The sequence below is a fragment of the Micromonospora sp. NPDC051141 genome (assembly GCF_044455765.1).
Taxonomy (GTDB): Bacteria; Actinomycetota; Actinomycetes; order Mycobacteriales; family Micromonosporaceae; genus Micromonospora.
Map to the genome: position 1 here is coordinate 172739 of NZ_JBITFD010000003.1, position 57464 is coordinate 230202.

Genomic DNA, 57464 nt, shown 5'->3' on the forward strand with positions numbered 1-57464 from the left:
GGGCAGCCACTCCACCTCGGCGGTGAGGTACGGCTCGGCGTCGTCGTCGATCTCGGCGATGCGGAACCGGCGCCGGCCCACCGTGACGATGTCGAACCCGCCGTCGGCCAGCTCGGTGACCTGCCGCAGCTCGGCCGTGCAGCCCACCTCGTGCAGGGTGATCTCGCCGCCGGCCAGCCCGGAGCGGCCGGGCGGCCCGGCCGGCGCGACCTCCCAGCCGGCCTGGATCGCCACCACGCCGAACTCGCGCGGCGCGCCCTCGGGCAGCCCGACCAGGTGGCGGACCAGGGCTCGGTAGCGCTCCTCGAAGATGTGCAGCGGAAGGACCAGCCCGGGGAAGAGGACGGTCCCGAGCGGGAACACCGGCAGCCGTGCGCTCACGTGATCGAGCCTAGCTCCCCCGCGCCCGGCCTGCGTGTCCCGGCTCACCGTCCCGGCGTGCGGGCGGCCCCGGTCGGTCCGACCGGCGGCGGCCTAGACTCGCAGGTGTGCTGAATCGGATCGACCTGCGCGGCGGGGTGCCCGACCCGCGCCGCCTGCTGCCCCGTGCCCAGCTCGACGTCTCCGTCGCGGTCGAGCGGATCCGCCCCCTCGTCGAGGCGGTCCGCGAGCATGGCTACCCGGCGATCCGGGAGGCCAGCGAGCGGTTCGACGGCGTCGCGCCGGAGCATCTGCGGGTGCCGGTCGAGGTGATCCGCGCCGCCGAGGGCGAGCTGGACCCGCAGGTCCGCGCCGCGCTGCTGGAGTCGATCACCCGGGCCCGCAGGGTCCACGCCGACCAGCGCCGGACCGACCACACCACGACCGTGGTGCCCGGTGGCACGGTGACCGAGCGGTGGGTGCCGGTCGACCGGGTGGGCCTCTACGTCCCCGGCGGCCTGGCCATGTACCCGTCGACGGTGGTGATGAACGTGGTCCCGGCCCAGGCGGCCGGGGTGCGCTCGCTGGTGGTGGCGAGCCCGCCGCAGAAGGACAACGACGGCCTGCCCGACCCGCGGGTCCTCGCCGCCTGCGCGCTGCTCGGCGTGGACGAGGTGTACGCGGTCGGCGGCGCCCAGGCGGTGGCCATGCTCGCGTACGGCGCGACGGTCGACCCGGCCGGAGACGAGCGCTGCGACCCGGTCGACATGATCACCGGGCCGGGCAACATCTGGGTCACCGCCGCGAAGCGGCTGCTGCGCGGCGTGGTCGGCATCGACGCCGAGGCCGGCCCGACCGAGATCGCTGTGCTGGCCGACCACACCGCCGACCCGGCGCACGTCGCCGCCGACCTGATCAGCCAGGCCGAGCACGACCCCCTCGCGGCCAGCGTGCTGGTCACGCCGTCGACCGAGTTGGCCGACGCGGTCGACGCCGAGCTGGCCCGGCAGGTGCCGGCGGCCAAGCACGCCGAGCGGATCGGCACCGCGCTGCGCGGCGAGCAGAGCGGCGTGGTCCTCGTCGACGACCTGGCGGCCGGGCTGCGGGTGGTCGACGCGTACGCGGCCGAGCACCTGGAGATCCAGACCGAGAACGCCCGCGAGTGGGCGTTGCGGGTGCGCAACGCCGGTGCGATCTTCGTGGGCGCCTGGTCGCCGGTGTCGCTCGGCGACTACTGCGCCGGCTCCAACCACGTGCTGCCCACCGGCGGCTGCGCCCGGCACTCCTCCGGGTTGTCCGTGCAGTCCTTCCTGCGCGGCGTCCACCTGGTGGAGTACACCGAGCAGGCGCTGCGCGAGGTGACCCCGCACGTGGTCACGCTGGCCGGCGTGGAGGACCTGCCGGCGCACGGCCAGGCGGTCCGCGTCCGCTTCCCCGGAGACGACTCGTGACCACGCTCGACGACCTGCCGATCCGGGACGACCTGCGTGGACGCTCCCCGTACGGCGCGCCGCAGCTCGACGTGCCGGTGCGGCTGAACACCAACGAGAACTCCTACCCGGTGCCCGAGCCGGTGGTCGAGGCGATCGGCAAGGCGGTCGCGGCCGAGCTGCGTGACCTCAACCGCTACCCGGACCGGGACGCGGTGGCGCTCCGCGCCGACCTGGCGGCGTACCTGGGCCACGACCTCACCACCGACCACGTGTGGGCGGCCAACGGCTCGAACGAGATCCAGCAGCAGTTGCTCCAGGCGTTCGGCGGCCCCGGGCGCACCGCGCTCGGCTTCACCCCGGCGTACTCGATGCACCCGCTGCTGGCGCTCGGCACCGGCACCCGGTGGGTCCCCGGCGTCCGGGGCGCCGACTTCGGGCTGACCGCCGCCGACGCGGTCGACCAGGTGCGCGCGCACCGTCCGGACGTGGTGTTCCTCTGCTCGCCGAACAACCCGACCGGCACCGCGCTCGATCCGGCCGTGGTCGCCGCCGTGCTGGCCGAGGCGCCCGGCATGGTGGTGGTGGACGAGGCGTACGCGGAGTTCGCCCGACCGGGCACGGTCAGCGCGCTCGCCGTGCTGCCCGGCCACCCCCGGCTGGTGGTCACCCGGACCATGAGCAAGGCGTTCGGGTTCGCCGGCGGCCGGCTGGGTTACCTGGCCGCCGACCCGGCGGTGGTGGCGGCGGTGCAGCTGGTCCGGCTGCCGTACCACCTCTCCGCGCTCACCCAGGCCGCCGCCCGGGCGGCGCTGGCGCACCGGGACGCGTTGCTCGGCACCGTCGCCGCGATCATGGTGCAGCGCGACCGGATCGTCGCCGAGCTGCGCGCGCGAGGGCGCCGGGTGGCCGACAGCGACGCCAACTTCGTGCTGTTCGACGTCGGCGGCGACCAGGGCGCCGCCTGGCGTACCCTGCTCGACGCCGGCGTGCTGGTCCGCGACGTCGGCCTGCCCGGCTGGCTGCGGGTCACCGCCGGAACCCCGGCCGAGACCGACGCCTTTCTGTCCGCGATGGAGAAGTTGTCATGAACCGCACCGCCCGGATCGAGCGGGTCACCAACGAGACCAAGGTGCTCGTCGAGATCGACCTCGACGGCACCGGCAAGGCCGACATCGAGACCGGCGTCGGCTTCTACGACCACATGCTGAACCAGATCGCCCGGCACGGCGGCTTCGACCTGACCGTGCACACGGTCGGCGACCTGGAGATCGACGCGCACCACACCATGGAGGACACCGCGCTCGCGCTGGGCTCGGCGTTCGACCGGGCGCTGGGCGACAAGGCCGGCATCCGGCGGTACGGCTCGGCCACCGTCCCGATGGACGAGGTGCTGGTGCGGGCCGCGGTCGACCTGTCCGGCCGGCCGTACGTGGTGCACGACGAGCCGGCGCTGTCGCCGTACATCGGGCCGGTCTACCCGACCAGCATGACCCGGCACATCTGGGAGTCGTTCGGCCAGTCGGCCCGGGTCACGCTGCACGTGGACGTGCTGCGGGCGGCCCGGCCCGGCGGCCACCCGGACGCGCACCACGTGGTCGAGGCCCAGTTCAAGGCCGTGTCCCGGGCGCTGCGTGAGGCGACCGCGATCGACCCGCGCAGCGCCGGCGTGGTGCCGTCCACGAAGGGCGCGCTCTGATGAGGGTGTTGCCGACGCTGCTGCTGATCCTGGCCGGGGTGCTGGTCGGTGGGACCTGGTCGCTCTACAAGCAGGGCGCCGCCCGCGCCGCCGTGGTGGTCACCGGCCTGCTGGCCGTGCTGGCGACCGCCGGCGGGCTGCTCTGGCTGCTGCCCGGGGAGGGCTGATGGGCCGGCGGGTGGTGGTGCTCGACTACGGCTCGGGCAACCTGCGTTCGGCCGAGCGCGCGCTGGAGCGGGCCGGCGCGGACGTCACCGTGACCGACGACCTGAGCGCCGCCGCCGGGGCCGACGGTCTGGTGGTGCCGGGCGTCGGCGCGTACGCCGCGTGCATGGCGGGCATCGAGGCGCTCGGCGCCGGCCCGGTGATCGCCGAGCGGGTGGCGGCGGGCCGCCCGGTGCTCGGCATCTGCGTCGGCATGCAGGTGCTCTTCGAGCACGGCGACGAGCACGGCGTGGTGACCAAGGGCCTGGGCCTGCTGCCCGGCGGGGTGACGAAGCTGCCCGCGCCGCGCCTGCCCCACATGGGCTGGAACACGGTGCGACCGCCGGGCGGGTCGGTGCTCTTCGCCGGCCTGCCGGCCGACGCCCGGTTCTACTTCGTGCACTCCTACGGGGTCACCGACCCGGCCGCGCTCGCCGCCGCCGGCGCCGTCGTGACCACCGCCCACCACGGCGGCGACTTCGTCGCGGCGGTGGAGCGGGGGACGCTGTCCGCCGCCCAGTTCCACCCGGAGAAGTCGGCCGACACGGGCGCGGCGCTCCTGCGCAACTGGCTCGGCACCTTTGAGTAAGGAGCGGGCCCGCCGTCGGGCGGCCCGCGAGGCCGAGCAGGAGCGGGAACGCGCCGTCCGGGCCCGGCGGGTGGCCCGTCGGGAGCGGCGCCGGGCCTGGGTACGCCGGCTGACGCCCCGGCTGCGGCGGGGGCGCACCGGTCGGCTGCGCCGGCACAGCCGGCGGGAGCGGGCGGCCATCGTGCTGCTCACCGCCGTCGCGGTGATCGGCATCTGGAGTTTCGTCGACGACCTCGCGCTGCGGCTGGCGTTGGTCGTGTTGTTGCTGCTGGTCCTGCCGGCGATCGTGGTGATCGCGTTGGACCGTCGTTGAGGATGCGAGGAGACAACCGTTGAGCCTTGACCTGTTGCCCGCCGTGGACGTCGCCGACGGCCAGGCCGTCCGGCTGGTGCAGGGCGCCGCCGGCAGCGAGACCGCGTACGGCGACCCGCTGGAGGCGGCGCTCGCCTGGCAGTCCGACGGCGCGGAGTGGATCCACCTGGTCGACCTGGACGCCGCGTTCGGTCGGGGCTCCAACGCGGCGCTGCTCGCCGAGGTGGTCGGCAAGCTCGACGTCAAGGTGGAGCTGTCCGGCGGGATCCGCGACGACGAGTCGTTGCGGGCGGCGCTGGGCACCGGGGCGGCCCGGGTCAACATCGGCACCGCCGCGTTGGAGGATCCCGAGTGGTGCGACCGGATCTGCGGCGAGTACGGGGACCGCGTGGCGATCGGGCTGGACGTGCGCGGGCGTACCCTCTCGGCGCGGGGCTGGACCCGCGACGGCGGTGACCTCTACGACGTGCTGGCCCGGCTGGACGCGGCCGGCGCGGCGCGGTACGTGGTCACCGACATCACCAAGGACGGCACCATGCGGGGGCCGAACCTGGACCTGCTGCGCGAGGTGTGCGCCCGCACCGACGCGCCGGTGATCGCCTCCGGCGGGGTGTCCACGCTCGACGACCTGCGGGCGCTGGCCACGCTGGAGCCGGTCGGTGTGGAGGGCGTGATCGCCGGCAAGGCGCTCTACGCCGGCGCGTTCACGGTCGCCCAGGCGCTCGCCACGCTGCGGGCCGGCGCGTGACGATCGAGGTGGGCGGGTCGCCGGTGGTGACCCGGCTCGGCTCGGGCGGCCCGTGGGAGGCGCTCTACGGCTACTCGCGGGTGGTCCGGGCCGGCGCGCTGGCGATCACCGCCGGCTGCACCTCCACGGTGGACGGTCGGGTGGCGCACGTGGGGGACGCGGCGGCGCAGACCGCGCAGGCGATCCGGATCGGCCTGGACGCGCTGGCCGAGGTGGGCGCGGAACCAGCCGACGTGGTCCGGACCCGGATGTACGTGACCGACCGGCTCTACGTCGACGAGGTGGGTCGGGCGCACAACGCGGTGTTCGGCCCGGTGCGTCCGGTGGCGACCATGGTGGTGGTGGCCGGTCTGCTCGACCCGGAGCACCTGGTCGAGATCGAGCTGGAGGCGTACGTCCCCGTCCCCGGGCGCTGAGCCGGCCCACCCGGCCACCTCTCTCTCCGGCGCGGAGAGAGGTGGGTCGTGCGGCGCTACCAACTTGATGGCGTGGATGGGTCAACGCCCGCGCGTCCGGTCGACGACGTGCTGAGTCGTTTGTGCCATCAGGTTGGTAGCCGGTCGATCGATCCCTCCACCGGATGCGGCGCCGATAAGTTGTGCACAACTTGATTGCGCGCTACAGTTCGTCGGGTGACCGATGATCTGGTGCTACGCCGGCAGGTGTGCTTCGCGCTCTACGCGGCGTCGCGCGCTCTGACCGACGTCTACCGGCCCATCCTCGACGAGCACGGCCTGACCTACCCGCAGTACCTGGTGCTGCTGGTGCTCTGGGAGCGCGACGACGACGCCCCCACGGTCTCCGAGCTCGGCGCGCGGCTCCGGCTCGACTCCGGCACACTCTCCCCGCTGCTCAAGCGGCTGGAGGGGGCCGGCCTGGTGGTGCGCACCCGCTCGGCCGCCGACGAGCGCCGGGTCGAGGTGGGCCTCACCGATCGCGGCCGGGCGCTGCGGGAGCGGATGGCGGACGTGCCGATGCGGGTGGCCGTGGCCACCGGCCTCACGGCGGCCGAACTGGTCGACCTCCGCGACACGCTCACCCGGGTCACCGAGACGATCCACCGACAGAAGGAGCAGTGACCATGCAGGTCCTCTACACCGCGTCCGCCAAGGCCACCGGCGACGGTCGCGACGGCCACGTCCGCACCTCCGACGGCACCGTCGACCTGAACCTCGCCGTGCCGAAGGAGATGGGCGGCGCCGGCGGCGCGGCCAACCCCGAGCAGCTCTTCGCGGCCGGCTACGCGGCCTGCTTCCACTCCGCGCTGCGCATCGTCGCCCGCCAGGCCAAGGCGGACGTCGCCGGCTCGGTCGTCGAGGCCGAGGTGGGCATCGGCCCGAACGGCAGCGGCGGCTACGGCCTGACCGTGACACTTGTGGTGGACCTGCCGGCCGTCGAGCGCCCGGCCGCCGAGAAGCTGGTCGAGGCGGCCCACCAGGTCTGCCCCTACTCGAACGCGACCCGCGGCAACATCGAGGTCGCGCTGACCGTCCGGGAGGCCCTGTGAGCAGCGTGAACCGGGAGATCCACCTGGCGTCCCGCCCCGAGGGCTGGCCGACCGCCGACAACTTCCGGCTGGTCACCACCGAGGTGCCGACCCCGGGGCCGGGTCAGGTCGTGGTGCGCAACCAGTTCATGTCCGTCGACCCGTACATGCGGGGACGGATGAACGACGTCAAGTCGTACGTGCCGCCGTTCGCGCTCGACGCCCCGCTCGACGGCGGCGCGATCGGTGAGGTGGTGGCCGGCGAGGCCGCCGGCGTCAAGCCCGGCGACGTCGTGCTGCACGGCCTGGGCTGGCGCGAGTACGCGCTCGTCGACGCGACGGCCGTCCGCAAGGTCGACGCCGGCCTCGCGCCGGTCAGCGCCTACCTGAGCGTGCTCGGCATGACCGGGCTGACCGCGTACGCCGGGCTGCTCGACGTGGCCGCCCTGAAGCCCGGGGAGACGGTCTTCGTCTCCGGCGCGGCCGGCGCGGTGGGCTCGATGGTCGGGCAGATCGCGAAGCTGCGCGGCGCCGGCCGGGTGATCGGCAGCGCCGGTTCCCGGGCGAAGGTCGAGCGGCTCGCCGGGCTCGGCTTCGACGCCGCCTTCGACTACCACGACGGGCCGGTGTACGAGCAGCTCAAGGCCGCCGCCCCGGACGGTGTCGACGTGTACTTCGACAACGTCGGCGGGGAGCACCTGGAGGCCGCGATCGGGGCGATGAACCTGCACGGCCGGGCCGCCATCTGCGGCATGATCGCCCAGTACAACTCGGCCGAGCCGCCGGCCGCCCCGCGCAACCTGGCGCTGGTGATCGGCAAGCGGCTGACGCTGCGCGGCTTCCTCGTCGGTGACCACGGTCACCTGCGCGAGCAGTTCGTGCAGGAGGTGGCCGGCTGGCTGCGCGAGGGTCGCCTGTCGTACGACGAGACGGTGGTCGACGGCATCGAGCAGGCCCCGGACGCCTTCCTCGGCCTGCTGCGCGGCGAGAACCTCGGCAAGATGCTCGTCCGCCTCTGACACCCCACGGAAGCGGGGGGGGGGGGGGGGGGGGGGGGGGGGGGGGGGGGCGCGGGGGGGCGGGGGGGGGGGGGGGGGGGGGGGGGGGGGGGGGGGGGGGGGGGGGGTGTGCCGCCCCCCCCCCGCCCCCCCCCCCCCCCCCCCCCCCCCCCCCCCCCCCCCCCCCCCCCCCCCCCCCCCCCCCCCCCCCCCCCCCCCCCCCCCCCCCCCCCCCGCTTCCGCGTTGGCTAGGCTTTCCGGCATGACGGTGGCGGTGCGGGTCATTCCGTGTCTGGACGTGGATGCCGGACGGGTGGTCAAGGGCGTCAACTTCGTCGACCTGCGCGACGCCGGCGACCCGGTGGAGCTGGCGGCGGCGTACGACCGGGCCGGGGCGGACGAGCTGACGTTCCTCGACGTCACCGCGTCGTCCAGCGACCGCGGAACGATGCTCGACGTGGTCCGGCGCACCGCCGAGTCGGTCTTCATCCCGCTCACCGCGGGCGGTGGCGTCCGGCAGGTCGCCGACGTCGACACGCTGCTGCGGGCCGGGGCGGACAAGGTCGGGGTGAACACCGCGGCCATCGCCCGGCCGGAGCTGATCGCCGAGATCGCCGACCGGTTCGGCCGCCAGGTGCTGGTGCTCTCGCTGGACGTGCGGCGCGCCCCGGCCGGGGTGACGCCAAGCGGTTTCGAGGTCACCACGCACGGTGGCCGGCGCGGCACCGGCCTGGACGCGGTGGCGTGGGCCGCCCGCGGCGCCGAGCTGGGCGCCGGCGAGATCCTGCTCAACTCGATGGACGCGGACGGCACCAAGGCCGGGTTCGACCTGCCGCTCATCGAGGCGGTCCGGGACGTGGTCGAGGTGCCGGTGATCGCCAGCGGCGGCGCGGGCGCGGTGGCGCACTTTCCGCCGGCGGTCGGCGCGGGCGCCGACGCGGTGCTCGCGGCCAGTGTCTTCCACTTCGGCGAGCTGACCGTCGGCGAGGTCAAGGACGCGTTGCGCGGCGCCGGGCACCCGGTCCGCTGACCCGGGCCGGGCCCACGGGTCACGGCCGCCCGGAGCGCCCCTCCGGGGACCGGCGGGGCATCGGGATGGAGCGGACCACGTACTCCTGGACGGCGGCGGCGTGGTCGTCCTCGGCGAGCTGCCACTCGGACTCGCCCGGCGGGTGCCGGCGGGTCAGCACGCCCTGCACGGTGTCGACAGTGGTGCCGAGCCCGGCGCTGGGCCGGGTGCGCCAGAGCCGTTCACCGTCCGGGGTGACCCGGAACCAGCCGTCGGCGACGCTGACCAGGCCGGCGCCGACGAGCCGCCGGACCGCCCCCTCGACCTCGTGTCGTTCGGGAATGGCCTGGTTGAGGTGGTCGGCGGTGGAGAGGACGTCGGCGAGGCGTACCCCCTCGGGGCGGCGTGTGGCGGCGGCCCGGCGGTGCCGGCCGGCGCCGCTCGCGATGACCAACGCCACGAAGATCCAGGCGTCGCTCCAACGCCATCCGTTGTCCCCCATGCACGAAATGATGCCCGCCCGCGACGGCGGAGAAAACACCCGGTTTTGGCGGCGTGCGTCGTCGCAGCTCAGCGCGCTCCGGGTCGGCCGACGCGGTGGCGGTCGGCCCGAACGCGCTCACGCAGCGTAGGCGCGGACCGGCCGGGGCGGGATCGCGAAGATCGGGATGAACAGGTGGGCGAGCGGCCCGATGGCGAGCGCGTAGGCCACCGTGCCGAGGCCGACGGTGCCGCCGAGCAGCCAGCCGAGGGCGAGCACGGTCACCTCGATGACGGTCCGGACCAGCCGGATCGACAGGCGCGGGCGGCGGGCGACCAGGCCGGTCATCAGGCCGTCACGCGGCCCGGGGCCGAGCCCGGCGCCCAGGTAGAGGCCGGTGGCGGCGCCGTTGGCGACGATGCCGACCACCAGCAGCGCGGCGCGTACCGGCAGGCCCTCGCCGGGCGGCAGCACGGTCAGGGTGCCGTCGACGACCAGCCCGATCACCACCACGTTGCTGATCGTGCCGAGCCCGGGGCGCTGCCGCAGCGGGATCCAGAGCAGCAGCACCACGGCGCCGACGGCGATGGTGACGGTGCCGAAGGAGAGGCCGGTCTGTCGGGCCAGCCCCTGGTGGAACACGTCCCAGGGATCCAGGCCCAGCCCGGACCGGATCATCAGCGCCATGCTGAGCCCGTAGAGGACCAGGCCGGCGTAGAGCTGGGTGAGTCGCCGTACCGGCCGGTCCCGGAGATTGCCAAGCTGTGCCATGCATGCCACCCTAGGGTCCAATCGGCCGAGCCGGAGAGGCCAATCGGGGAGGAGTGGCCATGACCAGCCAGGTGCGCGGTGTCCAATTGGCGCGGCTGCTCGGCCAGTGGCACGCGCTGCCCGGCCGGCGGCGCAGCCCGGACTACGTCGCGCTCGCCGCCGCCGTCCGGGGCCTGCTCGCCGACGGCCGGCTGCCCCTGGGGGTACGTCTGCCGGCCGAGCGGGAACTGGCCGAGGCGCTCCGGATCAGCCGGACCACCGTCACCGCGGCGTACCGGGAACTGCGGGAGAGCGGCCACCTGGCGAGCCGGCGCGGCGCCGGGAGCTGGACCATGCTGCCGGGCACCCACCGGGTGGCCAGCACCGGCCTCTGGACGCCGCTCGACGACCGGGACATGATCGACCTCGGGGTCGCCGCGCTCGCCGCCCCGCCGCAGCTCGTCCCCGCCGCCCGCGCGGCGGCCGAGGACCTGCCCCGCTATCTCGGCGGCGCCGGCTACCACCCCACCGGCATCGTCGAGCTGCGCGAGGCGGTGGCCCGCGGCTACACCGAGCGTGGCCTCCCCACCAGCCCTGAGCAGATCATGGTCACCAGCGGCACCCAGCACGCCCTGGACCTGGTGCTCCGGCTGGCGCTGTCCCCCGGAGGCGGGGTGCTGGTGGAGTCGCCCACCTACCCCAACGCGCTCGCCGCGCTCGCCGCCCGGCGGGCCCGGATCGCCACGCACGGGCTCTCCGACGACGGCTGGGACGCCGACCTGCTGCTCGGCAGCCTTCGGCAGACCCGGCCCAAGCTGGCGTACGTGATCCCGGAGTTCCACAACCCGACCGGCCACCTGATGGCGGCCGACCTGCGCGAGCGGCTGGTCGGCGCGGCCCACGCCGCCGGCGCCGACCTGGTGGTGGACGAGTCCTTCGTCGACCTGCCGCTGGACGAGACCCCGCTGCCGCCACCGGTGGCGGTCTTCGACAGGCACTCCCGGGTGATCAGCATCGGCGGGATGAGCAAGCCCTACTGGGGCGGGCTGCGGATCGGCTGGGTCCGCGCCTCCGCGCCGCAGGTGCAGCGGCTGGCCGCGGCCCGGGTCGGCGTGGACATGGCCAGTCCGGTCCTCGACCAGCTCGTCGCGGTGCACCTGCTGGCCCAGGCACCGGCCATCGTGGCGGCCCGCCGGACCCAGCTCGCCGGCCAGCGGGACGCGCTGGTCGCCGCGCTCGCCGACCGGCTGCCCGACTGGCGGTTCCGGGTGCCGCGCGGCGGCGTCACGCTCTGGGCCGAGCTGGACGGCCCGATCTCCAGCGCGTTGGCCCGGGCGGCCGAGGAGGTCGGCGTACGGCTGGCGCCCGGCCCCCGGTTCGGCCTGGACGGCACGCTGGAGCGGTTCCTCCGGCTGCCGTTCACGCTGCCCGCCGCGGAGCTGGCGGAGGCGGTCGGGCGGCTCGCCGCGGTCCGCTACGACCTGGACCGGGCCGGCCGGCCGCAGTGGCGGGAGCCGAGCGTCATCGCCTGAGCGACCGGCCCCGTTCCGGTGGTTGCCGGCCGAACCGCAACCCCGGCCGGCGGCGGGCCCGCAGACTGCCCGGGTGGGGAACCGGAGCGACGCCCGCTGGACGTGGGCGCTACGCGCCGCCGCCCCCGGCTCCCGCACCACCCGGCTGGAACTCTTCTACGACCTGGTCTTCGTCTTCGCGTTCCTCAGCGTCACCACGCTGACCGCCTCCGAGCTGACCCCGGTCAACCTCTACCGCTTCCTGCTGGTGCTGGCGCTGCTCTGGTGGTCGTGGACCGGCTTCGCGCGGGTGGGCAACGCCTGCCGGGCCGACCAGGGCATGCTGCCCCTTGTCGGCTTCGTCACCGTGGCGGCCACGTTCCTGCTCGTGCTCAGCGCGCCCGGCGCGTTCCGGGACCGCCCCGGCGGCCTGAACGGGCCGCTGGTCTTCGCCGGCTGCTACTTCGTGATCCGGATGGCCCAGCTCACCGTGTTCGGCCGGGTGGACCGGGCCGACCCGGTGCGACGCCGGCGGTTCCTGCTGCGCGTCCTGGTGCCGGTCGTGGCGACCGTGCTGCTCGTGGTCGCCGGCGTCGTCCGGGTCTGGCTGCCCGACGGCCGGCTCGCGGTCGGGCTGCAACTGGCGCTCTGGACGCTGGCGGTGCTCGTCGAGTACGTGGTCGGCACCACAGTGGCCTGGCACTGGTGGGTGGTGGTCTCGGCCGGGCACTGGGCGGAACGGCACGCGCTGATGGTGCTTGTCGCGCTCGGCGAGTCGATCATCGCGTTGGGGCTCGGCCCGAAGACCGGGCTGCCGTTGACCGGCCCGGTGGCGGTGGCCGCGCTGCTCGGTATCGCGATCGTGGCGGCGCTCTGGTGGGCGTACTTCGACACGCTGGCGTTCGCGTTGGAGCAGGCGCTGCACCACGCCCGGGACCGGCTCGCCCGGCTGCGGCTGAGCCGCTCGGTCTACACGTTCCTGCACCTGCCGATGGTCACCGGGACGATCCTCTACGCGCTCGGCCTCAAGGACCTGCTCGCCGAGGTCGCGGACCCGGCCACCCCGACCTGGGGGTGGTCGCTGGGTGACTTCTGGGGCGGCGTCCTCTTCGGCGGGGTGGCGCTCTACCTGCTCAGCATCGCCGGCTGCTGGTGGTTGGCAGTGCGCGAGGTGCACCGTCCGCTGCTGGTCACGGTGGCGGCGCTGGTCGTGGTCGGCCCGTTCGCGTTCCGGATCCCGGAGGTGGCCGCGCTGGGCGTGCTGGCGGTGCTCGCCGGCGCCGGCGTCACCTGGGAGACGCGCAGCGAGGACGGCCGCCGCCGCCGGGTGCGTCAGCTCGCGCTGGAGGAGCAGGTGGCCGCCGAGACCGAGCAGAGCCGGTGGCGTCGGGAACACCTGTGACCGGCGCGGGCCCGCCGGGCCGGTCCCGCGCGGGCCGTGCCCCGGGACGGTGGGGCACGGCCGGCGGGGCGCCGGGGACACGTCACAGCTCGGCGAGCGTGCCCTCGTACATCTTGTCGATCTCGCCGGCGAAGTTGGTCTCCACGCTGCGGCGCTTGATCTTCAACGACGGGGTGACCTCGCCGTCGGCGATGGTCAGGTCGCGGGGGAGGATCGTCACCTTCTTGATCGTCTCCCAACGGTTGAGCTTGGCGTTCAGCTCGTCCACGTAGCCCTCGACCATCGTCCGCGCCTCGGGCGAGGTGACGATCGTGGTGTAGTCGCCCCCCTCCAGCGGGGTGCCGGCGGCCCAGCCCCTGATCGCGTCCGGGTCCAGCGTGACCAGCATGGTGCAGTAGTTGCGGGCCTGCCCGATCACCACCGCCTGCGAGGTGTACGGGCAGATCGCCTTGAACATGCCCTCGATGTGCGACGGCGCGACGTACTTGCCGCCGGACGTCTTGACCAGGTCCTTCTTGCGGTCGGTGATGCGCAGGTAGCCGTCGTCGTCGAGCGTGCCGATGTCGCCGGTGCGGAAGAAGCCGTCGTCGGTGAACGCCTCGGCGGTCTCCCCGGGCAGGTTGTGGTAGCCACGCATCACCGGCCGGCCCCGGACCAGGATCTCGCCGTCGGTGTCGATCCGGCACTCCAGGTCACCCATGGCCCGGCCCACGCTGCCGATCCGGAGACCGTCCGGCGGGTTGACGAACGCGCCGGCGCTGGTCTCGGTGAGGCCGTACCCCTCCGAGATGGGCAGGTTGGCGGCGGCGAAGAAGGTGGCGATCTCCTTGCTCAGCGGCGCCGCGCCGGAGACCAGGACCCGCATCCGGCCGCCCAGCCGGGCCTGGAGCTTGCTGAAGACCAGCTTCTCGGCGAGCGCGTACTTCATCCGCAGCCCGGCCGGGACCGGCTTGCCGGCCTGCTCCAGCGCGACCTTCTCCTTGCCGACCGCGACGCCCCAGCCGAAGATCTTCGCCTTCGCGCCGCCCGCGCCCTGCGCGGTGGTGACCGCCTTGTTGTAGACCTTCTCGAACACCCGGGGCGCGCCGCACATCAGCGTCGGCCGGACCACGCCGAGCAGGTCGACCAGCCGGTCCACCCGGCCGTCGACGTAGGTGGGCAGGCCGACGTGGGTGGCGCCGCAGAGCAGCGTCTTGCCGAACGAGTGGGACAACGGCAACCAGAGATATTGCAGGTCGTCGACGCGCAGCAGGCCCAGCTCGGCCTGCGCGACGCCCTCCCAGCACCACCCGCCGTGCAGCAGCTCCACGCCCTTGGGCCGGCCGGTGGTGCCCGACGTGTAGATCAGGGTGGCCAGGTGGTCCGGGCCGATGCCGGCGACCAGCTCGTCGATCAGGCCGGGCGTGGCGGCCAGCGCGGCGGCGCCGCGTTCCTCCAGCTCGGCGAGCGTGAGCTGGGGAACGGTGGCCGCCGGGTCGGCCGTGCCGTCGAGGAGCACCACGTGGGTCAGCGCCGGCAGCTCCGCGCCGGCGATCTTCGCGGCCTGGGCCGGGTTCTCCGCGAACAGCACCCGCGACCCCGAGTCGGCGAGAATGTACGCCGCCTCCTCGGGCTCGGTGGTGGGGTAGACGGTGGTGGTGGCCCCGCCGGCGCACATCACGCCGAAGTCGGCGAGCACCCACTCCAGCCGCGTGTTGGCCAGGATCGCCACCGGGTCCTCGAGGCCCACACCCAGCCCGTGCAGCCCGGCCGCGATCGCCTTGGCGCGCTGCCCGACCTGCTCCCACGTCAACCAGACCGGGCCCGAGTCGTCGGGTGCGGGGTGGGCGAAGGCGTGCCGGTCGGGGGAGTCCGCCACGCGCTTGAGGAACATGTCCGGTACGGAACGGTACGGTACATCGAGAGCCATCGTGGAAGCCGCCTTCAGGGGTGGAGGGACGTGACGGGGGTCACGCCGGTCTGCGGTTACCGAAGAGTATTGCCTGCACCGGGGCAGCGGCTAGTGCGGATCGGCCGGGGTTCGGGCTCAGGCGTACCGGGTGGCGGCGCGGGACCAGTCGTAGGTGGCCCGGATCCAGTCCCGGCGGGTGGCGAGGAACGCGCGAACCCCGGCGTCGGCGGCGACGGTCAGCGCCGCGTCCCGTTCCGCGTACGCGGCCAGCGCCGCGTTGAACCGGGCCGCCGCCTCGCGCAGCGCCGCCGCCTCGTCCTGACCGGTCTCGCCGGCGATGGTGGTGACCAGGTTGTGCGCCGGCGGGGCGACGCCGCGCTCCTTGCCGTAGGAGAACAGGTCGTTGCACCAGCAGACCAGGTCGGCGGCGAGGGCGTCCAACGCGGCCAGCGCCGGATCGGCCCGCCGGGTGGGGTCGGGGCGCGCCGGGTGGGTCAGGTCGGTCACCGTGAAACCGGGGCGTACGCCGCCGGTGTGTCGGCGCATCTGCACGTACTCGGCCACCCCGGGCACCCGACGGTGCTCCCGGTTGGCCGCCTCCCAGAGCAGCGCCAGCAGGTATTCGCGCAACTGGCTGACCAGGCGCAGCAGCAGCGCGGGCCGCTGTGCGTCGCGGGCCCGCCGGCACAGGTCGTCGAGCGCCACCGCCAGCGGGCCGCCGGCCGGGACGGGCGCGGCCGGGTCGCCGTGCCGGTCCAGCACGTTCAGCAGCGCCGCCACGGTGGGGGCCAGCCGGGTCGGGTCCGCGCCCAGGCCGTCGTCGTCGCAGGCGTCGTCCACCACGAACAGCCAGTTGATCAGGTCGGTGAGCAGGCGCAGGCCCGCCGGGGACGCCTCCGGGCCGGCCCGTCCGGCCAGTTCCGCGGCGTGCGCGCCGGCCAGTCGGCGCCGCCCGGCCGGGTCACGGACCAGGCCGAGGTCGCGTACCCAGCCGGCGCTCTCCGCGGTGATCCGCTCGACGGCGGGGTGCCGTCGCGCCGGAAAGGGCGGTTCGTGCAGCGCCGAGAGCGCGAAGCCGCGCATCCGTGCCCCCTGTCCGCCGCCCGCGGAGCGGGGCGGCGGGCAGGAGCGTACGGCAGAATTGATCGGCATTCACCACTGGGATGTGCGCTTTTCGTGAAAGTGCGGTTACGGGATGCCTACGCTCGGTCAGAGCCCCAGCTCGGCCGTGCGCAGCCGCTCCGCCGGCCCGGCCGGGCCCTCCACCTGGACCCGGGCCACCCGCTGCCGGCCGGTGAGGAACAGCACCAGCTCGCCCGGCGCGCCGACCAGTCGCAGCCGCTCGCCGCCCCGGCCGGCCCGCAGCTCGCCGTGCCCCGGCGCCTGCACCAGCACCTCGGCCGGGAACCGCCGCAGCGCCATCCGGGCCAGCAGGGCGACCCGCTTCCAGAGCACCGCCTGCTGCCCGGCCGGCAGGTCGCGCGGGTGCCAGCCGGGTCGGGCGCGGCGTACGTCCTCGTGGTGGATGAAGAACTCCATGCCGTTGGCCAGCTCGTCGGTGAGCGGATTGCTCACCGGGCTCCACACCGGCGGTCGGCGGACCCGGTCGACCAGGTCGGCGTACGGACCGGCGGCGACCCGCAGGCGCACCGCCTCGGCGTACCCCCGCAGCGGCGGCAGCAGGATCCCGCCGGCCGCGTCCGGCCGGCGCTCCCGCACCAGCAGGTGCGCCGCCAGGTCGCGGGTGGTCCACCCCTCGTTGACCGTCGGCGCGTCCGGTCCCAGTTCCAGCATCAGATCGGCGAGCGCCTCGCGCTCCGCTCGGGCGTACCGCGGCATGGCCCGATCGTAGGCCCGCGCCGCCCGATCGGCGCGCCACGGCCGGCGCGACGTTGCCGGGCCGCCGGTCGCCGCCCGCCGTCCGGACCCGTCGGCGCGAACGTGACGGCGGACATATCCCGGCCGGGTCGGCGTACGCGGCGACGAGCGGTAAGGATGGGGGAGAAAACTGTGGCTTACGGCGGGGGAGAGCGTGGCGAGCGGGACAAGTCGGGACGTGCTCGGCAAGGGGCTCAGGGTGCTCGGCCGGGCGATCCGGGAGCAACCCCGGATCTTCGCGGTGGCGGTCAGCGGCAGTGTGCTCTTCGGCCTCCTCGTCATCGCCAGCGCGTACGTGGTCGGCGCGGTGGTCGGCGACGTGGTGGTGCCGGCGGTCGAACGCGGCTCGGTGGCCGGCGGCGCCCTCGCGCTCGCCGCGTCGGCGCTGTTCGGGATCAGCGTGCTGCGGGTGGTCGGGATCTTCGGCCGACGGCTCGGCGCCGGTTACATGCAGTACCGGCTCCAGGCCGCCTACCGTCGCCGGGTCACCCGCCGCTACCTCGACCTGCCGCTCGCCTGGCACCACCGCAACTCCACCGGCACGCTGCTGTCCAACGCCAACTCCGACGTGGAGGCCGCCTGGTACCCGATCGCGCCGCTGCCGTTCGCGGTCGGCACGCTGGTGATGCTTGTCGGCGCCGTGGCCTCGCTGTTCGTCACCGACTGGGCGCTCGCCCTGGTCGGCCTCGCCGTCTTCCCCGCGCTGTTCGCCCTCAACGTGGTCTACTCCCGCCGGATGGCGCCCCGCCAGGCCCGCGCCCAGCGCCTGCGCGCCGAGGTCAGCGGCATCGCGCACGAGAGCTTCGACGGCGCGTTGGTGGTCAAGACCATGGGCCGGGAGTCCCAGGAGACGGCCCGCTTCGCCGCGCGCGCCGGTGACCTGCGCGACGCGTTGATCTCCGTCGGCCGGCTGCGCGGCGTCTTCGACCCGATGCTGGAGACCCTGCCCAGCCTCGGCACGCTCGCCGTGCTGGTGGTCGGCGCGGTCCGGCTCCGCCAGGGCGCGATCACGGTGACCGAGCTGGTCAGCGTCGCGTTCCTGTTCACCGTGCTGGCCTTCCCGGTGCGGGCGATCGGCTGGGTGCTGGCCGAGCTGCCGCGCAGCGTCGCCGGCTGGGAGCGGGTCAGCCGGGTCCTGGACGCCACCGGCGAGATGCCGTACGGCGACGTGACGCTCGACCCGGCCCGCCGGGAGCCGGCCACGCTGGGCTTCGCCGACGTCCACTTCGGGTACGAGCCGGCCGAGGCGCACCGGCCCGGCGCGGAGGTGCTCGGCGAGGTGACGTTCACGGTGCCGGCCGGGAAGACGGTGGCCCTGGTCGGTCCGACCGGCGCCGGCAAGTCCACCATCGCGTCGCTGGCCGTGCGGCTGGTCGATCCGGACCGGGGCCGGGTCACGCTGGACGGCGTCGACGTGCGCGAGCTGACCGCCGCCTCGCTCGCCGGCACGGTGGCGCTGGTGGCCCAGGTGCCGTTCGTCTTCGACGACACGGTCCGGGCCAACATCACGCTCGACCGGGCCGGCGTCGGCGACGACGAGGTGTGGGCCGCGCTGCGGCTGGCCGAGGCGGACGGCTTCGTCGCCGCCCTGCCGGACGGGCTGGACACCATGGTCGGTGAGCGGGGCACCTCGCTCTCCGGCGGGCAGCGGCAACGGCTCACGCTGGCCCGGGCGCTCGCCGGCCGACCCCGGCTGCTGGTGCTCGACGACGCCACCAGCGCCGTCGACCCGCGGGTCGAGGCGGCTATCCTGGCCGGCCTGCGGGCCCCCGGCGACGCGGGCGCGTCGATCCTGGTGGTGGCGTACCGGCGGGCCACCATCGCGCTCGCCGACGAGGTGATCTACGTGGAGCAGGGCCGGGTGGTCGCCCGCGGCACGCACCCCGAGCTGCTGGCCACCGTGCCCGGGTACGCCGACCTGGTCACCGCGTACGAGCAGGCCGAACAGGAACGCGAGCAGAACCGCACGTACGACGAGGTCACGCCGGTGCCGTCCGGTCTGGAGATGGAGGTGGACCGGTGAGCGCTGCGGTGGTCGAGGAACGGGCCGAGTCGACCTGGGGGACGCTGCGGCGCGGGTTGGCGCTCTCGCCGGAGCTGAAGACCGGGCTGGCCGGCACGTTGGCGTTGGCGCTCGTCTACATGGTCGGCCGGGTGGCGGTGCCGGTGGCGGTGCAGCGCGGCATCGACCACGGCATCGTCGGCGGGCTCGACCTGGGCGTCATCTCGCTGACCGTGGCGGTCACCGTCGCCGTGCTGGTGGTCACCACCGCCTGCGGCTACCTGATGATGCGTCGGCTGTTCACGGTCAGCGAGACCGCGCTGGCCGGCGTGCGGACCCGCGCGTTCCGGCACGTGCACGACCTGTCCATGCTGCACCAGCAGTCCGAGCGGCGCGGGTCGCTGGTCTCCCGGGTCACCAGCGACGTCGACCAGATCACCCAGTTCCTCCAGTGGGGCGGCGTGATCCTCCTGGTCAACCTGGGGCAGTTGCTGGTGACCACCGCCGTGATGCTGGCGTACTCCTGGCAGTTGACGCTCGTGGTGCTCGTCGCGTTCGCGCCCGCGGTGCTGATCATCCGGTTGTTGCAGCGCCGGCTGGCCGGCGCGTACGGGCTGGTCCGGCAGCGGACCGGCACGCTGCTCGGCGCGATCGGCGAGAGCGTGGTCGGCGCGCCGGTGATCCGGGCCTACGGGATCGCCGGGCGCACCGCCCGCCGGCTGGACGCGGCGATCGACGGGCAGCGGCTGGCCCAGCAGCGGGCCATCCGGATCAGCATCCTGGGCAGCTCGGTCGGCGAGCTGGCCGCCGGCCTGGCGCTGGCCGGCGTGGTGGTGGTCGGGGTGAGCCTGGGCGTCGACCGGACGCTGTCGGTCGGCCAGCTCACCGCGTTCCTGTTCCTGGTCACGCTCTTCATCCAGCCGGTGCAGATCGCCACCGAGGTGCTCAACGAGGCGCAGAACGCGATCGCCGGCTGGCGTCGGGTGCTCGACGTGCTGGACGTCGAGCCGGACGTGGCCGACCCGGGCGAGCGGGGCCGGGAGCTGCCGTCCGGCCCGCTCGACGTCCGCTTCGCCGGGGTGACGTTCGCCTATCCGGGCGGGCCGCCGGTGCTGCACGACGTGACGCTGGACATCGCGGCGAAGAGCCGGGTGGCGGTGGTCGGCGAGACCGGCAGCGGCAAGACCACGTTCGCCAAGCTGCTCACCCGGCTGATGGACCCGACCGAGGGCGAGGTGCTGCTCTCCGGCGTCGACCTGCGTCAGGTCCGCTTCGACTCGCTGCGCGCCCGGGTGGTGATGGTGCCGCAGGACGGCTTCCTGTTCGACGCCACGGTCGGGGAGAACGTCCGGTTCGCCCGCCCGGACCTGTCCGACGCCCGGCTCACCGCCGCCTTCACCGAGTTGGGCCTGGCCGACTGGCTGGACGGGCTGCCGGCCGGGCTGGACACCCCGGTGGGCGAGCGCGGCGAGGCGCTCAGCGTCGGCGAGCGGCAACTCGTGGCGCTGGCCCGCGCGTACGTGGCCGACCCGGACCTGCTGGTGCTCGACGAGGCGACCAGCGCGGTCGACCCGGCCACCGAGGTGCGCCTGCAACGCACGCTGGACGCGGTGACCCGGGGGCGCACCACGCTGGCCATCGCGCACCGGCTCTCCACCGCGCAGGCGGCCGACGAGGTGATCGTGGTGGATCGGGGCCGGATCGTGCAGCGTGGCTCGCACGAGGAGCTGGTCCGGGACACCGACTCGGTCTACGCCCTGCTCTACGCCTCCTGGCTGGAGCAGACCCGCTGACCGGGCCACCCCGAACTCTCGCGATCTTGCACTTTCGGCCCCCGGTAGGGGTGGATCGTCCTTTTCGTCGGGGCAACAAGCGCAAGATCGCCGCCGGGAAGGATCAGCGCACGTCGCCGGTGAGGTAGCGCTGGACCGTCGGGCCGGCGGCGGCCACCAGGGTCGCCGGCTCGGCGCCGGCGATCGGTTCGAGGCGGAGCACGTACCGCGTCAGGGCCAGCCCAGCGAGCTGGGTCGCCACCAGCCCGCCACGCAGCGGCAGCTCCGCCGGGTCGACCTCGAGGTGGTCGAGCACCCGTCGCAGCACCTGGGTGACGAGGAACTCCCGCAGCAGGCGGGCGGTCCACTCGTTGCTCACCGCCGAGCGCAGCAACGCCACCCCCGCAGCGCCGACCGGCGAGTCCCATACCTCAAGGAACGTGCGGACGAGCCGCTCGCCGATGCCCTCCGGCCCGCCCGCGAGAACCGTCGGCAGCAGCCGCGCCGGGTCCACCGGGAACGCCAGGGCCGCCCGGAAGAGGTCCTCCTTGGCACCGAAGTAGTGGTGCACCAGCGCCGGGTCCACGCCGGCGGCGGCGGCGACCGTCCGGATCGCTGTGGCGTCGAAGCCACGCTCGGCGAACGCGCCCCGGGCCGCGGCGAGGATCGCCTCCCGGGTGTCCGGGTTGCCGGGCCGCCGCCCGGTGCGACGCGTTCTCCTCGGCTGCGCCGCCGGCTCGGCGTCGCGACGCGGGGTCATCCGCTGCGCCGGCGCAGCGTCGCGGCGGCCAGCACCAGCGCGACCACCGCCGCGCCGGCCACGATCGCCACGTCGCGCCACATGGTGCCGGTCGGCTCGGCGTGCGCGCCGACCTCCTGGAGCGCCTCGACCGCGTACGACAGCGGCAGCACGTCGCTGACGGCCTGGAGCCAGCCCGCCATCTGGCCGCGGGGCACGAACAGCCCGCAGAGCAGCAGTTGCGGGGCGACCACGACCGGCATGAACTGCACCGCCTGGAACTCGGTGCGGGCGAACGCGGAGCAGAACAGGCCGAGCGCCACGGCCAACACCGCGTTCACGCTGGCGATCAGCACGACCAGCCACGGGCTGCCGGCGGTGTCCAGCCCGAACACCTGGTAGGCCACCAGCGAGGCGACGGTGGACTGGAGCACCCCGGCCAGCCCGAACGCGATGCCGTAGCCGAAGAGCAGGTCCAGCTTGCCCAGCGGCGTGGTGAGCAGCCGTTCCAGCGTGCCGGTGGTGCGCTCGCGGAGCATGGCGATGCTGGTCACCAGGAACATGATGATGAACGGGAAGAAGCCCAGCATGATCAGCGCGACCCGGTCGAAGGTGCGCGGCGCGCCGGGCGGGGTGGGCTGGTCGACGTACATGAAGTAGACAAGCGTGAGCAGCACCGCCGGCACCACGACGAGCAGCGCGACGGTGCGCCTGTCGTGCCGGAGCTGACGGAGGATCCGCCCGGTGGTGGCGGCCAGGATGCGCGTGTTCACGAGGCGTCCTCCGACTCGCCGTCGCGGATCAGGCGCAGGAACGCCTCCTCCAGGTCGTCCACGCCGGTGGCGGCGCGGACAGCGGCCGGGGTGTCGTCGGCGACCAGCCGGCCCTCGCGGATCAGCAGCAGCCGGTCGCAGCGGGCCGCCTCGTCCATCACGTGACTGGAGACCAGCAGCGTGGTGCCGGTGGCGGCCATGGCGTGGAAGCGGGCCCACAGGTCGGCCCGCAGCACCGGGTCCTGGCCGACCGTGGGCTCGTCGAGGACGACCAGCTCCGGGTCGCCGACCAGGGCGCAGGCGAGCGACGCGCGGCTGCGTTGGCCGCCGGAGAGCGTGCCGACGAGCTGGTCGGCCGCGGTGGCCAGCCCGACGTCGGACACCGCCCGGTCGGCGTCGGCGCGGCCCCGGCCCTGGAGCACGGCGAAGTAGCGGGCGTTCTCCCGGACCGTGAGGTCGGCGTAGACGCTCGGCGCCTGGGTCAGGTAACCCACCCGGTGGCGCAGCTCGGCCGTGCCGGCGGGCCGGCCGAGCACGTCGACCGTGCCGGCGTCGATTGTCTGCACGCCGACCACCGCGCGCATCAGCGTGGTCTTGCCGCTGCCGCTGGGCCCGAGCAGCCCGGTGACCGTTCCGCGGGGCACGGCGCAGCTGATGCCGTGCAGCACCCGTCGCCCGCCCCGGTCGACCACCAGGCCACGGACCGCCACCGCGTCGTCCATGTCCGCCTCCGACAATTCATCTACCGTTGAAATCAACGGTAGATGAATTCCACCGGCCGGGCAATACTGTTGACTTCGAGTGGGCTCGAACTGGAAGTCTGGATCGGTGGACATCGGTATCCGGGAGAAGAGCCTCAGCGTCGGCGAGGCGGCGCAGCGGGTCGGTCTGACCACCTACACGCTGCGCTGGTACGAGCAGGAGGGGCTGGTCGCGCCGGTCGGGCGGGACTCCGCCGGCCGCCGGCGCTACACCGAGGCGGACGTCAACTGGCTGTACCTGCTCCTGCGGCTGCGCCGGACCGGGATGCCGGTGCGCGACATGCGCCGCTACGCCGAGCTGGCCCGGCAGGGCGACCGGACGCTCGGCGCGCGGCGGGCGCTGTTCGAGGCGCACCGGGCCCGGGTGCTGGTCCGGATGGCCGAGTTGACCGAGGATCTCAAGGCCCTCGACCACAAGATCGACGTGTACCGGCAGGCGGAAGAGGAACTGGGCTAAGCCGCCCGCACCGGACACCTGGTCCGCCATCGGGCATTGCGCTTGAGATCGGACTTCCGGCACCATGTCGCGGTGGGTCCCGCTTCGTTGCCCGAGTCCGGATTCCTCGACGACTGGGCCACCCGCCTGCGCCGGGCCGCGGACCGACCGGTCGTCGGGATCATGCTGCGCGGCAGCCACGCCCGACGGGCCGCCACCGAGCACAGCGACGTCGACGTGGACGTGCTCGTCGCCACCGACGAGGAGCGTCCCGCCTCGACGGCCCCGGCCCGCCCCACCGGCGCGTACGCGAGCCGGGACGCCTACCTGGCCGAGTTCGACGGGCGGCTGGTGCACGTCTCGGTGGCCTCCCGGGACGTCCGCTCCTGGGTGCGCCGGCTCGGGCAGCCCGCCGACTGGGCGTTCGGGCTGCCGGTAACCGCGCCCGCCCGGCTGCTCTGGGCGGTGCCGGAGTGGCGCCGCCGGATCGACCTGCCGGTGCTCTGTCAGCCCGCCGACGAGCCGCGCCTGGAGGACCTGATCGCCACGCTGGGCAAGGTGGCCGGGGCGCACTGGGCCGGCGACGCCCCCGGGGTCCGGCTCGCGGCGGCCGACCTGGCCCGGCTCTGCCCCTCGGTGCTCCGGCTGGCCAACCCGGCCGTCCGGGTGGTGTCCCGGCGGGCCGCGCTGACCGCCGTGCTGGACCTGCCGGTGGCCCCGCCCGGCTACCGCGCCGACATGCTGCTCTGCCTCGGGCTGCGCGCCGGCGCCCCGGCCGAGGTCGGGGCCGCCGCCGGCCGCCTGGTCACCGGCATCGTCCCGCTGGTCCGCCCGTACGCCGGGGAGGTCGCCGCGGTGGCCGGCGCGGACCTGGCCGAGGCGCTCGCCGACGGCCGGGTGGACCGCTACCTCGGTCAGCTCAGCCGGACGCTGCACGCCGCGCCACCGGCGACCCGGGACACGACGACGGTGCCGGCGCCACGTGCGGGAGAATGGTCAACCGTGCCCGCCTCTGACGCGCCCGTGACCGGCGCCTCCGCCCGCTCCGCCGCCGGCCCGGCCCGGCCCTCCCAGCTCGACCCGGCCATCGCGGCCCGGCTCCGCCGCACCCCGGACGGTCTGGTCGCCGCCGTGGTCCGCGCCCACGACTCGGGTGAGGTGCTGATGGTCGCGTGGATGGACGACGAGGCGCTGCACCGCACGCTCACCAGCGGCCGGGCCACCTACTGGTCGCGCAGTCGGGGGGAGTACTGGGTCAAGGGCGCGACCTCCGGCCACCACCAGTACGTCCGCTCGGTCGCGCTGGACTGCGACGGCGACGCGCTGCTGGTCAGCGTGGAGCAGGTGGGCGCGGCCTGCCACACCGGCCACCGCACCTGCTTCTTCACCGAGCTGCCGGTCAGCTCGCCGGGGGTGACCCCGTGACCGGCGCCGCGGTCGGCCCGCCCGCCGTGCGCAGCCGGCGCGAGCTGGCGTACGCGGTGCTGCTCTGCCTGGCCGGCGCGGGCCTGGCCGCCTGGGCGGTGACCCGGAGCTGGTCGGCCGATCCGACCGCCGGCGGTTCCCTCGGGCCCGGCCGGTCGGGCCGCACCGGCGCGGACCTGCTGCCGTGGGTGTCGGCGCTGGCCTACGTCGGGTTGGCCGGCGGCGGCGCGGTGCTGGCCACCGGGGGGCGGCTGCGCCGGCTGCTCGGCGTGCTGCTGGCGGTCGTCGGGCTGGCCGTGGCGGTCGGTGGCGGGATCGGTCTCGGCGAGCCCGGGGTCAGCCGGCTCTGGCCGGCCCTGGTGCTGGTGGGCGGTCTGGCGCTCGCGACCGGCGGCGCGTGCACCGCGTGGCGGGCCGGGCGGTGGCCGGCGATGGGCGCCCGGTACGAGCGGCGGGCCGGGTCGACCGCCCCCGCCGACCCGGACCGGCCAGCGGTCGAACGGGGCACCCGGGACGCCTGGGACGCGCTGGACCGGGGTGAGGACCCGACGGTCAGCTGACCGGCTGGGCCTCGCGCGTCGCCCGGCGGTCGCGGGCCGCGGCCCGGGCGGCGGCCAGCTCGGCCACCAGCCGCTCCAGCTCGCGGCGTTGCGCGGCCCGGGCCCGGTCGGCGCAGACCGCCTCCCAGGCGTTGCCCCGGGCGGTACGCGTCCGGCCGTCACCGGCCACCGCGCGTTCGAGCGTGTGCACCACGCCGACGGCGAGTGCGGCGACGGTCCGGGAGACGGTGGTCAACCCGATGTTCTGGTGCGGCCCGTTGGCGCTCATGGTTCACCCCACACGAGATCGTTCGGCTTCGGTCGGCAGCGGCCTCGTCGAGTCTGCCCTGCGACGATGGTGTCCGGCTCACGTTTCGCCACCGTGAAGCGCAGGTCAACGCTCCCGCACGCGGGGCGACCTGCACAGGGGCGGAAGTCCTTGACCTTGGTCACAGCGGGCCGGACGTCGGGCTGCGAGGTCGGGCCGGGCGTGGTGAGATGGGTCATGGGCGATGGTCGATGCATGCGGTGGCGCTGCGTGACACCGCGTTCACCCGAAGTCGGCCATCATGCCACAGCCCATGTCGTGAGGTGCGCCATACCCCCCGGCACGTGTCGCCAGGTGGCGCCACCTAGCATCGGCCCATGACACCCGGAGAGGGGAGTCCGTTGGTGACTGCTGAGCATGCGCACGCGGAGGGGGACGACGCCGGAGCGGCGCCGTCCGCAGGGGTGCTCGACGAGATCCTGGCCGGGGTGCGCGAGGACGTGGCCCGGCGGCAGGAGCAGCTCCCGCTGGAGCGGATCCGTGAGCTGGCCGCCGCCGCGCCGCCGCCGATCGACGCGTACGCGGCGCTGCGCCGACCCGGCGTGGCCGTGATCGCCGAGGTGAAGCGCTCGTCGCCGTCCAAGGGGCGGCTGGCCGAGATCGCGAACCCGGCCGACCTGGCCAGCGACTACGCGGCCGGTGGCGCGCGGGCGATCAGCGTGCTGACCGAGGGCCGCTGGTTCGGCGGGTCGCTCGACGACCTGGCCGCGGTCCGGGCCGCGGTGAACGTGCCGGTGCTGCGCAAGGACTTCGTGGTCTCCAGCTACCAGGTGCACGAGGCCCGCGCGCACGGCGCCGACCTGGTGCTGCTGATCGTCGCCGCGCTGGAGCAGAACGCGCTGGTCGGGCTGCTGGAGCGGATCGAGTCGTTGGGCATGACCGCGCTCGTCGAGGTGCACACCGAGGAAGAGGCGGACCGGGCCCTGGAGGCCGGCGCGCAGGTGATCGGCGTCAACGCCCGCGACCTGCGTACCCTGGAGGTCGACCGGTCGGTGTTCGAGCGGATCGCGCCCGGGCTGCCGAGCCGCGTCGTCAAGATCGCCGAGTCGGGCGTGCGCGGTCCGCACGACCTGATCCGGTACGCCTCGGCCGGCGCCGACGCCGTCCTGGTGGGCGAGGGCCTGGTCACCCAGAAGAGCCCCCGCGAGGCGGTCGCCGAGCTGGTCAACGCCGGGAACCACCCGGCCACGCCCCGCCCGGTGCGCTGACCCGCGCCGGGTCCACCCGAACCGAGAGGACGCCCGCGATGAGCGCCGCACCCGCTGCCGGCCAGGTTCCCGACGCCGCCGGCCACTTCGGCCGGTTCGGCGGCCGGTTCGTCCCCGAGGCGCTCGTCGCCGCGCTGGACGAGCTGGACGCGGCGTACCGCAAGGCGATGGGGGACGAGGAGTTCCTCGCCGAGTTCGACGCGCTGCTGCGCGACTACGCCGGCACCCCGTCGATGCTGTACGAGGCCCGGCGGCTCTCCGCCCAGGTGGGGGCGCGCGTCCTGCTCAAGCGGGAGGACCTCAACCACACCGGCGCCCACAAGGTCCGCAACGTGCTCGGCCAGGCGCTGCTCACCCGGCGGATGGGCAAGCGGCGGGTGATCGCGGAGACCGGCGCCGGCCAGCACGGCGTGGCCACCGCGACCGCCGCCGCGCTGTTCGACCTCGAGTGCGTGGTCTACATGGGCGCGGTGGACACCGAGCGGCAGGCGCTCAACGTGGCCCGGATGCGGATGCTCGGCGCCACCGTGATCCCGGTGACGGCCGGCTCGCGCACGCTCAAGGACGCGATGAACGAGGCGATGCGCGACTGGGTCGCCAACGTCGAGGACACCCACTACCTGATCGGCACCGCCGCCGGGCCGCACCCGTTCCCGGAGATGGTCCGGGACTTCGTGCGCGGCATCGGCGTGGAGGCCCGTCAGCAGTGCCTGGACCTGACCGGGGCGCTGCCGGACGCGGTCGCGGCCTGTGTCGGCGGCGGCTCCAACGCGCTGGGCATCTTCCACGCCTTCGTGCCCGACGCCGGGGTGCGGCTCTACGGCTTCGAGGCCGGTGGCGAGGGCGTCGAGTCCGGCCGGCACGCGGCAAGCATCACCGGCGGCTCGTCGGGCGTGCTGCACGGCACCCGCACCTACGTCCTGCAGAACGCCGACGGCCAGACCATCGAGTCGCACTCGATCTCGGCCGGTCTGGACTACCCGGGCGTCGGGCCGGAGCACGCCTGGCTGCACGACACGGGCCGGGCCACCTACCTGCCCGTCGAGGACGCCGAGGCGATGGCCGCGTTCGAGCTGCTCTGCCGCACCGAGGGGATCATCCCGGCGATCGAGAGCGCGCACGCGCTGGCCGGCGCCCGCAAGATCGCTCCGGAACTCGCCGCCGAGCTGGGCCGGGAGCCGGTGATCGTGGTCAACCTCTCCGGCCGTGGCGACAAGGACGTGCACACCGCCGGCGCGTACTTCGGCATCCTCGACAAGGAGTGAGAGCGTGAGTCGCATCGGGGTCGCCTTCGACAAGGCCCGGGCCGACGGGCGGGCCGTGCTGGTCGGCTGCATGCCGGCCGGCTTCCCCACGGTCGAGGGCAGCATCGCCGCCATGACCGCGATGGTCGAGGCGGGCGTCGACGTCGTCGAGGTGGAGATCCCCTACTCCGACCCGGTGATGGACGGGCCGGTCATCCAGAAGGCCAGCGACATCGCGTTGGCCGGCGGCGTGCGCACCGCCGACGCGCTGCGCGTCATCGAGGCGGTGGCCGCGACCGGCGCGCCGGTGGTCACCATGACCTACTGGAACCCGATCGAGCAGTACGGCGTCGACGCGTTCGCCCGTGACCTGGCCGCCGCCGGCGGCACCGGGCTCATCACGCCGGACCTGATCCCCGACGAGGCGGCCGAGTGGCTGGCCGCCTCCGAGGCGCACGGCCTGGACCGGACGTTCCTGGTGTCGCCGTCCTCCACCGACGCGCGCCTGCGGATGACCGCCGAGCACTGCCGCGGTTTCGTCTACGCCACCGCGATCATGGGCGTGACCGGCGCCCGCGCCCAGACCTCCGAGGCGGCGCCGGTCCTGGTCTCCCGGCTGCGCGAGGTCACCGACCTGCCGGTCGGCGTCGGGCTGGGCGTGGGCACCGGCGCGCAGGCCGCCAACGTCGCCGGGTACGCCGACGCGGTGATCGTGGGCAGCGCGCTGGTCCGCTGCGTGCTCGACGCGCCGGACGAGGCCGCCGGCCTGGCCGCGCTGCGCAAGCTCAGCGCCGAACTCGCCGAGGGCGTCCGCAACCCCGTTCGCTGACTCCCGTCGCCGGCCCGTCAGTTGGCCTGTCGCCGGTCCCTGTCGCCCATCTCTGCCACCGGTCTCTGCCGCCGCTCGCCGTCGGTCGTTCCGGCGGTGTTCGTGATGCGCTCGCCCCGACGGGGTCCACGCCGTCCGGCTCTTCGGCGTGGGCAGGACGGGATGCCGGTCTTCGCCTACGAACTTGATGGCGTGGACGGGTCAGGCGCGCCGCACCACGCCGACGGGTGCGATCACGCCACGGGTGGGTGGGGTGGGTCCGTGTGGGGTGGCGGGGACGGCGAAGATCGGTGCGTGGTGCGGTGAGTCACCCGTGCCATCAAGTTCGTAGGCACCGGAAGCACTGCCGTCGGGTGCGCGTGCCGCGCCGCGCCGACGACCGGACAGGCCGGACCGGGGTGCCGCGCACACGGTCCGCACCGGTACCGTGTGCACCCGTGACCCTCGCCCCGATGACTCCCCTGGCGGCCATGCCCAGCCCCAGCACCGCCGTCTGGCAGCTCGGTCCGGTTCCGATCCGGGCGTACGCGCTCTGCATCATTGCCGGCATCGTGGTGGCCTGCGTGGTCACCGAGTACCGACTGCGTCGCCGTGGCGTCGCACCGGGCGCCGTGCTCGACATCGCCGTCTGGGCGGTGCCGGCGGGCATCATCGGCGCCCGGCTCTACCACGTGATCACCTCCCCGGAGAAATACTTCGGCGCCGACGGCCAGCCGCTCAAGGCGTTCGCCATCTGGGAGGGCGGGCTCGGCATCTGGGGCGCGGTGGCCGGCGGCGCGGTCGGCGCCTGGCTCGCCGCCCGGCAGCTCGGCATTCCGCTCTCCGTGGTCGCCGACGCGCTGGCCCCCGGCATGCCCCTGGCGCAGGCCGTGGGCCGGCTGGGCAACTGGTTCAACAACGAGCTCTACGGCGGGCGGACCAGCTTGCCGTGGGGCCTCGAGGTGCACGTGATGGATCCGGAGAATCCGGGTCGCGCGCTCCGCGACGACGCCGGCAACCCGGTCCTGCAACCCGGGCTCTACCATCCGACGTTCCTCTACGAGGCGCTCTGGAACGTCGGCGTCGCCGCGTTGGTGCTGGTGCTCGACCGCAGGCTGCGGTTGGGCCGGGGCCGGGCCTTCGCGCTCTACGTGATGGGCTACACGGCGGGCCGGTTCTGGATCGAGCTGATGCGCACCGACGAGGCCAACCACATCCTCGGCGTACGCCTCAACGTCTGGACCGCGGCGCTGGTCTTCCTCGGCGCGCTCGCCTACTTCGTCCGGGTCCGTGGCCCCCGGGAGTACCTCGTCCCGATCGGTGAGCCGACGGCGCCGGCGACGCCGGCCGGCGACGTGTCCCAGGTCGACCTCGCCGCCCGCGAGCCCGCCGCGGCCACGGTGGCGCCGGAGGGCTACCGGGTGGTGACCGAGGACCAGTTCCGCGCGTACCGGGAAACCGGCGCGCTGCCCCCGACGGAGCCCACGGCGGCCGACGGCCCGGCGCTCGACGACGCCGACCGGGCCGACGACGCCGACCGGATCGACGCGGACGCCGGGCGGGCCGACGACGCCGACCGGATCGACGCGGACGCCGAGCGGGCCGACGACGCGGACCGGGCCGACGCGGACGCCGGGCGGGCGGACGCCGGGCGGGCGGACGGCGGCGGGCGCCCGGCGGACCGGGACAGCTGAGCGGGGGAGTCATGCGCAGCGCGGTGGTGGTCGGCGCCGGCCTCGGCGGAATGGCGGTGGCCGGCGCGCTGGCCCGCTCCGGGTGGGAGGTCACGCTGCTGGAGCGGGCCGACCGGGTCCGGCCGGAGGCGACCGCCGTGGTGCTCTGGCCGAACGGGGTACGCGCGCTGCGCGCGCTCGGCCTCGGCCACGGGCTGGACGCGATCGCCACACCGCTGCCCGACGGCGGGATCCGCCGCCCGGACGGGCAGTGGCTGGTGCAGCCCCGCCCCGTCCCGGCCGAGCGGATGCCGGTGGTGGTGCACCGGGAGGACCTGCACGACGCGCTCATCGCCGGGTTGGGCGAGCGGGTGGAGCTGCGTACCGGGGTGACGGTGCGCGGCGTGCGCGCGGTCGACGGCGAACGGCCGGCGGTGGACGACGGCCGGCACACGGTCGAAGCCGACCTGGTGGTGGCCGCCGACGGCACGGACAGCGAGATCCGGCGGCAGCTCGCCCCGGAGACCGCCGTGGTGAGTTCCGGGTGTGCCGCCTGGCGCGCGGTCATCCCCTGGTACCGCGCCCCGCAGCTTCCCGGCGACCAGCCGGTGCACGGCGAGACGCTGGGTGCCGGTTACCGGTTCGTGGCCGCCTCGCTCGGCGAGCGGGGCACCGCCGGGGCGTCGCGCCGGGGCGGCATCTACTGGGTGGCGACCGCTGCCGGCGCGCCTCGGCCCGAGCCGCCGGAGATCCAGCTCGCCCTGCTCAAGCGCTGGTTCGCGGGGTGGCCCGCGCCGATCGCCACGCTGTTGGAGGCCACCGATCCGGTCGACGTGGTGCAGCAGGAGGTCCGCGAGCTGCGGCCGTTGCCCCGGTCATACGGTTTCCCGGTCGGTCCGGGCGGCGTGGTGCTGCTCGGTGACGCCGCGCACGCCATGCCGCCGCACCTCGGGCAGGGCGCCTGCCTGGCGTTCGAGGACGCGGCCACGCTCGCCGGGCTACTGCGCGAGTCGCGGCTGCCGGACGCGGTGACCGCCTACGACCGGCTGCGCCGCCCCCGGGCGGCGACCATGGTCCGGCAGACCCGCCGGATGTCGGCCGTGTTGCAGACCCGGGGTCGGCTGGCGCTGCGCGCCCGGGACGCCGCGCTGGGCACGATCAGCCCGCGGCTGCGCAACACCGCCGCCGCGGCGGCCGCCGACTGGCAACCACCGTCCTGACCGCCCCGGCGCGGGCTGCGCCGGGGCCGCCGGGGGCGCTCAGATGACCGCGGCCGGCTCGGCGATGCAGGCGGTGCCGACCCGGCGGAAGCCGACCCGCAGGTAGACCCGGGCGATATCCTCGCTGCCCGCGCTCAGGAAGACCAGGTCGGTGCCGGCGGCGCGCAGCTCCCGGGCCAGCGTGGCGGTCACCGCGGCGCCCAGCCCGCGTCGCCGGGCGGACGGCAGGGTGGCCACCCCGGCGATCTCCGCCACGTCGCCGACCCGCATCGCCATGCCGCTGGCCAGCGGGCCGTCGGCCGGGGTGCCGGCGAGCACCGAGACGCGCCGCCCGTCGGCCACCCGGGCCGCCTCCTCGTCCAGCGCGTCGACGTCCAGCCGGGCGAGCGCGGCGTCCCGTTCGGCCGGCCCGGCGTCACCCCGGGCGGTGCCGCCGTGGGCGAAGCCGACCGCCGCGACGGCCCGGCGCAGCGCGATGTCCGCCGCGAAGCCGGGGTCGTCGGGGTCCAGCACCCGCATCGGTACGTCGCTGAGCGTGCCCGGGTCGGGCAGCCGCTCCGCCTCCAGCAGCATGAGCGGCGCCTCCAGCACGCTCAGCCCGGCCGAGCGGGCCACCGCCAGCAGGCTCGGCTGGTGTTCGTGCACCCACTCGAACGCCTCCGGCAGGCCCAGTTCGCGTTGCCGTTCCCGGACCGCGGTCACCTCGGCGAGCGTGGTCGCCTCGGTGGCGCCCGGCCGGGGGCGGGCGTAGAACGGCCAACCGGCCCCGTCCCGGACGAACAGCACCAGGGTGTCGAACTCCTCCACCCGGGCCGCGTCGCGGGGCACCGCGTCGTAGAACCGCTCCAACCGGTCGAGTACGTCAGTACGCACGAGATCCACCGCGCGAGACTACACGTCCCAGCATCTGGAAGTGTGATCAATCTGAACTGGCCTTGCGCGGCACGCCCTAACGTAGACTCAATAAACCCCAGCGGGCCGACGTCGTCCCCTCCATGATCCATCCTGAGTGACGACAGGAGGCCCGGTGGCCTTTCCGTACCCTCTCAGCCCGCAACCGGCCCCGCCGACGACGGGGCTGTACGACCCCGCGTACGAGCATGACGCCTGCGGCGTGGCCTTCGTGGCCGACCTGCACGGGCGGCGTTCGCACCAGGTCGTCGCGAACGGCCTCGGGGCGCTCTGCCGGCTGGACCACCGGGGCGCCCGGGGCGCGGAGCACAACACCGGGGACGGCGCCGGCATCATGATCCAGGTGCCGGACGCGTTCCTGCGCGCGACCGTCGACTTCCCGCTGCCCCCGCCCGGCCAGTACGCGACCGGCCTGGTCTTCCTGCCCGACGACGACGCCGCCGAGGCGCGCGCCCGCCGGGTGGTGGACAAGTACGCGCTGGTCGAGGGCGCGGACGTGCTCGGCTGGCGGGAGGTGCCGACCGACCCGTCCGGCCTGGGGGAGACCGCGCTCGCGGCGATGCCCCGGGTGCGGCAGCTCTTCGTCGCCGCGCACCGGCTGACCGACGCGCCCGCCGGCCCGGCCGGCTCCCCGCTGACCGGGCTCGACCTGGACCGGGTGGCGTTCTGCCTGCGCAAGCAGGTCGAGCGGGAGACCGCCGAGCGGGGCGTGCCCGCCTACTTCCCGTCGCTGTCCGGTCGCACCATGGTGTGGAAGGGCATGCTCACCCCCGACCAGCTCCCGGCGTTCTACCCGGAGCTGACCGACGAGCGCGTGGTCAGCGCCATCGCGCTGGTGCACTCGCGCTTCTCCACCAACACGTTCCCGTCCTGGCCGCTGGCGCACCCGTACCGCTTCATCGCGCACAACGGCGAGATCAACACGATCCGCGGCAACCGGAACTGGATGCAGGCCCGGGAGGCGCTGCTGCGCAGCCCGAGCATCCCCGGCAACATCCGCCGCGTCTTCCCGGTCTGCACCCCGGCGGCGTCCGACTCGGCCAACTTCGACGAGGTCCTGGAGCTGCTGCACCTGGCCGGGCGGAGCCTGCCGCACGCGGTGCTCATGATGATCCCGGAGGCGTGGGAGAACGACCCGGACATGCGCGCCGACAAGCGCGCGTTCTACCGCTTCCACGCCAGCCTGATGGAGCCGTGGGACGGCCCGGCCTCGGTCGCGTTCACCGACGGCGAGGTCGTCGGCGCGGTGCTGGACCGCAACGGCCTCCGGCCGGGCCGTTGGTGGCACACCAGCGACGGCCTGGTGGTGCTGGGCAGCGAGGCGGGCGTGCTCGACCTCGACCCGGCCACCGTGGTGGCGAAGGGTCGGCTCCAGCCGGGCCGGATGTTCCTGGTCGACACCGTCAACGGCCGGATCGTCTCCGACGACGAGATCAAGACCGAGCTGGCCGCCGCGCAGCCGTACCAGGAGTGGCTGCACGCCGGCCTGATCGAGCTGGACGACCTGCCCGCCCGCGAGCACACCGTCTACACCCACGACTCGGTACGCCGCCGGCAGCAGACGTTCGGCTACACCGAGGAGGAGCTGAAGATCCTGCTCGGCCCGATGGCCCGCAGCGGCGCGGAGCCGCTCGGCTCGATGGGCACCGACACCCCGATCGCGCCGCTGTCCACCCGGCCGCGGCTGCTCTACGACTACTTCCACCAGCTCTTCGCCCAGGTCACCAACCCGCCGCTGGACGCCATCCGGGAGGAGTTGGTGACCAGCCTGGCGTCCACCATCGGGCCGGAGGGTAACCTGCTCGACCCGGGCCCGGCGAGCTGTCGGCAGATCGTGCTGCCCTACCCGGTGATCGACAACGACGAGCTGGCCAAGCTCCTCTCCATCGACGAGGACGGCGACCTGCCCGGCTTCAAGGCGGTCCGGGTCTCCGGTCTCTACCGGATCCGGGACGGCGGCGCCGGCATCAGGGCCCGGCTGACCGAGATCTGCCGGCACGTCTCCGAGGCGATCGAGGACGGCGTGCGCATCCTGGTGCTCTCCGACCGGGACTCCAACGCCGACCTGGCCCCGATCCCGTCGCTGCTGCTCACCGCCGCCGTGCACCAGCACCTGGTGCGTGAGCAGACCCGTACCCAGGTGGCGCTGGTCGTCGAGTCCGGCGACTGCCGCGAGGTGCACCACGCGGCCGTGCTGATCGGGTACGGCGCGGCGGCGGTCAACCCGTACCTCGCGTTCGAGTCGGTGGAGGACATGATCTCCACGGGCGTCCTGGCCGGGGTGGACCGGGTGAAGGCGGTCCGCAACTACGTCAAGGCGCTCGGCAAGGGCGTCCTGAAGATCATGTCCAAGATGGGCATCTCGACCGTGTCGTCGTACTGCGGCGCGCAGGTGTTCGAGGCGGTCGGCCTGGACACCCGCCTGGTCGACCGCTACTTCCGCGGCACGCCGAGCACCATCGGCGGCATCGGGCTGGCCGAGATCCACGCCGAGGTGGCGGCCCGGCACGCGCTGGCCTGGCCGGCGCCCGGCGTGCCCGCCACCGACCGGCTGGAGGTCGGCGGAGAGTACCAGTGGCGCCGCGAGGGCGAGCTGCACCTGTTCAACCCGGAGACGGTCTTCCTGCTCCAGCACGCCACCCGCAGCCGCCAGTACGACGTGTTCCGGCAGTACACCGCCAAGGTCGACGAGCTGGCCGCCAAGGCCGGCTCGCTGCGCGGGCTGTTCACGCTGCGCACCGGCGTCCGCCCGGCGGTGCCGCTGGACGAGGTCGAACCGGCCACCGAGATCGTCAAGCGCTTCGCCACCGGCGCCATGTCGTACGGGTCGATCTCGGCCGAGGCGCACGAGACGCTCGCGATCGCGATGAACCGCCTCGGCGGCAAGTCCAACACCGGCGAGGGCGGCGAGGACGTCGAGCGCCTGCACGACCCGGCGCGGCGTTCGGCGGTCAAGCAGATCGCCAGCGGCCGGTTCGGCGTGACGAGCGAATACCTGGTCAACGCGGACGACCTCCAGATCAAGATGGCGCAGGGCGCGAAGCCCGGCGAGGGCGGCCAACTCCCCGGCAACAAGGTCTGGCCGTGGATCGCCCGGACCCGGCACGCCACCCCGGGCGTCGGCCTGATCTCCCCGCCGCCGCACCACGACATCTACTCCATCGAGGACCTGGCTCAGCTCGTCCACGACCTGAAGTGCGTCAACCCGGCCGCCCGGGTGCACGTCAAACTGGTCAGCGAGGTCGGGGTGGGCACCGTGGCGGCCGGCGTGGCCAAGCTGAAGGCCGACGTCATCCTGATCTCCGGGCACGACGGCGGCACCGGCGCGTCCCCGCTCAACTCGCTCAAGCACGCCGGCACCCCGTGGGAGCTGGGCCTGGCCGAGGCGCAGCAGACGCTGCTGCTCAACAAGCTGCGCGATCGGGTCACCGTGCAGGTCGACGGTCAGCTCAAGACCGGCCGGGACGTGCTGGTCGCGGCGCTGCTCGGCGCGGAGGAGTTCGGCTTCGCCACCGCCCCGCTGATCGTCGAGGGCTGCGTGATGATGCGGGTCTGCCACCTGGACACCTGCCCGGTCGGCATCGCCACCCAGAACCCGGTGCTGCGCGAGCGGTTCACCGGCCGGCCGGAGTTCGTGGAGAACTTCTTCCTCTTCCTCGCCGAGGAGGTCCGCGGCTACCTGGCCGAGCTGGGTTTCCGCAGCATCTCCGAGGCGATCGGCCAGACCGAGCTGCTGGACGTGGCCGCCGCCATCGACCACTGGAAGGGCCACGGGCTCGACCTGCACCGGGTGCTGCACCTGCCGGAGCTGCCCGAGGGCGCGGCCCGGCGCGGCGTCCGGCCCCAGGACCACGGCCTCGACGTGGCGCTTGACAACCGGCTCATCGAGCTGGCCGGTCCGGCGCTGCGCGCCGGCACGCCGGTCCGGGTCGAGGTCGAGGTGCGCAACGAGCACCGCAGCGTGGGCGCGATGCTCGGCGGCGAGGTGACCCGCCGGTTCGGCGGCGCCGGGCTGCCCGACGACACCGTCGAGTTCCTCCTGCGCGGCACCGCCGGCCAGTCGTTCGGCGCGTTCCTGCCGCGCGGCGTGACGCTGCGCCTGCACGGCGACGCCAACGACTACGTCGGCAAGGGCCTGTCCGGTGGGCGGATCGTGGTCCGGCCGGACGCCGCCGCGCCGTTCGCCGGCGGCGACGCCGAGCCCGGCTACCGTGCCGAGGACCAGATCATCGCCGGCAACACCATTCTGTACGGCGCCACCGGCGGCGAGGTGTTCCTGCGCGGCCGGGTCGGGGAGCGGTTCGCGGTGCGCAACTCCGGCGCGGTGGCCGTGGTCGAGGGCCTCGGCGACCACGGTTGTGAGTACATGACCGGCGGCACGGTGGTGGTGCTCGGGCCGACCGGGCGCAACTTCGCCGCCGGCATGTCCGGCGGCACCGCGTTCGTGCACCGGCTGGACCGGCGGCGGATCAACCCCGAGCTGGTCGACCTGTCGCCGCTGCGCGACGAGGAACGGGACCGCCTGCACGAGCTGGTCCAGCGGCACTTCGCCGAGACCGACTCGGCGGTGGCCGAGGCGCTGCTCAAGCGCTGGCCGGAGGCGGTGGAGGAGTTCACCGCCGTGGTGCCCCGGGACTACCGCCGGGTCATGGAGATCATGCGGGCCGCCGAAGCCGCCGGCCGCGACGTCGACGACGCGGTGATGAGTGCTCTCACCACACCTTCGACCGCGTCCGTGCCGCCCGCGCCGCGGGTGGTCGCCCAGGAGGTGGCCCGTGCCTGACCCGAACGGTTTCCTGCGCTACGACCGGCGGCTGCCCGCCCGCCGTCCGGTCCCGGTGCGGATCACGGACTGGCGGGAGGTCTACCCGCCGGCCGGCGAGGAGCTGATCCGCGAGCAGGCCACCCGGTGCATGGACTGCGGCATCCCGTTCTGCCACGACGGCTGCCCGCTGGGCAACCGCATCCCGGACTGGAACGACCTGGTCCGCACCGGCAACTGGGACGCCGCGGTGGAGTCGCTGCACGCCACCAACAACTTCCCCGAGTTCACCGGGCGGCTCTGCCCGGCGCCGTGCGAGGCGGCCTGCGTGCTCGGCCTGGGCGGCCAGCAGCCGGTCACCATCAAGCAGGTCGAGGTGGAGATCGCCGACGCGGCGGTGGCCCGGGACGGGCTGCGTCCCCGGCCGGCATCCGTGTCGACCGGCCGATCGGTGGCGGTGGTCGGCTCCGGCCCGGCCGGCCTGGCCGCCGCGCAGCAGCTCGCCCGCGCCGGCCACACGGTCACCGTGTACGAGCGCGACGACGCCGTCGGCGGCCTGCTCCGCTTCGGCATCCCCGACTTCAAGCTGGAGAAGCAGCACGTCGACCGCCGGGTCGCCCAGCTCACCGCCGAGGGGGTGCGCTTCCGCACCGGCGTCGACGTCGGCGTCGACGTGACCGCCGAGCAGCTCCGCGCCGAGCACGACGCGGTGGTGCTGGCCTGCGGCGCGTTGCAGGGCCGGGACACCCCCCAGACGCCGGGCCGGGCGCTGCGCGGCGTACACCAGGCGATGTCGCACCTGGTGGCCGCGAACCGGGTGGTGGCGGCGGCGGGCGACGGTCGGCCCGCGCTCGCCACGCTGCCGGACGGCACGCCCATCGACGCGGCCGGCAAGCACGTGGTGATCATCGGCGGTGGCGACACCGCCGCCGACTGCCTCGGCGTGGCCCACCGGCAGGGCGCGGCCGGCGTCCACCAGCTCGACCTCTACCCGCAGCCGCCGACCGAACGCGACGGCGCGCGGGACCCGTGGCCGACCTGGCCGTGGCTGCTGCGTTCCTACCCGGCGCACGAGGAGGGCGGCGAGCGGGTCTTCGCGGTGGCGGTGCAGGAGTTCGTGGACGACGGCACCGGGCAGGTCCGGGCCGTGCGGATCGCCGAGGTGACCGTGGAGAAGGTCGACGGCCGGCGCATCGTCACGCCGCTGCCCGGTTCGGAGCGGGAGATCCCGGCCGACCTGGTGCTGCTGGCGATCGGCTTCGAGGGCACCGAGGAGCAGCCGCTGCTGGCCCAGTTCGGGGTGGCCCGCAACGCCCGGGGTGCGGTCGACGCCGGCCCCGACTGGCGGGCCGCCGACGGTGTCTTCGTCGCCGGCGACATGCACCGGGGCGCGTCGCTGATCGTCTGGGCGATCGCCGAGGGGCGGGCCGCCGCCGCGGCCGTGCACGCGTACCTGGGCGGGGTGGGCGCGCTGCCCGCCCCGGTCGACCCGGCCCGGCAGCCACTCGCCGCCCGGTAAGGAGTAAGGCGGGGCCCCCTCTTAACGCATTCGGTAGCGGAGGGGGCCCCGTTTAACACCCGCTGCTGGTCAGCGGGCGAGCAGCTCGTGCGCCGACCGGATCTTCGTCCAGGAGGCCGGCTGCGCCGGGGCCGCCGAGGTGCGCGCGGTGGCGCCCAGCTCGGGTCGGCCGGCGGTGAACAGCCAGGTGGTGAACACCGCGTCCAGGTCCCGGCCGGAGATCCGCTCGGCCAGCGCCTGGAACTGCTCGATGGTGCCGTTGCCGTACTGCCGCTGGGCCGTCCAGGTGCGCAGGATCCGGAAGAACGCCGGGTCGCCGACGGCCAGCCGGATCTGGTGCAGCGCCATCGCCCCCCGGTCGTAGACCGCGTCGTCGAAGACCCGGTTGGCGCCCGGGTCGCCGGGCAGCACCTGCCAGAACTCCGAGTCGGCCGGGTAGCTGTCGTAGGTGAAGTCGAACAGCTCCTGCGCGGTGCCCTCGTCCTGCTCCTCGGACCAGAGCCACTCGGCGTACGAGGCGAAGCCCTCGTTCAGCCAGATGTTGCGCCAGGCCGCCACCGACACCGAGTCGCCGAACCACTGGTGCGCGTTCTCGTGCACCACCACGTACGGGTTGGCGCCCCGTCGCCAGAAGCCCGGCCCGTAGACCGGTCGGGTCTGCGTCTCCAGCGCGAAACCGATGCCGTCGACCGGGCCGGCCACGCCGCCCTGCGCCTCGAACGGGTACGGGCCGAACACCCCGCTCTCCCAGTCGACGATCTCGGCGGTGCGTTCGATGCTGGCCCGGGCGGCCGGCAGGCGCTCGCCCAGCGTGGTGCTGTACGCGTTCACCACCGGCTGCCCGTTCGGCGCGGTGTCGGTGACGATGTCGTACTGCCCGATGGCGAGAAACGCCTGGTAGGTGGCGCCGGGCTTGACGCTGCGCCAGCTCCACCGGGTGCGGTTGCCGGCCTCGGGCAGCGGGTCGCGCGGCTGCACGCCGTTGCTGACCACTTCGAGCCCGGTCGGCACCGAGACGGAGATGTCCCAGGTGGCCTTGTCCTTCGGGTGGTCGTTGCTCGGGTACCACCACCAGGCCGACTCGGGCTCGTTCACGGCGAGCGCGCCGTCGGCGGTGCGGGTCCAGCCGGTGTAGCCGTAGACGGTGGTCTCCGACGGGACGCCGGCGTACTTCACCACGACGGTGAGCTGCTGACCCTTGGCCAGCGGGCGGGCCGGCGTGACGACCAGCTCGTGGTCGCCGGCGCGGGCGAACCCGGCGGCCCAGCCGTTGACCCGGACCGACTCGACGGCCAGCGCGAAGTCGAGGTTGAACCGGGACAGGTCCTTGGTGGCGGTGGCCAGGATCGTGGTGGTGCCGCTGAGCCGGTCGGTGGCCGGCTCGTAACGCAGCCGGATGTCGTAGTGGTCGACGTCGTAGCCGCTGTTGCCGTAGTCGGGGAAGTAGCTGTCGCCCAGCCCGGGACCGCCCGGCGTGGGGGTGGCCGCCGAGACGTGCGGGCGGCCCCATCCGCTCGGGGCGGCCTGGCCGGGGGCGCCGGTCACGGTGGTGACGGCGGTGGTGAGGGTCAGGGCGGCGATCGCCGCCGAGAGTGCGCGTGGCACGGGTGGGACTCCCTCCGTCGGGTGTTCGCACCGCCAACCTAATCGACACATGTAAACGGATCTGCCCCGAGCCGATGACCGGGGCTATTCAAATAGTGTCGATGTTTCGATAGCATTACCGACTAGTAACAAGCACCGTCCCCTCGACCACGCGCGCGGTCAACGGGCTCCACCACCCCTGTCCCGTGGAGGTCCCCCCTCATGCCCCGTCGCGTCCGTACCGTCTTCGCCGCGGTCCTGGCGGCCGTCCTCGGCGCCGTGCTGCTGCCCGGCGCCGCCCGTGCCGCCACCGTCAACTACGTCGCCCTCGGCGACTCCTACTCCTCCGGCGTCGGCGCCGGGCCGTACGACCTCTCCACCTGCCTGCGCAGCCAGAAGTCGTACGCCCCGCTCTGGGCCGCGGCCCACGCGGTCGACAGCTTCCGTTTCCCGGCCTGCGGCGGCGCGGTCACCGCGGACGTGCTGAACAACCAGGTCGGCCAGCTCAGCACCGCCACCACGCTGGTCACCATCACCATCGGCGGCAACGACGCCGGCTTCGCCGACGTGATGACCGGTTGCCGCTTCGGCAGCACGTCGAGCTGCGAGAGCGCGGTGGCCGGGGCCAAGGCGTTCGCCACCGCGACGCTGCCCGCCCGGCTGGACGCCACCTACGCGGCGATCCGGGACCGGGCCCCGAACGCCCGGCTGGTGGTGCTCGGCTACCCGCGGCTGTTCGAGACCGGCTCCTGCGGCCTGCTCGCCATGAGCAGCTACAAGCGCACCATCCTCAACCAGGCCGCCGACGTGCTCAACGGCGTGACGGCCGACCGGGCCGGCGCGGCCGGGGCCACGTTCGTCGACGCGCGGCCGTTCTTCGCCGGGCACGGGGTCTGCGCCGCCGACCCGTGGATCCGCGATGTCAGCGGGGTGATCGAGGCGTACCACCCGAACGCCAACGGCTACCGCTACGGCTACCTGGCCGCCCTCACCGCCGCCATCGGCTGAGGCGTAAGGAGGGGGCCCCGGTTAACGCATTCCGCATAGCAGGGCCCCCTCTTAAGAGCTCGCCGGCGGCCGGGTCAGCGGCCTGCCGGCGCCAGCCCGCCGACCGTCTCCGGCAGCGCGGTCGCCGCGGCGGGAGCGCCGGGCATCGCCTGTGGCAGCGCGGTCGCCGCGGCGGGAGCGCCCGGCCCGACCTCCGGCAGCGTGGCCTCCGGCGTCGGCCCGGTGTGCCGCGCAGGCCGGGTGCGGCGGCCGGAGGGCACGGCGAGCGCGGCCAGCGCGGCAGCGATTGAGATGCCGGTGAGCAGCAGGAAGCCGGCGGTGAAGCCGGCCTCCCGGGGCAGCCCGCTCGGCTGCGGGTTGGCGGTGATCACGGTGCTGGCCAGCGCCGCGCCGATCGCGCCGCCGATGGTACGGATGTTGGCGTTCATGCCGGTCGCCGCGCCGGTCTGCGAGGCCGGCACGTTCCCCACGATCAGGTTGGCCATCGAGGCGAACGCCAGCCCGATGCCGAGCCCGACCAGCCCGCCGGCGAGGCCGACCTGCCAGCGGGTGTCGTGCGCGGCGGTGAGCATCGCGGCGGCGGCCACGTTGAAGACCGCGCCGGTGCCCAGTTGCGCCTTGGCGCTGAACCGGGACTCCAACCGTCCGGCCAGCAGGCCGGCGGCGAACATGCCGACCAGCATGGGCAGCATGAGCAGCCCGGCCTGGGTGATGCTGGCGCCGAAGCCGTAGCCGGCGCTGGTCGGGATCTGCGCGAACTGCGGCAGGAAGGCGTAGACGGCGAACATCGAGGCGCCGTAGAGCAGCGCCACCAGGTTGGTGGTCCAGACCGCCGGCAGCCGCATCATCCGCAGGTCGATCAGTGGGTTCGCGGCCCGCGCCTCGACCGCCAGCCAGACGACCAGCAGCACCGCGGCCACGATCAGCAGCCCGGTCACCCGGCCGGAGGCCCAGCCCCAGGCGGCGCCCTTGCTGACCGGCAGCAGCAGCGCCACCAGCCAGCCGGAGAGCAGGACCGCGCTGAGCCAGTTGATCCGCCCCGGGGTGCGGACCGGCGAGCGGGGCACGAACCGGTGCGCGGCCAGCGCGGTCAGGCCGACCACGACCAGCGGGATCCAGAACAGCCAGCGGTAGCCCAGGGTGGCCACGATCGGCCCGGCGAGTACGACGCCCAGGCCGCCGCCGACGGCCACCACCGCCGAGATCGACGCGACCGCGGAGCTGACCCGGGCGGCGGGGAACTCGTCGCGGATGATGCCGAACGACAGCGGGAAGACGGCGCCGCCGATGCCCTGGACCACCCGGGCGGCGATCAGCACGCCGATGTTCGGCGCGACGGCCGCCACCAGGCAGCCCAGCGCGAGCGCGGCGAGCGAGACGACGAGCATCCGCTCCTTGCCGACCATGTCGCCGACCCGGCCGAGGATCGGCGTGAAGATCGACGCGGAGAGCAGGTAGGCGGTCAGTACCCAGGTCACCGTGTTCGGCGATGTGTGCAGGTCGTGCTGGATGGTGGGCAGCACCGGGGTGATCAGCGACTGGAGCATCGCGAAGAAGCCGGTGCCGGCCGCGAGGACGAGGAACGTCATCCGGCGCGAGCCGCGCCGGAAGGTGTCGATCATGTGGGAGAACTCCCGTTCGGTACGAGTCGGTGGCCGCTCGCGCGGTGGGCGGCGATGGCGGCGCGTCGGGCCGGGACCCACCGGAGTACGCTATCCGGAGGGGTGCCTCCACCAACGTAGTGGAGGGGTGCCTCCGTTTGCAAGACGGAAGGAGTGACAGGCGTCATGTCCAGCGCCGACCAGTCGACCGAGGTCTTCGCGCGCCGCCCCAAGCGGGCCGACGCCCGGCGCAACTACGACGCCCTGATCGCCGCCGCCCGCGACGTGTTCGGCGAGTGCGGGGCCGGCGCGTCGCTGGAGCAGATCGCCCGCCGCGCCGGCGTCGGCATCGGCACGCTCTACCGCAACTTCCCGCAGCGGCGTGACCTGTTCGAGGCGGTCTACGTCGAGGAGGTGCGCGCGCTCAGCGCCTCCGCCGCCGACCTGGCCGACCTCGACCCGTGGGACGCCCTGGTCGGCTGGCTGCACCGGTTCGTCGCCTACGTCGGCGCGAAGCGGGCGCTGGCCGAGGAGTTGGTGCACGACTCCGACGTGTTCCGGAGCTGCCGCACCGAGATCTACGCGGCCGGTGAGCCGCTGCTGCGCCGCGCCCAGGCCGCCGGGGCGGCCCGCCCCGACGCCGACTTCGACGACGTGGTGCGCCTGATCAGCGGCCTCGCCGCGTACCAGTTCCCGGACCCGGCGCAGCGCGACCGCGTGCTGGCCATCGCGCTGGACGGCCTGCGCCCGCCAACCAGGTGAGTGGGGAGTTAGGCGGGGCCCCCTGTTATGCGTGCGGCGTTGACAGGGGGCCCTCCTTGCATCCATGGGTGGCGGTTGCGTGGCGAGTCGACAATGGTGAGACACTCGCCGTCACCTGGAGGTGACCATGCGCGAACCGGTGACCCGGCCGCGGCCCGCCCGCGAGCAGCTCCCGGCCGGCGGCCTGGAACTGCTCACCCTGCTGGCCCGGCTGCTGCGCCGGCCGCGTCGCGGGGACCGCCGGCTCCCGCTGCTCTGGCTGCTCCGGCCGGCCGACGACGGCGCGGTGGCCGGCCTGCTGCGCCGCTTCGCCGGGCGGGGCGCCGGGCGCCGGGTGCCGCACGCGGTGCTGGACCTGACCGACCGGCCGCCCACCGACGACGTCGCGACCGCGCTGCGCGAGCTGCACCGGCAGCTCTCGCTGGAGGCGTTCGGCGCGCCCCGGCTGCGGTTCCGGCACTATCCGCTCGCCGACTGGCTGATGCAGCAGACGCTCACGGTCGACGTGGACGCCGCGGACAGCGGCCGGGCCTCGCTGGTACGCCGGCTGCGCGACTGGCGGGGGCGACGCGTCGGCGTCGGCGAGGACCCGCAGGTGGGCGGCGGCTCCGGGATCGGCACCGCGCTCCAGGTGTTGCTCTGGCTGCTGCGCCGGGCGGTGCCCAGCGTGGTGTTCCGGATCGCGGTCTCCGGCCGGGTGCCAGTGGTCGGCCGGCAGTACCGCTGGTTCATGCGCCAGCAGTATCTCGCGCCCCGGCAGTCGGTGACGTTCCTCGGTTTCGCCGAGCGGCTCACCGCCGGCTGGCGCGACGGCGAACACCCCGCCCAGGTGGAGAAGCTGCTGCTGCACGCTTTCCTGGAGGACCTGCGGCTGGCCTACCGGCGGCGGTTCTGGCGACCGGGGGACTGGCGGCGCACCGCCTACCCGGTGGTGCTGCTCGACGGCGTCCGCCCGGACAACGTCGGGCACACGCTGGTCCGGATCTTCGGCGAGGTCCGCAACGAGACCGGGCGCAACGACCCGCTGCTGGTGGTCGCCGTCGCCACCGACCCGCCGCCGGAACCAGCCGCGTCCCGGCCGGTGGCGCAGGCCGAGGAGGCGTACGAGGACTGGGCCGAGGCGCTGCCGGAACGTCGCCGGCTGCGGCGTACCGGCGCCTGGCTGCTGGTGCTGACGGCGGACGAGGACGCTGCCGGCGTACCCCCGGGGGTTGCCCCGCCGGCGCTGGTGGCGCCGGATCCGCCCTGGTGGGCGCGGCGGTTCCTGCCGGCGGCGGTGGCAGTGGTGCTGCTGGCCGGCGTGGGCGTCTGGGCGCACGGGCGGTGGGCGTCGGACTGCCGGCCCTGGCCCACCGACCGGGTGAGCGTGCGCCTGGTGGGCGGCGAGTGCGTCGGCTACAGCGACACCGCCGGGCAGGTCTTCAACAGTGAGCCCGGCCAGGACCGGCTGCGCGCGGTGCAGCGGCGCATCTTCGCGCAGAACCGGGCCACCGAGGAGGTGTGGCGGCGCAGCGAGCACCGCCGCCCCTACCTGACGCTCGTCTACCTGGGCAGCCTCACCGGCAACCGGACGCGTGCGGACGAGGAGTCCTACGTCTCCGAGCGGGAGGAACTGGAGGGCATGGCCACCGCCCAGTACGCGCTGCTGAAGGAGTCGGCGGCGGCGGACGACGCGGCGCTGCTGCACATCGTGGTGGCCAACGCCGGCCGGCAGATGCGGCACGCCGACGACGCGGTACGCATGCTGGAGGGACTGGCCCGCGACGACCCGACGGTGCTCGGCGTGGTCGGGCTGGTGGACAGCCGCGCCAGCACCGCGGCGGCGCTGCGGGAACTCAACCGGGTCGGCCTGCCGGTGCTCGCGCCCACGCTGTCCGCCGACCGGATGGACGCCAACTCCAGCCTCTACCTGGCCATGTCCGCGCCCAACCGGGAGCAGGCCACGATGGTCGAGGCGTACGCCCGGCAGGTGCTGCGGGTGCGGGAGGCGCACGTCTACTGGACCACCGGTGAGGGCAGCTCGCTCACCGACGACCTCTACGTCGCCACGCTCGTCGACGGCCTGCGGGAACGGTTCGGCACCCGGCTCACCCGGCTCGACGAGTGGCGCAGCGGGCGGCGACTCACCCAGGAGTGCGGCTACGCCGGGATGCTCTTCTTCGCCGGCCGCTGGTCGGAGTTCGACGGCTTCCTGCGGGCGCTCAAGGAGTGCGGCGCGGACCCGCCCCGGCACCTGGTCGCCGACGACTCGGTGAACCGCTACATGGCGAATGCGGGGCTGCGCGCGAGCGCGCCGGGCAACCTGCCGGTCACGTACGTGTCGAAGGCGTCGTTGGCCACGTGCACCGCGCTGCGGGCCGCGCAGGCCGCCCGCGACGACGCCCGGGGCAGCTTCCTCACCTGGATCGGCGCGGACGACCTGCTCGACCCACCACGCTGCCGCGCCGGAACCGGCCCGCCGGTCGGCGAGCGGGTCAGCCTCGCCTACGACGCCGCGATGATGATGGTGCGCGCGCTGGAGAGTCTCGCCGCCCGGCTGCGGCACGCCGACACCGGCCGCCGCTGGGAGCCGCGTGCGGTCAACCCGGTCGGCGTGCACGCCGAGGTGCTGCGCCAGAACGCCGCCGGCGGCTACCCCGGGGTCAGCGGCCTGATCCGGTACGCGCCGGACGCCGGCGAGCCGCTCGCCAAGCGGCTGGCGCTGCTCACCGTGGCGAAGGTGCCCGACGTCGGGGCCGCGCCGGTCGAGGTCTTCCACTGCGGCGTCGCCGACGCCGGCCCCGACCCCGGCTGCCGTGCCGCGAGGTGACGGCGGCCGGAGGGTGACTGCGCGTGACGACTCCGGAGGGCAGGTGACGTCTTGGCCGTATGTCACAGAGGCATAATTATGCCTCCTGGTCATATCGGTCGCGGCTGTGTTCCGGGGCGGCGAGCGCGTACGCTCCGTGCTGGCATGATGATGATCAGTGATCCGGAAGGTCGAGGCGCGGATGACGCACGAGCGGGACCTGTCGGCACGCGACGGCGGGGAGTTGGACGGCTTCCACATCGGATTTCTGCCCGGCGGGATCGGCGAGGCGGTGTCGGACTTCGCCACCGAGTGGGAGGACGTCAGCTTCGCCACCCGCGTCTGGGAGCGCCAGGTCGAGGACGGCTACCGCGTCGACCTGCGGGTGCACGTGCTCCGGGGCGAGGGTCTCGTCGATCTGGACGCGGTCCGCGAGTTCCTCGCCGAATACCAGGAGCGTGACGCCGCGACCTGGGAGCTTGCCGACTTCACCCACCCGGACGGACCCGGCCTGATCGGCACGGGCGAGGCGTTCTGGCTCACCGGCCCCGGAGTCGCGGTGTACGTGCTGGCGGATCCGGAGGTGGTGGACGCCGCCGCGCTCCGGTCGATCGCGGTCGGCGTGGTCAGCGCCGACCGGTGAACAGGAGGAGCCGCCGGCGGCGGACCCGTGGCATCCGGCTCAGTTGTGCGCGCGTCGGCCGGCAGCGGCGCACGACGGCAGGTGGCGGGCGGGAGCGGATGGACGACGCGGTCCGGAAGCCCTCGAAGGCCACCCGCCTGGGCGGCGGTGATGCCGCCGAGCAGCGCGGACCCATCCCCGCCCGGCAGTTTCCACCCCCCAAGGCTGCCGTCCACAGGAGCCGCCGCGCGCCTCCTGTGGACGACGCTCGCAGATCTTGGAAGAAGACGGCCCTCGGGGGGCCGATTCCTTCCAAGATCCACAAATGAGTGCGAGGTCAGCGGTGCGCGTTGCTCGGCCGCCCCCACGGGCCGGTGATCGCGAACACGTGCCCCGGCGAGTGGATGTTGGCGAACAGGATCTTCCCGTCCGCGCTGAACGTCGGTCCGGTGAACTCGCTGTTGTTCAGCTCGTTGCGGGCCAGCGGGTACGCCTTGCCCTGCTCGGTGACGCCGACCAGGTGCGACACGCCCGCACCGTCCTCGGCCAGGATCAACCCCCCGTACGGGGACACGGTGATGTTGTCCGGCGCGTCGTAGTTGCCGCGGTCGGCCTCCGGGTCGGTGTTAACCCCGAAGATGGTCTTCAGCGTGACGGTCTGTCGGTGCGGGTCGTAGAACCACACCTGCCCGTCGTGCTCGTTGACGCTGCCGTCGTCGCGCCGGGCGAAGCTGGCCACGAAGTATGCGCCCCCGTCGCCCCACCACGCGCCCTCCAGCTTGCGGCTGCGGGTCACCTCGTCGTCGGCGAACTGCTTGCGGACCGACACGGTGCGGGCGTCACGGTCCGGCACCTCCACCCATTCCACCCGATACCGGGTGCCCGGTGTGGTGGCCTCGGACAGATCGGCCACGTGCCCGTCGCCGCGCCGACAGCGCATCGCTTCGAGGGTGCCGGCGGTGGCGCCGTTCGGCCCTTGGGCAAGCGCCCGCAGCGCGCCCTTACCGGCCCGGAAACCGACCGGCGGCGTCCATCGGAAGTAGAGCCCGTTCGGGCCGCCGGCATCCTCGGTCAGGTAGATCGAGTGGGTGAACGGGTCGACCGCCACCGCCTCGTGGGAGTAGCGGCCGAGGAACGTCAGCGCCACCGGGTCGGTGTTGGCGGACCGGTCGTGCGGGTCGACCTCGAAGACGTACCCGTGCTCCTTGAGGAACTGACCGCTGGCGCGCTGTTCGGTCTCCTCGCAGGTCAGCCACGTGCCCCACGGCGTGATGCCGCCGGCGCAGTTGTTGTGGGTGCCGGCCACGCTGACGTACTCGCGCAGCCTTCGACCGTGCCGGTCCACCTCGATGGTGGTGGTGCCGCCGCGCGCGCCTGGGTCGTAGGTGAGGCCGGGCAGCGTCGGCACCGGGTGGGCCTCGTCACCGCCGATCTCGTGGTTGTTCACCAGGACCATGCCACGCGGGCCACGGAAGCAGCCGGTGCCGTCCGCGTCGCTCGGCGTCGGCTGCCCCGACTCCAACAGGGTCACACCCTCCTCGGCGACGATGGTGTAGGAGAAGCCGGGCGGCAGCGCCAGCAGACCGGCCGGGTCCGGCACCAGGTCGCCGTAGCCGACCGCGGGTCGGCACGCGGCCCGGGCCGTGGCCGGGCCGGCGATGGCGTCCAGGTTGCCGGCCACCACGATGCCGAGGCCGCCGGCAGCGCCGCCCAGCAGGGAGCGTCGGGATAGGGGAGAAGAGGTCACGTTTTCGCCTTTCTGTGCACACGGGTTTGCTCTGATGGGCAATCGGTGGTGCGGGATTGGCGGGCGGCGGGACCATCTGCCGCCAGGTCGACAGTGTACGGATCTTGGATGCCGCGCGCGGCCCCGTGCCTCCGTGGCGGGCGTCCGTTAGGGTTCCCTCGATCGCAGACGGCGTCGGAGGGCGGACGGTGAACAGGTTCGCGGCGGCGTACCGGCAGGCGGTCGAGCGGCACCGGGCGGCGCGGCGCCACTGGGCCGCCGCCGGACGGCTGCTGGGGGCGGCCGGGCCGGCCCCGGTCGGCAGCCCCGAGCTGGTCGCCCGCCTGGCCCGCCTGGGTGGGGAGCTGGCCGCCGCGGTGCCCGGCACCGCCCGCGTCGCGACCCACCCCGTGCCGGTACGCCTCGGCGAGGCGACCACCGTCGACGGCGTGTTCCCGGTGCTGGTGCCGGTGGGGGCGGGCGCCCACCTGGCGGTCGACGTGGACGCCCGCGACCCGCGCGTCGGCGAGCTGCTGCGCGCCGTGGTGGTCCGGCTGCTCACCGCCGCCCCGGCCGGCGCGGTCCGGGTGGTCGGCATCGACCAGGCCGCGTTCGGGGCGGCGTTCCTGCCGCTGCGCCCGCTGCACGACGCCGGGGTGCTCGGCGCGGCGGCGACCACCGAGGCGGAGACGGCCGCGTTGCTGGACGCCGCGGAGCGACACGCGCGTACCGCCCAGCGGGCCGACCCGGAGGACCGGGAGCTGCTCGTGGTGGTCGCCGCGTCGACGCTGCCGTCCCGGGAGCTGGCCCGGCTGGCCGCGCTCACCCACGCCGGCCCGGCCGCGGCGGTCTGCGTGCTGCTGGCCGGCTACGCATCGGCCGGTCCGGGCGCGTCAAGGCCGCCGCTGGGGGCCACCACCCAGCTCCGGGTCACCGAGCGGTACACGCTCGTCGGTGACCCTCCGGGCCGCCCGTTCAGCGTCGACGGCAGCGGGCTGGCCGCGCCGGTGGTGCTCGACACCGACCCGTCGCACGCCGTGGTGACCGCGTTGGCCCGCCGGCTCGCCGAGGCCGCCGACGACAGCTCGGTCGTCACGTTCGCCGATCTGCTCCCGGCGCGGCGGTGGACCGAGTCGGCCGGCGCCGGCCTGCGCACGGTGCTCGGCCGCGCCGGGAAGAAGCCGCTGACCGTCGCGTTCGACGACGCCACGCCGCACTGGCTGGTCGGTGGCCGCACCGGCGCCGGCAAGACGGTGCTGCTGCTCGACGTGCTCTACGGGCTGGCCGCCCGCTACTCCCCGGCCGAGCTGCGGCTGATGCTGCTCGACTTCAAGGAGGGCGTCAGCTTCACCGAGTTCGTGCCGACCCCGCGCGATGAGTCCTGGCTGCCGCACGCCCGCGCGGTCGGCATCGAGTCCGACCGGGAGTACGGCGTGGCCGTGCTCCGGGAGCTGCGCGCCGAGCTGACCCGGCGCGCCGAGCTGCTGAAGCGGCACGGCGTCAGCCGCCTCGCCGACCTGCCACCGAACGCCCGCCCGCCCCGGATCGTCACCGTCGTGGACGAGTTCCACGTGCTGTTCGCCGGCAACGACGCGCTGGCCCGGCAGGCCGTCGACCTGATCGAGGAACTGGCCCGCAAGGGCCGCTCGTACGGCCTGCACCTGGTGCTGGCCAGCCAGAGCACCACCGGCATCGAGGCCCTGTACGGCCGGGCCGAGGCCATCTTCGGCCAGTTCCCGCTGCGCATCGCGTTGCCCGGTGGGGACGCCGTGCTGGACCCGCGCAACGACGCCGCGCGGGGGCTCACGGTCGGCGCCGCCGTGGTGAACACCGCCGCCGGCGCGCCCGGCGCGGACACCGAGGTGAACTTCCCGGACGCGCACGCCGCCGCGGCCGACCTCGCGGCGCTGCGCCACGAGCTGCACGCGGCCCGCCCGGAGGGCGCCCCGCCGCCGGCGGTGTTCCGCGGCCACGAGACGCCCCGGCTCACCGACGATCCGGCGTGGGCGGCGCTGACCCCCGGCGCCGACCCGCCGTACGCGCTCCTCGGCCGCGTGGTGGACGTCGCCGGCAGCCCGGCCGGCTTCGCGCTCGACGCGAGCCCGGGCCGGCACCTGGCCGTGGTGGGCACCGCCGCGACCGGCGCGGAGGTGCTCCGCTCGGCCGTGCTGGCGCTGGCCCGGCAGCACGCGCCGGGCACCGCCCGGTTCCTGTTCGCGCCGTTGGCGCCGGGCACCACCGACCTCGCCGACGACCTGGCGATGACGCTGGCCGCCGCCGGTCACCCGGTCCGCCGGCTGGACGCCGACGCGCTGCGCGCGCTCCTCGCCGAGTTGGCCGGCGACGCCTCCGGGCCGAGCCGCACCTACCTGACGGTGTTCGGGATGGACGCCGCCGCCGGCACGCTGGCCGCCACCGACCCGGGCACGTTCCGCTCCGGGCACGACGACCTGCGCGCGGTGCTGCGGCATGGTCCAGCGCGCGGCGTGCACGTGCTCGGCTGGTGGCGGGGGCTGCGCCGGCTCGCCGACGACCTCGGCGGCAGCGGGCACCGCGACGACGTGACCGGGCTGGTCGCGTTGAACGTGCCGGCCGCCGACCTCGGTCTGCACCTCGGCGTGCACGACCTCGCCTACCAGCCGCGCGACGGCCGCGCCCTGCTGGTCGACCGGCACGAGCACCGGACCGCCCTGATCGTGCCGTTCGCCCCCGAGAGCGACAACAACCCATGAGCGGATTCGACGAGTACGCGGCCCTGATCCGGGAGCTGTCCACCCGGCAGCGGGGCGGGGAGCGGGCCATCGCCGCCGAGGCGGAGCGCCGGCGTGGCCTCCAGTCCGGAGTGGACGAGGTCGGGCGGCGGCTGGCCGCGCAGGGGGAACGCCTGGACCGGCTCGGGCAGGCGGTCGGCGTACCGATGGGGTCGGTTCCGGACGCGGCCGGCGCCCCCGCCGGGCCGGGGAGCGTGCCGCCCGGCGATCCGGCGGCGGAGCTGGCGGCGGCCGGGCGGTTGGCCGACGAGGCGGACCGGCACGGGCAGGAGGCGGAGGCTTTGGCGCGGCGGCCGGTGCTGCTGCCGACCTGGTCCGCGCCGGCCCGGGCGGTCGCGGTGTACGCCGGGTGCGCGCTTGTCGGCTCGGTGCTCATGTTGATCGCGCTGCTCGGTTCGCCGTTGCCGGTGTCCGGGATGGACCTGGTGGCGGCGCTGTCCTGCGCCGGCGTGCCGTTGCTGTCGTTCGTGGCCGGTCAGGTCGTGCTGGCCCGCTGGGGCCGCCCCGCGCTGCCCGACCCCGAGACCCCGGCCGGCCGGTACGTCCCGATGGGCTTCGTGATCTGCGCCCTGGTCTCCCCGTCCCTGTTCTGCCTCTACCTGATCCTCTTCCGCCTCCTCCGCTGACCCTTCTCCGCGATCTTGCGGTTGCGGCCCGGGCGATGCGGCTTGTGCGGCTTTTGTCGGGGCGGTAAGCGCAAGATCGCGGAGGTGGGTGGGGCGGTAGGGTTGGTGGGGACGGGACGGGACGGGTGGGTGGGGAGGGGAGGGGTTGTGAGTGCGGCGGAAGTGATTGCCCGGCTGGCGGCGGCGGCCCGGAAGCTGGACGAGGCGAAGGCCCGTACGGCCGCTGCCGCGCAGGACGCGGCCGAGGCGCGGGCGCTGGTGGCCGGCGCGCTCGAAGGCGCCACGGCCGGGCCGCTGATCGGGGTGATCGACGCCTACCGGCAGGCGCTCGCCCAGGCCGCCCAGGGCGGCGAGCCGGCCCGCCAACACGTGCAGGAGACCATCGCGAAGGTCCAGGCACTGGGGAACTGACCGGCCGGCACGGTCGTCACGGGTCGGTCAGCAGCAGCCAGTCGTCGTCGCGGCGGGTGACGGCGGTGCCGGGCGGCCAGACGTGGCTGACCGACGTCGAGGCGCGGGCCTGGTCGACCAGTGCCCGGCGGGCCAGTGTCGCGCCCTCGAAGCGGGCCCGCCCGTGGAACACGGCCCGACCGAAGTTGGCGGGCCCCTCGAAACGGGCGCCCTCGAACCACGCCTCCGCGCCGAACGCGGTCCAGCGGAACAACGCCATGTCGGCGAAGCGCGCCCGGTGGAAGCCGGCGTACCCGACGAACGTGGTGTGCTCCATGGACACCCCGCCGAGGAAGACCGTCTCCCGGAAGCTGGCGCTGTCGGTGAACCTGGCCCGGTCGAAGCTGATCGGCTGCCGCACCGTGGCGTCCCGGAACGAGACCGGTCCGAGGCTCGCGCCCCGGCCGGACAGCGCGCCGCCGAGGTCGGCCCGGTCGAAGCTCACCCGACCGGTGAGGCGGGCGTCGTCGAGGACGATCTCGGCGTCGCCGGTGAGGTCGTCGAAGACGACGTCGGCGAACTCGGCGGTCAGCCGCAGCCGGCCGTGCGTGACCGCGCCGGCGAAGCTGGTGGTCCCGGTGCAGACCGCGCCGGTGAGGTCGAGGTCCACCAGCGTGCAGCCGGCGGCGTCGAAGTTGTCCAGCCGGGCGCCGGTCAGGTCCAGCGCGATGCCCGGCCACCAGCCGTCCTGGTCCGCGCGCAGGTGCCGGGTGAGCATCCGTTGCGCGGTACGCCGCACCTCGGTCTCGCGCCTGTCGTCGGGCGCCGGCATCCGCAGGTACGCGCAGATCACCGCCACGGTGGTCGGGCGCTGCGCCGGGTTGTCCTGACCGAGCCGTTCCAGGGCGTGCAGACCGCCGAGGCGGACCGCCGGGTGGTCGCTGCCGATCAGCTCGATGGCCCGGACGTACAGCTCGGTGAGCCGCCGTTCGGCGGCGTCGTGCTCGGCGGCGGCGGCCTGCCGGTCCTGGTGGCGGGCGGCGGTCTCGGCGACCACCTCGGCGTGCGCCTGCACCCGGTCGCGGTGCGTCTGGTCGCGGGCGGCGACCGCCTCCTGGTGCCGCTGGCCGCGTTCGCTGATCCACTGTCGACGGGCGGCGAACAACAGCGCCACCCCGCCGCCGGTGCCGGCGACCACGGTGAGGCCGGTGCGGATGGCGTCGACCCGCAGCGTGGCCCGGGTGTCGGGCTGGCCGGCCCGGTCGGCCTCGGCGAGCAGCCAGTCCAGCACCAGCCAGCCGAGCAGCACGGCCAGCAACAACCCGAGCAGCGCCGACCACCAGGGCATCACCCGCAGTGGCTTCTCCGGCGGCGGTGGTGGGGTGGACACGGCGCCCAGCATGCCATCGCGGCCCCGGCCGGTGGGGGGCGCCGGCCCAGTCCCGAATGCCGGTTCGTGCGCCTGGTGGAACAACTGGTTACCGGCGCGTAACTTTCCATTGACGTGTGTGAAATCAGACACGCATCATCGTTCCCACGATCGATCGGACCCCACCCGCCCCGCCCGGTTCCCGCCGGGTGCCCCTCCCATCGGAGGTGCAGCCCATGCTGCTCCGAACGATCCTGGCCGCCACCGTCACCGCCACCGCGCTGCTCGCCCCGGCCACCGCCGCCCACGCCGCCGCGCCACCCGCCGCGCCGAGCCCGGCCACCGAAGCCGCCGCAGCTCCCGCCAGCACCGTCACCGCCGCCGAGCGGGCCGCCGCCGCGGCGGCCGACCCGGTGATCGTGGTCGGTGGCCTGATCGGCGTCTCCATCGCGTACGAGCCGATCGCCGCCCGGCTGCGCGCCGACGGTTACCGGGTCTCCATCTACCAGCTGCCGAACCTCGGCTTCGGCGACATCCGCGAGTCCGCCCGGGCCCTGTCGTCCTACGTGGACCAGGTCCGCGCCACCACCGGCGCGAGCCGGGTGGACCTGGTCACCCACTCCGAGGGCGGGCTGGTGAGCCGCTGGTACGTGAAGTTCCTCGGCGGCGCCGCCGCCGTCGACCAGTACGTCAGCCTCGGCAGCCCGCAGTACGGCACGTACGTGGCCAACATCCTCGCCGTCGTCGGGCTGGGCAGTTGCGCCGGCATCGTGGCCTGCCAGCAGATGACCATCGGGTCGAGCTTCCTGGCCGACCTGAACTCCGGCGACGACACCCCGGGACCGGTGCGTTGGACCACGCTGCGCACCTGGCAGGACGAACTGGTGCGGCCGGTCGACAACGCGGTGCTCGCCGACGGCGCGACGAACGTGCTGGTGCAGGCGTGGTGCCCGCTGCGGGTGGTCGGCCACCTCGGTCTGGTGCTCGACGGCACCACCTACACGGCGGTGCGGCAGGCGCTCGCCGACGTCGCGATCCGGCCCAACTGTTTCGCGGTCTGAGCCGGCCCGGGCCCGCCCCCGGGTGGGCCCGGCCCGACCGCGCTCACTCCCGGATCAGGTCGGCGGCCCGCCAGGCCAGCGCCGTCACCGGCGCGCTGGTCCAGCCCGCCACCATCGCCGGCAGCACCGACGCGTCCACCACCCGCAGCCCGTCGACGCCGCGTACCCGCAGCTCGGGGTCGACCACGTGAGCGTCGTCCGCGCCCATGGCGCAGGTGCCGACCGCGTGATAGCCGCAGTACCCGTGCGCCACCGCCGCCTCGACGATCTCCTCGTCGGTCCGCGTCGTCAGGCCGGGCACGGTCTCGACCCGGAGCCGCTTGGCGATCGGCCCGGTGGCGAAGAACTCCCGCATCCGGCGGAACAGGTCCACCGCCGTCCGCCGGTCCGGTTCGGTGGTCAGGTAGTTCGCCACGATCGCCGGCGGGACACGCGGATCGGCGTCGGTGACGGTGAGGCTGCCCTCGCTGTCCGGCCGGGTCACCGTGCCCAGGCACATCACGCCCGGCTCCCGCTCCAGCTCCAGCGCCCGGCCGGCGCGGGGCGGGGCGGCCGAGAACGGCGCCATCAGCAGGTGGCCGTCCGGCCGGTCCAGGTCGGGCCGGGACTTCACGTGCGCCGCGACGTCGAGCACCGGCAGCGCCAGCGGCCCGCCCCGGGTGAGCAGCCAGCGCAGTGTCGCGCCGGCCTGCCCGAGCGGGCTCGCCAGCCGGGCGTTGTAGCCGCCCGGCTCGGCGAGGCGGTACTGCAACGCGATCGACCGGTGCTCCCGCAGGCCGGCGCCCACCCGGGGGCGGTCGAGCAGCACCGGCACGCCGGCCGCGCGCAGCGTGTCGGCCGGCCCGATGCCGGAGACCTGCAACAGCGCCGGGGTGGCCAGCGCGCCGGCGGCGAGGATCACCGCACCGGCCGCCCGGTGCTCGACCTCCCGGCCCCGGTGCGCCACCCGTACGCCGACCGCCCGGCCGCCCTCGACCAGCACGCGCAGCACCACGGCGTCGACCACCACGGTCAGGTTGGGGCGGCGCCGCGCCGGGTGCAGGAACGCGTCGGCGGCGCTGACCCGACGGCCACCGTGGATGGTCGCGGTCGGGTAGCCGATCCGCTCGTCGTCGTCGGCGTCCAGGTCGTCGACCCGACGCCAGCCCAGCTCGACGCCGGTCGCCACCATCTCCTCGGCGAGCGGGTCGGTGCCGGTGGCGACGGAGAGCCGCACCGGCCCGCCGACGCCCCGGTGCGGCGCCGGCCCCAGCGGATGGTCCTCCAGCCGCCGGAACACCTGCCGCATCGTCGACCAGCCCCAGCCCAGCGGCGCCAGCGTGTCCCAGTCCCGGGCCGCGCCGCGGCTCCAGATCATGCCGTTGACCGACGTCGAGCCGCCGATCATCCGGCCGCGCTGCCACGTCTCCCGCCGGCCCGGCCCGGTGGCCGCCGGGTAGTGCCAGGCGGTACGCGGGTCGTCCATCAGCCGGGAGAACGCCTTCGGCACCCGCACGAACGGGCTCCGGTCCCAGCCGCCCGCCTCGACCAGCAGCACCCGGGTGCCCGGGTCCTCGGTCAGCCGGTCGGCCAGCACGCACCCGGCCGCGCCGGCGCCGACCACGACGTAATCGAATTCCACCACTGATAGGACCCCCATCGCGAGAATCCTTCTGACAGTAGTTTCTCGATCACCGTTGGCAAGTGTCGGGTTTCAGGCCGCCTTCGCCAGCGCCTCGTACTCGTCGTCGGTCAGCTCCACCTCGGCCGCCGCGACGTTCTCCTCCAGGTGCGCCACCGACGACGTACCCGGGATCGGCAGCATCACCGGCGACCGGCGCAACAGCCACGCCAGGGCGAGCTGCGCGGGGCTGGCGCCGTGCCCGGTCGAGATCGCGTCCAGCGGACCGCCCGGCCGGGCCAGGTTGCCGGTGGCGATCGGGAACCAGGGGATGAACGCCAGGTCGTTGCGCTCGCAGTGGGTCAGCACGTCCTCGGCGCTGCGGTCGGCCAGGTTGTAGAGGTTCTGCACGGACACGATCGGGGTGATCGCCCGCGCCGCCTCGATCTGCTCCACCGTCACCTCGGAGAGCCCGATGTGCCGGATCTTGCCCTCCTGCTTGAGCAGCGCCAGCTCACCGAGCTGGTCCGCCAGCGGCACCTTGGCGTCGATCCGGTGCAGCTGGTAGAGCGGGATCGACTCCAGGCCCAGGTGACGCAGGCTCAGCTCGCACTGCTGGCGCAGGTACTCCGGGCGCCCCACCGGCCGCCAGTCGCCCGGGCCGGAGCGGGTCAGCCCGGCCTTGG

General features: G+C 74.6%; 51 protein-coding genes and 1 pseudogene (2 of these 52 running past the window's edge). 35 read left to right on the forward strand and 17 right to left on the reverse strand.

Annotation, left to right across the window (positions count from 1 at the left end):
• Positions 1-381, reverse strand: the 5' portion of a protein-coding gene (locus ACIA6B_RS06125) for an LON peptidase substrate-binding domain-containing protein (protein ID WP_396771476.1). It extends 324 nt beyond the left edge of the window; only the first 381 of its 705 coding nucleotides appear in the window; its start codon is at positions 379-381; its stop codon lies beyond the left edge, outside the window.
• Positions 382-488: 107 nt separating this feature from the next.
• Here ACIA6B_RS06125 and hisD point away from each other — a divergent pair, with 107 nt between their 5' ends.
• From hisD to hisF, 12 genes are all read left to right on the forward strand, one after another.
• Entirely contained in the window at positions 489-1811 is a 1323-nt protein-coding gene (gene hisD / locus ACIA6B_RS06130) for a histidinol dehydrogenase (RefSeq protein WP_396771478.1), read from the forward strand.
• Positions 1808-2881: a histidinol-phosphate transaminase gene (locus tag ACIA6B_RS06135; RefSeq protein WP_396771480.1), complete on the forward strand. Its 1074-nt coding sequence runs from the start codon at positions 1808-1810 to the stop codon at positions 2879-2881. Before hisD ends, ACIA6B_RS06135 begins: the two co-directional genes overlap by 4 nt.
• Positions 2878-3489, forward strand: a complete 612-nt coding sequence (gene hisB, locus ACIA6B_RS06140; RefSeq protein WP_281936562.1) for an imidazoleglycerol-phosphate dehydratase HisB — start codon at positions 2878-2880, stop codon at positions 3487-3489. The genes ACIA6B_RS06135 and hisB overlap by 4 nt, the downstream gene beginning before the upstream one ends.
• The gene (locus ACIA6B_RS06145) at positions 3489-3656 is read left to right on the forward strand and encodes a hypothetical protein (protein ID WP_396771482.1); all 168 of its coding nucleotides are present in this window, start codon (positions 3489-3491) and stop codon (positions 3654-3656) included. Before hisB ends, ACIA6B_RS06145 begins: the two co-directional genes overlap by 1 nt.
• A complete protein-coding gene (hisH, locus tag ACIA6B_RS06150; RefSeq protein ID WP_396771484.1) occupies positions 3656-4282 on the forward strand; it encodes an imidazole glycerol phosphate synthase subunit HisH in 627 nt (208 codons plus the stop codon). The genes ACIA6B_RS06145 and hisH overlap by 1 nt, the downstream gene beginning before the upstream one ends.
• A complete protein-coding gene (locus ACIA6B_RS06155) occupies positions 4275-4595 on the forward strand; it encodes a hypothetical protein (protein WP_281936557.1) in 321 nt (106 codons plus the stop codon). Before hisH ends, ACIA6B_RS06155 begins: the two co-directional genes overlap by 8 nt.
• Before the next feature lie 19 nt (positions 4596-4614).
• The gene (gene priA, locus ACIA6B_RS06160; RefSeq protein ID WP_357303148.1) at positions 4615-5343 is read left to right on the forward strand and encodes a bifunctional 1-(5-phosphoribosyl)-5-((5-phosphoribosylamino)methylideneamino)imidazole-4-carboxamide isomerase/phosphoribosylanthranilate isomerase PriA; all 729 of its coding nucleotides are present in this window, start codon (positions 4615-4617) and stop codon (positions 5341-5343) included.
• Positions 5340-5759, forward strand: coding sequence for a RidA family protein (locus tag ACIA6B_RS06165; RefSeq protein WP_396771487.1), 420 nt, complete (start codon positions 5340-5342; stop codon positions 5757-5759). Before priA ends, ACIA6B_RS06165 begins: the two co-directional genes overlap by 4 nt.
• A 216-nt stretch (positions 5760-5975) precedes the next feature.
• Positions 5976-6422: a MarR family winged helix-turn-helix transcriptional regulator gene (locus tag ACIA6B_RS06170; RefSeq protein WP_396771489.1), complete on the forward strand. Its 447-nt coding sequence runs from the start codon at positions 5976-5978 to the stop codon at positions 6420-6422.
• Positions 6423-6424: 2 nt separating this feature from the next.
• Positions 6425-6850: an organic hydroperoxide resistance protein gene (locus tag ACIA6B_RS06175; RefSeq protein ID WP_281936550.1), complete on the forward strand. Its 426-nt coding sequence runs from the start codon at positions 6425-6427 to the stop codon at positions 6848-6850.
• Positions 6847-7848, forward strand: coding sequence for an NADP-dependent oxidoreductase (locus tag ACIA6B_RS06180; RefSeq protein ID WP_396771491.1), 1002 nt, complete (start codon positions 6847-6849; stop codon positions 7846-7848). Before ACIA6B_RS06175 ends, ACIA6B_RS06180 begins: the two co-directional genes overlap by 4 nt.
• A 241-nt stretch (positions 7849-8089) precedes the next feature.
• Positions 8090-8857, forward strand: coding sequence for an imidazole glycerol phosphate synthase subunit HisF (hisF, locus tag ACIA6B_RS06185; protein WP_396771493.1), 768 nt, complete (start codon positions 8090-8092; stop codon positions 8855-8857).
• A 19-nt stretch (positions 8858-8876) separates the two neighbouring features.
• Here hisF and ACIA6B_RS06190 read toward each other — a convergent pair whose 3' ends face one another.
• Both ACIA6B_RS06190 and ACIA6B_RS06195 read right to left on the reverse strand, forming a co-directional pair.
• A complete protein-coding gene (locus ACIA6B_RS06190) occupies positions 8877-9338 on the reverse strand; it encodes a hypothetical protein (protein WP_396771495.1) in 462 nt (153 codons plus the stop codon).
• A 117-nt stretch (positions 9339-9455) separates the two neighbouring features.
• On the reverse strand, positions 9456-10088 hold the full coding sequence (locus tag ACIA6B_RS06195) for a YitT family protein (RefSeq protein WP_396771497.1): 633 nt from the start codon (positions 10086-10088) through the stop codon (positions 9456-9458).
• Between the two features lie 59 nt (positions 10089-10147).
• Here ACIA6B_RS06195 and ACIA6B_RS06200 point away from each other — a divergent pair, with 59 nt between their 5' ends.
• Together ACIA6B_RS06200 and ACIA6B_RS06205 are read left to right on the forward strand one after the other, a co-directional pair.
• Positions 10148-11599, forward strand: a complete 1452-nt coding sequence (locus ACIA6B_RS06200) for a PLP-dependent aminotransferase family protein (RefSeq protein WP_396771499.1) — start codon at positions 10148-10150, stop codon at positions 11597-11599.
• A gap of 73 nt (positions 11600-11672) precedes the next feature.
• Positions 11673-12980 carry a low temperature requirement protein A gene (locus tag ACIA6B_RS06205; RefSeq protein ID WP_396771501.1) on the forward strand — a complete coding sequence of 436 codons (1308 nt, stop codon included), beginning with the start codon at positions 11673-11675 and terminating at the stop codon, positions 12978-12980.
• A gap of 82 nt (positions 12981-13062) precedes the next feature.
• Here ACIA6B_RS06205 and ACIA6B_RS06210 read toward each other — a convergent pair whose 3' ends face one another.
• The 3 genes from ACIA6B_RS06210 to ACIA6B_RS06220 form a co-directional block, all read right to left on the reverse strand.
• Entirely contained in the window at positions 13063-14889 is a 1827-nt protein-coding gene (locus tag ACIA6B_RS06210; RefSeq protein WP_396771503.1) for an AMP-dependent synthetase/ligase, read from the reverse strand.
• Between the two features lie 117 nt (positions 14890-15006).
• Positions 15007-15954 carry a terpene synthase gene (locus ACIA6B_RS06215; RefSeq protein WP_396771505.1) on the reverse strand — a complete coding sequence of 316 codons (948 nt, stop codon included), beginning with the start codon at positions 15952-15954 and terminating at the stop codon, positions 15007-15009.
• A 126-nt stretch (positions 15955-16080) separates the two neighbouring features.
• Positions 16081-16710, reverse strand: coding sequence for a TIGR03085 family metal-binding protein (locus ACIA6B_RS06220; protein WP_396771507.1), 630 nt, complete (start codon positions 16708-16710; stop codon positions 16081-16083).
• A gap of 193 nt (positions 16711-16903) precedes the next feature.
• Between ACIA6B_RS06220 and ACIA6B_RS06225 the strand changes: the two genes are divergently transcribed.
• Both ACIA6B_RS06225 and ACIA6B_RS06230 read left to right on the forward strand, forming a co-directional pair.
• Positions 16904-18772 (forward strand): ABC transporter ATP-binding protein, encoded by a 1869-nt coding sequence (locus ACIA6B_RS06225; protein ID WP_396771508.1) that lies wholly within the window; start codon positions 16904-16906, stop codon positions 18770-18772.
• Entirely contained in the window at positions 18769-20544 is a 1776-nt protein-coding gene (locus ACIA6B_RS06230) for an ABC transporter ATP-binding protein (RefSeq protein ID WP_396771510.1), read from the forward strand. Before ACIA6B_RS06225 ends, ACIA6B_RS06230 begins: the two co-directional genes overlap by 4 nt.
• Positions 20545-20647: 103 nt before the next feature.
• On the opposite strand, the gene ACIA6B_RS06235 is transcribed toward ACIA6B_RS06230, so the two are convergent.
• From ACIA6B_RS06235 to ACIA6B_RS06245, 3 genes are read right to left on the reverse strand one after another with little or no spacing between them, the layout of a single operon-like run.
• On the reverse strand, positions 20648-21283 hold the full coding sequence (locus ACIA6B_RS06235; RefSeq protein ID WP_396771512.1) for a TetR family transcriptional regulator: 636 nt from the start codon (positions 21281-21283) through the stop codon (positions 20648-20650).
• Positions 21280-22035 carry an ABC transporter permease gene (locus tag ACIA6B_RS06240; protein ID WP_396771514.1) on the reverse strand — a complete coding sequence of 252 codons (756 nt, stop codon included), beginning with the start codon at positions 22033-22035 and terminating at the stop codon, positions 21280-21282. The genes ACIA6B_RS06235 and ACIA6B_RS06240 overlap by 4 nt, the downstream gene beginning before the upstream one ends.
• Positions 22032-22757: an ABC transporter ATP-binding protein gene (locus ACIA6B_RS06245; RefSeq protein ID WP_396771516.1), complete on the reverse strand. Its 726-nt coding sequence runs from the start codon at positions 22755-22757 to the stop codon at positions 22032-22034. Before ACIA6B_RS06245 ends, ACIA6B_RS06240 begins: the two co-directional genes overlap by 4 nt.
• Before the next feature lie 106 nt (positions 22758-22863).
• Here ACIA6B_RS06245 and ACIA6B_RS06250 point away from each other — a divergent pair, with 106 nt between their 5' ends.
• The 4 genes and pseudogenes from ACIA6B_RS06250 to ACIA6B_RS06265 all read left to right on the forward strand — a co-directional run bounded on the left by ACIA6B_RS06250 (position 22864) and on the right by ACIA6B_RS06265 (position 25217).
• Positions 22864-23253, forward strand: a complete 390-nt coding sequence (locus ACIA6B_RS06250; RefSeq protein ID WP_396771518.1) for a MerR family transcriptional regulator — start codon at positions 22864-22866, stop codon at positions 23251-23253.
• Positions 23254-23415: 162 nt separating this feature from the next.
• Positions 23416-24054: pseudogene (locus tag ACIA6B_RS06255) on the forward strand (phosphoribosyl-AMP cyclohydrolase); the annotation flags it as partial.
• A 180-nt stretch (positions 24055-24234) separates the two neighbouring features.
• Positions 24235-24657 (forward strand): phosphoribosyl-AMP cyclohydrolase, encoded by a 423-nt coding sequence (hisI, locus tag ACIA6B_RS06260; RefSeq protein WP_281938494.1) that lies wholly within the window; start codon positions 24235-24237, stop codon positions 24655-24657.
• The gene (locus tag ACIA6B_RS06265; protein ID WP_396771520.1) at positions 24654-25217 is read left to right on the forward strand and encodes a Trp biosynthesis-associated membrane protein; all 564 of its coding nucleotides are present in this window, start codon (positions 24654-24656) and stop codon (positions 25215-25217) included. Before hisI ends, ACIA6B_RS06265 begins: the two co-directional genes overlap by 4 nt.
• Here ACIA6B_RS06265 and ACIA6B_RS06270 read toward each other — a convergent pair.
• Positions 25210-25485 (reverse strand): hypothetical protein, encoded by a 276-nt coding sequence (locus ACIA6B_RS06270; protein WP_396771522.1) that lies wholly within the window; start codon positions 25483-25485, stop codon positions 25210-25212. The two genes, ACIA6B_RS06265 and ACIA6B_RS06270, sit on opposite strands and share 8 nt — an antisense overlap.
• A 443-nt stretch (positions 25486-25928) precedes the next feature.
• Between ACIA6B_RS06270 and trpC the strand changes: the two genes are divergently transcribed.
• From trpC to ACIA6B_RS06295, 5 genes are all read left to right on the forward strand, one after another.
• The gene (gene trpC, locus ACIA6B_RS06275) at positions 25929-26732 is read left to right on the forward strand and encodes an indole-3-glycerol phosphate synthase TrpC (protein ID WP_281938492.1); all 804 of its coding nucleotides are present in this window, start codon (positions 25929-25931) and stop codon (positions 26730-26732) included.
• 38 nt (positions 26733-26770) lie between these two features.
• A complete protein-coding gene (gene trpB / locus ACIA6B_RS06280) occupies positions 26771-27997 on the forward strand; it encodes a tryptophan synthase subunit beta (protein WP_396771524.1) in 1227 nt (408 codons plus the stop codon).
• A gap of 4 nt (positions 27998-28001) precedes the next feature.
• Complete coding sequence (gene trpA / locus ACIA6B_RS06285) at positions 28002-28805, forward strand: tryptophan synthase subunit alpha (protein ID WP_396771526.1); 804 nt, start codon at positions 28002-28004, stop codon at positions 28803-28805.
• A gap of 437 nt (positions 28806-29242) precedes the next feature.
• Positions 29243-30478, forward strand: a complete 1236-nt coding sequence (gene lgt, locus ACIA6B_RS06290) for a prolipoprotein diacylglyceryl transferase (protein WP_396771528.1) — start codon at positions 29243-29245, stop codon at positions 30476-30478.
• 11 nt (positions 30479-30489) lie between these two features.
• Entirely contained in the window at positions 30490-31677 is a 1188-nt protein-coding gene (locus ACIA6B_RS06295; protein WP_396771530.1) for an FAD-dependent oxidoreductase, read from the forward strand.
• A gap of 39 nt (positions 31678-31716) precedes the next feature.
• Here the strand turns inward: ACIA6B_RS06295 and ACIA6B_RS06300 are convergent, their stop codons facing one another.
• Positions 31717-32559: a GNAT family N-acetyltransferase gene (locus tag ACIA6B_RS06300; RefSeq protein ID WP_396771532.1), complete on the reverse strand. Its 843-nt coding sequence runs from the start codon at positions 32557-32559 to the stop codon at positions 31717-31719.
• A 145-nt stretch (positions 32560-32704) separates the two neighbouring features.
• On the opposite strand from ACIA6B_RS06300, the gene gltB reads away from it, so the two are divergent.
• The gene (gltB, locus tag ACIA6B_RS06305; RefSeq protein ID WP_396771534.1) at positions 32705-37372 is read left to right on the forward strand and encodes a glutamate synthase large subunit; all 4668 of its coding nucleotides are present in this window, start codon (positions 32705-32707) and stop codon (positions 37370-37372) included.
• Positions 37365-38870, forward strand: a complete 1506-nt coding sequence (locus ACIA6B_RS06310; RefSeq protein ID WP_396771536.1) for a glutamate synthase subunit beta — start codon at positions 37365-37367, stop codon at positions 38868-38870. The genes gltB and ACIA6B_RS06310 overlap by 8 nt, the downstream gene beginning before the upstream one ends.
• A gap of 69 nt (positions 38871-38939) precedes the next feature.
• Here ACIA6B_RS06310 and ACIA6B_RS06315 read toward each other — a convergent pair whose 3' ends face one another.
• Complete coding sequence (locus ACIA6B_RS06315; protein WP_396771538.1) at positions 38940-40475, reverse strand: M1 family metallopeptidase; 1536 nt, start codon at positions 40473-40475, stop codon at positions 38940-38942.
• 201 nt (positions 40476-40676) lie between these two features.
• Here ACIA6B_RS06315 and ACIA6B_RS06320 point away from each other — a divergent pair, with 201 nt between their 5' ends.
• On the forward strand, positions 40677-41462 hold the full coding sequence (locus ACIA6B_RS06320) for an SGNH/GDSL hydrolase family protein (protein ID WP_396771540.1): 786 nt from the start codon (positions 40677-40679) through the stop codon (positions 41460-41462).
• A gap of 74 nt (positions 41463-41536) precedes the next feature.
• Here the strand turns inward: ACIA6B_RS06320 and ACIA6B_RS06325 are convergent, their stop codons facing one another.
• Positions 41537-43084, reverse strand: coding sequence for an MFS transporter (locus ACIA6B_RS06325; protein ID WP_396771542.1), 1548 nt, complete (start codon positions 43082-43084; stop codon positions 41537-41539).
• A 165-nt stretch (positions 43085-43249) separates the two neighbouring features.
• Here ACIA6B_RS06325 and ACIA6B_RS06330 point away from each other — a divergent pair, with 165 nt between their 5' ends.
• The 3 genes from ACIA6B_RS06330 (at position 43250) to ACIA6B_RS06340 (ending at position 47256) form a co-directional block, all read left to right on the forward strand.
• Positions 43250-43825: a TetR/AcrR family transcriptional regulator gene (locus tag ACIA6B_RS06330; RefSeq protein WP_281936500.1), complete on the forward strand. Its 576-nt coding sequence runs from the start codon at positions 43250-43252 to the stop codon at positions 43823-43825.
• 127 nt (positions 43826-43952) lie between these two features.
• The gene (locus tag ACIA6B_RS06335) at positions 43953-46634 is read left to right on the forward strand and encodes a hypothetical protein (RefSeq protein WP_396771545.1); all 2682 of its coding nucleotides are present in this window, start codon (positions 43953-43955) and stop codon (positions 46632-46634) included.
• Between the two features lie 157 nt (positions 46635-46791).
• Positions 46792-47256, forward strand: a complete 465-nt coding sequence (locus ACIA6B_RS06340; RefSeq protein ID WP_396771547.1) for a hypothetical protein — start codon at positions 46792-46794, stop codon at positions 47254-47256.
• A gap of 316 nt (positions 47257-47572) precedes the next feature.
• Here the strand turns inward: ACIA6B_RS06340 and ACIA6B_RS06345 are convergent, their stop codons facing one another.
• The gene (locus ACIA6B_RS06345) at positions 47573-48982 is read right to left on the reverse strand and encodes an alkaline phosphatase PhoX (RefSeq protein ID WP_396771549.1); all 1410 of its coding nucleotides are present in this window, start codon (positions 48980-48982) and stop codon (positions 47573-47575) included.
• A 188-nt stretch (positions 48983-49170) separates the two neighbouring features.
• Here ACIA6B_RS06345 and ACIA6B_RS06350 point away from each other — a divergent pair, with 188 nt between their 5' ends.
• From ACIA6B_RS06350 to ACIA6B_RS06360, 3 genes are all read left to right on the forward strand, one after another.
• Positions 49171-51693, forward strand: coding sequence for an FtsK/SpoIIIE domain-containing protein (locus ACIA6B_RS06350; protein WP_396771551.1), 2523 nt, complete (start codon positions 49171-49173; stop codon positions 51691-51693).
• Positions 51690-52358, forward strand: a complete 669-nt coding sequence (locus tag ACIA6B_RS06355) for a hypothetical protein (protein WP_396771553.1) — start codon at positions 51690-51692, stop codon at positions 52356-52358. Before ACIA6B_RS06350 ends, ACIA6B_RS06355 begins: the two co-directional genes overlap by 4 nt.
• 147 nt (positions 52359-52505) lie before the next feature.
• Positions 52506-52769, forward strand: a complete 264-nt coding sequence (locus tag ACIA6B_RS06360) for a DUF6244 family protein (RefSeq protein WP_107157547.1) — start codon at positions 52506-52508, stop codon at positions 52767-52769.
• Positions 52770-52785: 16 nt separating this feature from the next.
• On the opposite strand, the gene ACIA6B_RS06365 is transcribed toward ACIA6B_RS06360, so the two are convergent.
• A complete protein-coding gene (locus ACIA6B_RS06365) occupies positions 52786-54138 on the reverse strand; it encodes a pentapeptide repeat-containing protein (protein ID WP_396771556.1) in 1353 nt (450 codons plus the stop codon).
• Between the two features lie 215 nt (positions 54139-54353).
• On the opposite strand from ACIA6B_RS06365, the gene ACIA6B_RS06370 reads away from it, so the two are divergent.
• Positions 54354-55178, forward strand: a complete 825-nt coding sequence (locus ACIA6B_RS06370) for a lipase family alpha/beta hydrolase (protein WP_396771558.1) — start codon at positions 54354-54356, stop codon at positions 55176-55178.
• 43 nt (positions 55179-55221) lie between these two features.
• On the opposite strand, the gene ACIA6B_RS06375 is transcribed toward ACIA6B_RS06370, so the two are convergent.
• Both ACIA6B_RS06375 and ACIA6B_RS06380 read right to left on the reverse strand, forming a co-directional pair.
• Positions 55222-56802 carry a GMC family oxidoreductase gene (locus tag ACIA6B_RS06375; protein ID WP_396771560.1) on the reverse strand — a complete coding sequence of 527 codons (1581 nt, stop codon included), beginning with the start codon at positions 56800-56802 and terminating at the stop codon, positions 55222-55224.
• 69 nt (positions 56803-56871) lie between these two features.
• Positions 56872-57464: the 3' portion of an aldo/keto reductase gene (locus ACIA6B_RS06380; RefSeq protein ID WP_396771562.1), read on the reverse strand. Its footprint extends 274 nt past the window's final position; 593 of the gene's 867 nt are visible here — the last part of the coding sequence; its start codon lies off the right edge, out of view; the stop codon is at positions 56872-56874.

Coding starts and splice junctions, on each gene's coding strand:
- hisB (WP_281936562.1), top strand. CDS start 2,878: ATGAACCGCACCGCCCGGATCGAGCGGGTCACCAACGAGACCAAGGTG.
- ACIA6B_RS06145 (WP_396771482.1), top strand. CDS start 3,489: ATGAGGGTGTTGCCGACGCTGCTGCTGATCCTGGCCGGGGTGCTGGTC.
- hisH (WP_396771484.1), top strand. CDS start 3,656: ATGGGCCGGCGGGTGGTGGTGCTCGACTACGGCTCGGGCAACCTGCGT.
- ACIA6B_RS06175 (WP_281936550.1), top strand. CDS start 6,425: ATGCAGGTCCTCTACACCGCGTCCGCCAAGGCCACCGGCGACGGTCGC.
- hisF (WP_396771493.1), top strand. CDS start 8,090: ATGACGGTGGCGGTGCGGGTCATTCCGTGTCTGGACGTGGATGCCGGA.
- ACIA6B_RS06190 (WP_396771495.1), bottom strand. CDS start 9,338: ATGGGGGACAACGGATGGCGTTGGAGCGACGCCTGGATCTTCGTGGCG.
- ACIA6B_RS06195 (WP_396771497.1), bottom strand. CDS start 10,088: ATGGCACAGCTTGGCAATCTCCGGGACCGGCCGGTACGGCGACTCACC.
- ACIA6B_RS06200 (WP_396771499.1), top strand. CDS start 10,148: ATGACCAGCCAGGTGCGCGGTGTCCAATTGGCGCGGCTGCTCGGCCAG.
- ACIA6B_RS06210 (WP_396771503.1), bottom strand. CDS start 14,889: ATGGCTCTCGATGTACCGTACCGTTCCGTACCGGACATGTTCCTCAAG.
- ACIA6B_RS06215 (WP_396771505.1), bottom strand. CDS start 15,954: ATGCGCGGCTTCGCGCTCTCGGCGCTGCACGAACCGCCCTTTCCGGCG.
- ACIA6B_RS06220 (WP_396771507.1), bottom strand. CDS start 16,710: ATGCCGCGGTACGCCCGAGCGGAGCGCGAGGCGCTCGCCGATCTGATG.
- ACIA6B_RS06235 (WP_396771512.1), bottom strand. CDS start 21,283: ATGACCCCGCGTCGCGACGCCGAGCCGGCGGCGCAGCCGAGGAGAACG.
- ACIA6B_RS06245 (WP_396771516.1), bottom strand. CDS start 22,757: ATGGACGACGCGGTGGCGGTCCGTGGCCTGGTGGTCGACCGGGGCGGG.
- ACIA6B_RS06270 (WP_396771522.1), bottom strand. CDS start 25,485: ATGAGCGCCAACGGGCCGCACCAGAACATCGGGTTGACCACCGTCTCC.
- trpB (WP_396771524.1), top strand. CDS start 26,771: ATGAGCGCCGCACCCGCTGCCGGCCAGGTTCCCGACGCCGCCGGCCAC.
- ACIA6B_RS06295 (WP_396771530.1), top strand. CDS start 30,490: ATGCGCAGCGCGGTGGTGGTCGGCGCCGGCCTCGGCGGAATGGCGGTG.
- ACIA6B_RS06320 (WP_396771540.1), top strand. CDS start 40,677: ATGCCCCGTCGCGTCCGTACCGTCTTCGCCGCGGTCCTGGCGGCCGTC.
- ACIA6B_RS06325 (WP_396771542.1), bottom strand. CDS start 43,084: ATGATCGACACCTTCCGGCGCGGCTCGCGCCGGATGACGTTCCTCGTC.
- ACIA6B_RS06330 (WP_281936500.1), top strand. CDS start 43,250: ATGTCCAGCGCCGACCAGTCGACCGAGGTCTTCGCGCGCCGCCCCAAG.
- ACIA6B_RS06335 (WP_396771545.1), top strand. CDS start 43,953: ATGCGCGAACCGGTGACCCGGCCGCGGCCCGCCCGCGAGCAGCTCCCG.
- ACIA6B_RS06355 (WP_396771553.1), top strand. CDS start 51,690: ATGAGCGGATTCGACGAGTACGCGGCCCTGATCCGGGAGCTGTCCACC.
- ACIA6B_RS06370 (WP_396771558.1), top strand. CDS start 54,354: ATGCTGCTCCGAACGATCCTGGCCGCCACCGTCACCGCCACCGCGCTG.